The following is a 57,671-nucleotide window of genomic DNA, read 5'->3' as shown; positions in this document are numbered from 1 at the left end:
TTCTGTCGCCTGGGCGGTGAAGAGTTCATGGTGCTCTGCCCGGACATCGATGGCGAACAAGCCTATGGGCTGGCGCTGGAGTTGTGGCAGGGCTTGCGCAGTTCACCGATCGACGATGTCGGGGTCGTCACGGCGAGTTTCGGCATTGCCAGTTGGCGCGTCGACGAGGGCGCGGATGCGTTGCTGCTGCGGGCGGACTCGGGGGTGTATGCGGCGAAACAGGCGGGACGGGATCGGGTTCAGGGGGAGTTGGGTTAAGTCGGGGCTACACACAACCCCCTGTGGGAGCTAGCCTGCTAGCGATAGCGGTGTGTCAGTCAATACATGTGCCGACTGACACACCGCTATCGCTAGCAGGCTAGCTCCCACATTGGATTTGAGGTGTGCTTACAACACTGAAGCGGTATCCGGCAGTTTCGGCTGGCGATACAGGTCCAGCAGCACCTGATCCAGCACCGACGATGCGCCAAACGGGGCCTTGTCGTTGAGGATCGCCACCACCGCCCAGGTGTTGCCATTGACGTCGCGGCTGAAGCCGGAGATCGCGCGGACGGTGTTCAGGGTGCCGGTCTTGACGTGGGCTTCGCCGCGCATCGCGGTGGTCTTCAGGCGTTTGCGCATGGTGCCGTCGGTGCCGGCAATCGGCATCGAACTGATGAACTCGGCAGCGTACGGGCTATGCCACGCGGCTTGCAGCATCGCCGCCATTTCACGGGCGCTCACGCGTTCTGCGCGGGACAGGCCGGAACCGTTTTCCATCACCAGGTGCGGCGCGGTAATGCCTTTCTTCGCCAGCCACTGACGCACCACGCGCTGGGCCGCTTTTGCGTCATCGGCGTCGGCGTCGGTGCGGAATTTCTGGCCCAGGCTCAGGAACAGCTGCTGCGCCATGGTGTTGTTACTGTATTTATTGATGTCGCGGATGACTTCCGCCAGGTCCGGCGAGAAGGCGCGAGCCAGGACCTTGGCGTCTTTCGGCGTGGGCGCCAGAACGTCCCTGCCCTGAATGCTGCCGCCCAGTTCCTTCCAGATCGCCCGGACGGCACCGGCGGTGTACGTCGCGTGGTCGAGCAGCGACAGGTAAGTCTGCGAGCTGCAGCCGTCGCCCAACTGCCCGCCGACGGTCACGGTGACGCTGCCGTCGGCCTGGGTTACCGGGTTGTAACGCACGCCACCGGTGCATTGCTTGCCGTTGACGGCCTTGACCTGGTTTTCGATGCGGATGCTGGCAATCGGCGGCTCTACCGAGATCAGCACACGGCCGTTGTCGTTGCGCGCGACGAAGCGCAGGGCCTTGAGGTTGACCAGCAGCGAATCGGGTTTGACCAGGAACGGTTTGTTCTCGTCATTGCCGTCATCGTTGAACTCCGGCAGTTGCGGTTGCACGAAGAAGCCACGATCCAGCACCAGGTCGCCGGTGACTTGCGTCACGCCGTTGGCCCGCAGGTCGCGCATCAGCAGCCAGAGTTTTTCCATGTTCAGCTTCGGATCGCCGCCACCCTTGAGGTAGAGGTTGCCGTTGAGAATGCCGCCGCTGAGGGTGCCGTCGGTGTAGAACTCGGTTTTCCACTGGTGGTTCGGGCCGAGCATTTCCAGCGCTGCATAGGTGGTCACCAGTTTCATGGTGGACGCCGGGTTGACCGAAACGTCAGCGTTGAAAATGGTCGGGGTGCCAGGACCGTTGAGCGGGATCATCACCAGCGACAGGGCGTTGTCCTGCAGCTTGCTGGCCTTGAGGGCTTTTTCGACGTTGGGCGACAGCGCAGTGTTGATGGTGGCGGCGGAAACGGGGAGGGCCAGCGGGAGAAGAAGACTGGCCAGCAGCAGTGGACGCAAAGATTTGATCATCTGAAATAAAACCCTACAGCCGAGGGGAAAAAAGACGAGGGCATGAAGATAATTTCCCTCAGTGGTCATGAAAGTGTCGGCATTATGCCCCAAGGTGTAGCGGCTTGTGCCGTGCCCGCGCCTTCTAATCCGCTATTTTTTTACCGGCGGTAACGCGTTGCGCCCAGAGAGTCGGGCAATTGGCGGCTTAAACTGCTAAAGTGCCGCCCGTTATTACTTATGAGGATTGTTCCAATGGCGACTAACCGTTCCCAGCGTCTGCGCAAAAAACTGTGCGTCGATGAATTTCAAGAGCTGGGTTTCGAGCTGAACCTGGATTTCAAAGAAGATTTGGCTGATGAAGCCATTGATGCTTTCCTCGACGCGTTCCTGAAAGAAGCCATGGAAGCCAACGGTCTGGGCTATGTTGGCGGCGACGACTTCGGTCTGGTTTGCCTGCAGAAACGTGGCTCGGTGTCCGAAGAGCAGCGTGCAGCTGTTGAAGCCTGGCTCAAAGGCCGCAGCGAACTGACTGAAGTCACCGTCAGCCCGCTGATCGACGTCTGGTACCCGGAAAAGCCGATCAATCCGGTAGCTTGATGTCATAAAAGAAGCGGCGACCCAAGGGTCGCCGTTTTTTTATGCCTGTCAGAAACCACCGCCCGCTCCCCTGTGGGAGCGAGCCTGCTCGCGATGGACTTCAGAGCACCGCGGGGTATCAGATTCCCCGCGTAATCGTTAACGTCCATCGCGAGCAGGCTCGCTCCTACAGGGGACTGTGTGTATCAAGCAGCCTTGCGCCAATTCAGAATCACCAGCGTCAACACCCCCGCCACAATCCCCCAGAACGCCGAACCCACGGAAAACAGCGTCAACCCCGACGCCGTGACCATAAAGGTGATCAGCGCCGCTTCGCGTTCCTTCACTTCGGCCATCGCAATGCTCAAGCCATTGATGATCGAGCCGAACAACGCCAGCGCCGCAATCGACAGCACCAGTTCTTTGGGCAGCGCGGCAAACAACGCCGCCAGCGTCGCGCCGAATACCCCGGCGATCCCGTAGAAAACCCCGCACCACACGGCGGCCGTGTAACGCTTGTTGCGGTCTTCGTGGGCATGCGGCCCGGTGCAGATCGCCGCGCTGATGGCGGCCAGGTTGATCCCGTGGGAACCGAACGGCGCCAGCAGCAGCGAGGCGATGCCCGTCGTAGTAATCAGCGGCGAGGCCGGCACGGTGTAACCGTCGGCGCGCAGCACGGCAATGCCCGGCATGTTCTGCGAGGTCATCGCCACCACGAACAGCGGAATGCCGATGCTGATGGTCGCGGCCAGGGAGAAGTGCGGCGTGGTCCAGACCGGCGTCGCCACTTCCAGGTGAAACGCGCTGAAATCCAGCAGCCCCATGACCCCTGACAGCGCCGTACCGATCAGTAGCGCAGCGAGTACCGCGTAGCGCGGCGACAGGCGCTTGACCACCAGGTAGGTGAAAAACATACCCAGCACCAGCGCGGTGCGATGTTGAGCGGCGACGAAAATTTCGCTGCCGATCTTGAACAGAATCCCGGCCAGCAACGCGGCGGCCAATGAGGCTGGAATCTTCTTCACCAGGCGTTCGAAGCTGCCGGTCAAGCCACACACGGTGACCAGCACCGCGCAGGTCATGTAGGCGCCAATGGCTTCGCCGTAGCTCACGCCGCCCAGGCTGGTGATCAGCAACGCCGCGCCGGGTGTCGACCACGCGATGGTGATCGGCGTGCGATAACGCAGGGACAGGCCAATCGAACACACCGCCATGCCAATGGAAATCGCCCAGATCCACGACGAAATCTGCCCGCTGGTCAGGCCTGCCGCTTGCCCGGCCTGGAACATCAGCACCAGGGAGCTGGTGTAGCCGGTCATCATCGCGATGAACCCGGCGACGATGGCGGAAGGGGACGTGTCCGCCAATGGGCGGAGCTGCGTGTGCGTGGCGTCGTTCATGACAACGGTGTTCCTTAATACGTACGAAAATACCCAAAGCAACACAAAACCCAATGTAGGAGCGCATTGGGCTGCGGATTCTGCGGATAAGCCTAAACTCAAACGTAAGCAATCGTTGCGATACAGCAAAGGCGACAAACAGCCGTACAGTCGTGTTGCCACCATCCATTGTGTACAATCGCGGTGTTTTTTACGCGATACTTGCCAGCGACCCACTGTGCCGTATTACAGTCACGGTCAATTCGCCGCAGTTCTCCCGACTCGAGTGCCCATGAACGAACAGTTGCAACCCCTCAAGAAACAACCGCGAGCAGGCAAAGCCGGCCGCAGCGGTACCCAGGACGATATTGTCTACGCGCATATCTTCGAGGCCATCCTCGAACAGCGCCTGGCGCCCGGCACCAAGTTGAGCGAAGAAGCGCTGGGGGAAATTTTCGGGGTCAGTCGCACCATCATTCGCCGCGCGCTGTCGCGCCTGGCCCATGAAGGCGTCGTGCTGTTGCGGCCGAATCGCGGCGCCGTGGTTGCCAGCCCGAGTGTCGAGGAGGCGCGCCAGGTGTTCCTCGCCCGGCGTCTGGTCGAGCGCGCGATCACTGAACTGGCCGTGCAGCACGCCACCGCCGAGCAGATCGCCGAATTGCGGCAGATGGTCAACGACGAGCGCGACAGCTTCTCTCGTGGCGATCGCGGTGCCGGCATTCGTCTGTCGGGCGAATTCCACCTGAAACTGGCCGAAGCGGCGAAGAATGCACCGCTGATCAGCTTCCAGCGCAGCCTGGTGTCCCAGACTTCGTTGATCATCGCGCAGTACGAAAGCGGTAACCGTTCGCACTGTTCCTATGACGAACACACCCAACTGATCGACGCGATCGAAGCGCGCAACGGTGAGCTGGCGGTGAACCTGATGATGCATCACATGGACCACATCGACAGCAAACTCAACCTCGACGAAGAAAGCGCGTCGGATGATTTGCATGCGGTGTTCTCGCATTTGTTGCAGACCAAGAAGCCAGGGCGTTCGCCAGCGAAAATCTGATATACCGAGTTGCTGCCTTCGCGGGCAAGCCTCGCTCCTACGGGGTTTACGCTGTACCTGTAGGAGCGAGGCTTGCCCGCGAAGGCGACCTCAAGGCCAATAAAAATCCCCCGCAACCATCGATTGCGGGGGATTTTTTTATGCCCGAAAAACCCTATCGCTGATGCACCTGATTCCCCGCCGCATACGTCTGCAACACCGTCCGGTCATCCCCCAGCGTCATCAACACAAACAACGTCTCGGCAATGTTGTTCGCCTGCTTCAAGCGGTAGCTCAGCAACGGCGTGGCGTTGTAATCCAGCACCAGGAAGTCCGCGTCGGTGCCCGGTTGCAGTGTGCCGATCTTGTCTTCCAGCCGCAGTGCCCGTGCGCCGCCCAGCGTCGCCAGGTACAACGATTTGAACGGGCTCAGTCGTGCCCCTTGAAGTTGCATGACCTTGTACGCCTCGTTCAACGTTTGTAGCAGCGAGAAACTGGTGCCGCCACCCACATCGGTGCCGATGCCGACATTGAGTTTGTGCTTCTCGGCCATCGGCAGGTTGAACAGGCCGCTGCCGAGGAAGAAGTTCGAAGTCGGGCAGAACGAGATGGCCGAGCCGGTTTCTGCCAATCGCGCGCATTCGTCATCGCACAGGTGCACACCGTGGGCGAAGACCGAGCGCTCGCCGAGCAACTGGTAGTGATCGTAGACGTCCAGGTAGCCTTTGCGCTCCGGGAACAGTTCCTTGACCCACTCGATTTCCTTGAGGTTTTCGCTGATGTGGGTCTGCATGTACAGGTCCGGATATTCATTCAGCAACTGACCGGCGAGGGTCAGTTGTTCCGGGGTGCTGGTCGGGGCGAAACGCGGCGTGACGGCGTAGTGCAAGCGACCCTTGCCGTGCCAGCGCTCGATCAGCGCCTTGCTTTCGACGTAGCTGGATTCGGCGGTGTCGGTCAGGTAGTCCGGCGCGTTGCGGTCCATCATCACCTTGCCGGCGATCATCCGCAGGTCCAGCTGTTCAGCCGCTTCGAAGAACGAGTTCACCGATTGCGGGTGCACGCTGCCGAACACCAGCGCAGTGGTGGTGCCGTTGCGCAGCAGTTCCTTGATGAAAATGTCTGCGACTTCGTCGGCGTGAGTCTTGTCGGCGAACTGGCTTTCACACGGGAAGGTGTAAGTGTTGAGCCAGTCCAGCAACTGCTCGCCGTAGGCGCCGACCATGCCGGTTTGCGGCAAATGGATGTGGGTGTCGATGAAACCGGGGGTGATCAGCGCGTCCTGATAATGAGTGATCTCGATATCGGCGGGCAGGGTTGGCAGCAATTCGCTGGCGTGACCGAGCGCGCTGATCTGGCCGTTATCGACCACCAGCAAACCGTCTTCGAAATACTCGTACGAGGCTTCGATCCCCACTTCAGCGGGGTCGGCGATGCTGTGCAGGATGGCGGCGCGGTAGGCTTTGCGAGTCAGAGGCATGGGCGTTCTCAATTAGAGGCTTGGCTGCGGCGTGAAGCAGGCAGCAATTTGGCAATCGACGATCCGGCGCTGGCGGTGTGCTGGCCGAAATTCGCGTTATAGGTGGCGATGATTTCGCCGGCGATGGAGATGGCGATTTCCACAGGCAATTTGCCTTTGACTTCGCCGAGGCCCATCGGGCAGCGCATGCGTTGCAGCACGCTGTTGTCAAAACCACGGTCGCGCAGGCGATGTTCGAACTTCACCCGTTTGGTTTTCGAACCGATCAGGCCGAAGTAGGCGAAGTCGTTGCGCTTGAGGATCGCGGCGGTGAGTTCGAGGTCGAGCTGGTGGTTGTGGGTCATGACGATGCAGTAGCTGCCGGCGGGCAGGTCATCGATTTCATCCACCGGCTCTTCGGCGACGATTTTGCGCACGCCGTGGGGGATCTGTTCAGGGAATTCATCTTCCCGCGAATCGATCCAGCGCACCCGGCAGGGCAGGCTGGCGAGCAGCGGCACCAGTGCGCGACCGACATGGCCGGCGCCGAACACGGCGATCTGCGCCTGGACCTGGCCCATCGGTTCGAACAGCAGCACGGTCACGCCGCCGCAGCACTGGCCGAGGCTGGCGCCGAGGCTGAAGCGCTCCAGGTGCGTGTCCTGCTTGCCGCTGGCGAGCATTTCGCGGCCGATCTGCATGGCCTTGTATTCCAGATGCCCGCCACCGATGGTGTCGAAGGTCTGGCTGGCGCTGATGACCATTTTCGAACCGGCATTGCGCGGCGTCGAGCCGAGCTCTTCGATGATGGTCACCAACACGCAGGGTTCACCGCGGTTTTGCAGGTCGGCGAGGGCGTCGATCCAGTTGTACATATTCACCTCAACATTTCTGTTGTCTATCCGGGCCTCATCGCTAGCAGGCTAGCTCCCACAGTTGATCGCATTCCCCTGTGGGAGCTAGCCTGCTAGCGATTGGCCGCGCCTCGGTCTTAGAGCGAAGCCAACTCGGTTTCAGTTTCAACGGCCTTCGCCGCCTTCAACTGCCGCATCTGCTCACAGCCCCACAACACCCGCTCCGGCGTCGCCGGCGCATCGATTTTCGGTTGATGTTTGTAATCACCCAGACTCGCCACGGCGTCCTTGATCGCACACCACGACGCGATGCCGAGCATGAACGGCGGCTCGCCCACAGCCTTGGAATGGAACACCGTGTCTTCCGGGTTCTTGCGGTTTTCCACCAGCTTCACCCGCAGGTCCAGCGGCATGTCGGCCACCGCCGGAATCTTGTAGCTCGCCGGGCCGTTGGTCATCAGTTTGCCCTTGGCATTCCAGACCAGTTCTTCCATGGTCAGCCAGCCCATGCCCTGGATGAAACCGCCCTCGACCTGACCGATGTCGATGGCCGGGTTCAGCGAGGCGCCGACGTCGTGGAGAATGTCGGTGCGCAGCATTTTGTACTCGCCGGTCAGCGTATCGACGATCACTTCGCAGCACGCCGCGCCGAACGCGTAGTAGTAGAACGGCCGACCACGTGCCTGGCTGCGGTCGTAGAAGATTTTCGGGGTCTTGTAGAAGCCGGTGCTCGACAGCGAGACCTGAGCGAAATACGCCTGCTGGATCAGCGCTTCGAACGTCAGGATGTGATCGCGAACCCGCACATGACCGTTGTGGAATTCCACGTCTTCTTCGCTGACCTTGTACTGGCGCGCAGCAAATTCCACCAGGCGTTTCTTGATGATTTCTGCCGCGTTTTGCGCAGCTTTGCCGTTCAAGTCAGCACCGCTGGAGGCGGCGGTCGGCGAGGTGTTCGGCACCTTGTCGGTGTTGGTCGCGGTGATCTGCACGCGGTCCATTTCCACCTGGAACACTTCGGCCACGACCTGCGCGACTTTGGTGTTCAAGCCCTGGCCCATTTCCGTGCCGCCGTGGTTCAGGTGGATGCTGCCGTCGGTGTAGACGTGCACCAGCGCACCGGCCTGGTTGAGGAAACTGGCGGTGAAGGAAATACCGAATTTCACCGGGGTCAGCGCCAGGCCTTTTTTCAGGATCGGGCTGTTGGCGTTGTAGCGGCGAATCGCTTCGCGGCGCTCGGCGTACTGGCTGCTTTCTTCCAGTTCGGCGGTCATTTCCTCGAGCATGTTGTGCTCGACGGTCTGGTAGTAATGGGTGACGTTGCGCTCGGTCTTGCCGTAGTAGTTGGCCTTGCGCACCGCCAGCGGGTCGAGGGCCAGATGCCGGGCAATCGCGTCCATCACTTCTTCGATGGCGACCATGCCTTGCGGGCCGCCGAAGCCACGGTAAGCGGTGTTCGACGCGGTGTTGGTCTTGCAGCGGTGACCGTTGATTGTTGCATCGCCGAGGTAGTACGAGTTGTCGGCGTGGAACATCGCACGGTCGACAATCGAGTTCGACAGGTCCGGCGAGCAGCCGCAGTTACCCGCCAGTTCCAGCTGGATGCCGTGCAGGCGCCCGCTGTCGTCAAAGCCCACGTCGTACTCGACATAGAACGGGTGACGCTTGCCGGTCATCAGCATGTCTTCGACACGCGGCAAGCGCATTTTGGTCGGTTGGCCGGTCAGGTGCGCAATCACCGCGCACAGGCAGGCCGGGCTCGCTGCCTGGGTTTCCTTACCACCAAAACCACCGCCCATGCGGCGCATGTCAACGACGATTTTGTTCATCGACACGTCCAGCACTTCCGCCACCAGTTTCTGCACTTCGGTGGGGTTCTGCGTGGAGCAGTAGACGATCATCCCGCCGTCTTCGGTGGGCATTACCGACGAGATCTGCGTTTCGAGGTAGAAGTGCTCCTGGCCGCCAATGTGCAGCGTGCCCTGGATACGATTTTTCGCTGTCGTCAACGCGCCCGCTGAATCACCACGTTCATGGGTGTGACTGTCCAGCACGAAATGCTTCTTGCGAAAGGCCTCGACCACGTCCAGCACCGGTTCCAGGTCTTCGTATTCGATCACTGCGGCCATGGCGGCTTTGCGTGCGGTCTCCAAGTCACGAGCGGCAACGGCCAGTACCACCTGACCGACGAACTGCACGGTGTCGATGGCCAGCAACGGATCACCGGGCATCAGCGGGCCGATGTCTTTCAGCCCCGGCACGTCTTCGTGGGTGATGGCGATGCGCACGCCTTCGAAGGCGTAGCAAGGCTTGGTGTCGATGCTGATGATTTTAGCGTGGGCGCGGTCCGACAGCCGTGCGTAAACGTGCAGCTGGTTCGGAAACTCCAGGCGGTCGTCGATGTACTGCGCTTCACCGGACACGTGCTTGGCAGCGCTGTCGTGCTTGACGCTGCGGCCGACGCCGGTGGTCAGGTCCTTGGCGAACAGTTCAGCCAGTTCGGCTTGGGTCTTCTCTACAGCGTGATGATTAGACATAAGCGGTCACCCGAGTCTCGATGTGCGGCGTTTGCAGTTCAATGAAGTATTTGCGCAGCAGGTTTTGTGCACTGAGCAGGCGGTATTCCTTGCTGGCGCGGAAGTCCGAGAGCGGCGTGAAATCTTCGGCCAGTGCGGCGCAGGCGCGTTCGACGGTGGCGTTGTTGAACGGTGAACCGAGTAACACGGCTTCGCAGTTGGCGGCGCGTTTGGGGATGGCAGCCATGCCGCCGAAGGCAACGCGTGCGTCGGCGATCACACCGTTTTCCAGGCGGATGTTGAAGGCGGCGCAAACGGCGGAAATGTCATCGTCCAGACGCTTGGAAACCTTGTACGCACGGAACAGTTGTTCGGCGCTGGCACGCGGCACGATGATCTTCTCGATGAACTCGCTTTCCTGACGCGCCGTGACGCGGTAATCGATGAAGTAATCTTCCAGGGCCAGGGTGCGGCGGGTTTCGCCCTTGCACAGCACAATCTGCGCGCCCAAGGCGATCAGCAGCGGTGGCGAGTCACCGATCGGCGAGGCGTTGCCAATGTTGCCGCCGAGGGTGCCCTGGTTGCGGATCTGCAACGAAGCGAAGCGATGCAGCAATTCGCCGAAGTCCGGGTACTCGGCGTTCAAGGCTTCATAGCAATCGGAGAGGGCGGTGGCGGCGCCGATTTCCAGGCGATCGTCAAAGCGTTCGATGCGCTTCATCTCGGCGACGTTGCCGACGTAAATCATCACCGGCAGCGTGCGGTGGAACTGCGTGACTTCCAGCGCCAGGTCCGTACCGCCGGCCAGTAGCCGGGCCTGTGGATAAGCGTCGTAGAGGTCGGCCAGATCGGCGACGGTCAGCGGCACCAGGCAGCGCTTGTCGCCGCTGTTGAGTTCGCCGATATCGGTCGGCGCGATGGCCTTCAGACGTGCAATGGTCTCGGCTTCGCGAGCGTCGAATTGATCGGGTTGCTTGCCGCAGCAGGATTGCTCGGCAGCTTGCAGAATCGGCCGATAGCCGGTGCAGCGGCAGAGGTTGCCGGCCAGTGCTTCGTGCGCTTTATGCGAGTCCGGTTGTTCGCTGTTCTTTTGCAGCGCGAACAGCGACATCACGAAACCGGGGGTGCAGAAGCCGCATTGCGAGCCGTGGCACTCGACCATGGCTTTCTGCACGCTGTGCAGTTCGCCTTGGTGCTTGAGGTCTTCGACGCTGATCAGTTGTTTGCCATGCAGCGACGAAACGAACGTCAGGCACGAGTTGAGGCTGCGATAGCGAATGTGTTCGCGGCCATCGTCATCCGTTTGCAACTCGCCGACCACCACGGTGCAGGCGCCGCAGTCACCGCTGGCGCAACCTTCTTTGGTGCCGGGTTTGCCCACATGGTCGCGCAGATAATTGAGCACGGTCAGGTTTGGGTCCAGGGCGTGCTCGCTACGGAGTTCCTGGTTAAGTAAAAACTGGATCACGGAAGGCCTCGCAGACTCATTATTGTTGTTAACCGACTTGGACCGAATTTATCAGGTCTGACTTTGCGGTCAATGATTTTCTGACTTAAAGGTCAGGAAATAGCATTTTGTCGATCAACGACTCGTTCCTTCATTATTGACCCTTGCGGGTTAGCCTGCTTTTTGCGGGATTCGTGCCAAAAACCGCCGAGTGGGCACTCCGCCATGACCCCTCATGTGCGCTACACTGCGCCGCTTGTACAGATCGAAGAATTTGAAGGACACCCATGACGTTCAAGGCGCCGGACAGCCTCGCCGAGCAAATTGCTCACCACCTCGCCGAACGCATCATTCGTGGCGAAATGAAGCCCGGGGAGCGCATCCAGGAACAGAAGGTCACGCTGGCCCTCAATGTCAGCCGCGGCTCGGTCCGCGAAGCCTTGCTGATCCTCGAGCGTCGCCACCTGATCGCGATCCTGCCGCGACGCGGCGCGCATGTGACCGAACTCACCGCCCACAAGGTGCAGAGCCTGTGCGCGCTGATGGGCGAGATGTACATCCTGCTCGCCAATGCCGTGGCCACTGGCTGGCAAGTCCAGGCCGACCTGGCGCCGTTCGTGCAGATCCAGCAGCGCCTGACCGCGAGCTACGAGCGCCAGGACATCCATGCCTTCGTCGACGACAGTTTCAATGTGATGCGCGCCACGTACGGGTTTGCCAACAACCCGTACTTGCAGGAAACCGTCGAGAATCTGCAACCGGCCATGAGCCGTGCGTACTTCCTCGCCCTGGAGCAGCGCAAGGCCTCGATGAGCGAGTATCTGGAACTGTTCGAACGCTTGCTCGCGGCCGTGATCGCCCGTGACCATGCGCTGATTCGCACCGTGCTGACCGCGTATTGCCAGCGCAGTTGCGATCTGGTGATTTCTGCCCTGACGGACGCTTAAGCGTGCGGCTCAAGTGCATCAAGCTGGCGGGGTTCAAATCCTTCGTCGATCCGACCACGGTGAACTTCCCCAGTAACATGGCGGCGGTGGTCGGGCCCAATGGCTGCGGCAAATCGAACATCATCGACGCCGTGCGCTGGGTGATGGGCGAGAGCTCGGCCAAGAACTTGCGCGGCGAGTCGATGACCGACGTCATCTTCAACGGTTCGACCAGCCGTAAACCGGTGAGCCAGGCCAGCATCGAGCTGGTGTTCGACAACACCGACGGCACCCTGCTTGGCGAATACGCCGCCTATGCGGAAATTTCCATTCGCCGCAAAGTGACCCGCGACAGCCAGACCACCTATTACCTCAACGGCACCAAGTGCCGTCGCCGCGATATCACCGACATCTTCCTCGGTACCGGCCTGGGCCCGCGCAGCTACTCGATCATCGAGCAGGGGATGATCTCCAAGCTGATCGAGTCCAAGCCCGAAGACTTGCGCAACTTCATTGAAGAAGCGGCGGGCATCTCCAAGTACAAGGAGCGCCGGCGCGAGACCGAAAACCGCATTCGTCGCACCCACGAAAACCTGGAGCGCCTGACGGACCTGCGCGAAGAGCTGACGCGTCAGCTTGAACGCCTGCATCGCCAGGCGGAAGCGGCCAAGAAGTATCAGGAATACAAGGGTGAGGAGCGTCAACTCAAGGCGCAACTGTCGGCCCTGCGCTGGCAGGCCTTGAACGAACAGGTCGGTCAACGCGAAGCGATCATTGGCACCCAGGAAGTCACGTTCGAAGCGCTGGTGGCCGAGCAGCGCAACGCCGACGCAAGCATCGAACGTTTTCGCGACGGGCACCATGACCTGTCGGAGCGCTTCAATCTGGTGCAAGGGCGTTTCTATTCGGTCGGTGGCGACATCGCCCGGGTCGAGCAGAGCATCCAGCACGGTCAGCAGCGCTTGCGTCAGCTGCAAGACGATCTGAAAGAAGCCGAGCGCGCGCGTCTGGAAACCGAGTCGCATCTGGGCCACGACCGCACGTTGCTGCTGACCCTCGGCGAAGAGCTGGACATGCTCACGCCGGAGCAGGAAGTCACCAGCGCCGCCGCCGAAGAAGCCGCCGCCGCGCTGGAAGAATCCGAAACCACCATGCACGGCTGGCAGGAGCAGTGGGACACGTTCAACCTGACCGCCGCCGAACCGCGTCGCCAGTCCGAAGTCCAGCAGTCACGCATCCAGCAGCTGGAAACCAGCATGGAGCGTTTGGCTGATCGTCAGAAGCGCCTCGGCGAAGAACGCGCCTTGCTTTCGGCGGACCCGGAAGACGCGGCGATCATGGAGCTCAGCGAGCAGTTGGCCGCTTCAGAGGCCACGCTCGAAGACTTGCAGGCCAGCGAAGAAGCGCAGGTCGAGCGACTTGAGCAACTGCGTCAGGAATTGCAGCAAGCGTTGTCGGCGCAGCAACAGGCGCAGGGCGATTTGCAGCGTCTCAATGGCCGTCTCGCCTCGCTTGAAGCCTTGCAGCAAGCGGCGCTCGATCCGGGCACCGGCACCGCTGAATGGCTGCGCGAGCAACACCTGGCGGACCGTCCACGCCTGGCCGAAGGCCTCAAGGTTGAAGCCGGTTGGGAGCTGGCGGTGGAAACCGTGCTCGGTGCCGATCTGCAAGCGGTGCTGGTGGACGATTTCGGCGGTTTCGACCTGGCCGGTTTTGCCCAAGGCGATTTGCGATTGCTCAGCCCCGCCAGCGATGGCGTGCGCGTGCCCGGCAGCTTGCTCGACAAGGTCGAGGCGCAGATCGATCTGTCGCCGTGGCTGGGGCAGGTCAAACCGGTTGAAAACCTCGAACAGGCCTTGGCAATGCGCAGTCAGTTGAGCGCCGGTCAGAGCCTGATCAGCCGCGATGGATACTGGGTCGGCCGGCACTTTTTACGGGTGCGCCGCGCCAGCGAAGCGGAAAGTGGCGTGCTGGCTCGCGGTCAGGAAATCCAGCGTCTGAGCAGCGAGCGCGAAGAGCGCGAGGCCACGGTCGAAACCCTCGAAACCCAACTTCAGAATCTGCGGGCGCAGCAGCGTCAACAGGAAAACGGTCGCGAACATTTGCGCCGTTTGCTGCAGGACGAAGCGCGTCAGCAAGGTGAATTGAAAGCCCAGTTGTCCGCCGGCAAAGCCAAGGTCGAGCAACTGACCTTGCGCCGTACGCGGCTCGATGAAGAGCTCACCGAACTGGCCGAGCAGCGCGCGCTGGAACACGAAAACATCGGCGAAGCGCGCCTGCAATTGCAGGAAGCCCTCGACGCCATGGCACTGGACACCGAGCAGCGTGAGCTGCTACTGGCCCAGCGCGACAGCCTGCGCGAGCGCCTTGACCGCGTGCGTCAGGAAGCCCGGCAGCACAAGGATCACGCGCATCAACTGGCGGTGCGTCTGGGTTCGCTCAAGGCGCAACACGACTCGACGCGTCAGGCGCTGGAACGGTTGGAAATGCAGTCCGAGCGCCTGACCGAAAAACGCGAACAACTCAGCCTCAATCTGGAGGAGGGCGAGGCGCCGCTGGAAGAGCTGCGCCTGAAGCTCGAAGAGTTGCTCGACAAGCGCATGACCGTCGACGAAGAACTCAAGACCGCACAGATTGCCCTCGAAGACGCCGACCGCGAATTGCGTGACGCCGAAAAACGCCGCCACCAGGCCGAGCAGCAATCGCAGTTGATTCGTGGCCAGATGGAAACGCAGCGCATGGAATGGCAAGCCCTGACCGTGCGCCGCAAGACCCTGGAAGATCAGTTGCTGGAAGACGGCTACGACCTGCACGGCGTACTCGCCACGCTGACGACCGAAGCCAGCGAGAAGGACGCTGAAGAGGAACTCGAACGCATTGCCGCACGCATTCAGCGCCTCGGCGCGATCAACCTCGCGGCCATCGACGAATATCAGCAACAATCCGAGCGTAAACGTTATCTGGATGCGCAGAACGACGATCTGGTCGAAGCGCTGGACACCCTCGAGAACGTGATTCGCAAGATCGACAAGGAAACCCGCAACCGCTTCAAGGATACCTTTGATCAGATCAATGGCGGTTTACAGGCGCTTTTCCCAAAAGTTTTCGGTGGAGGGCGCGCGTATTTGGAACTGACGGGCGAAGATCTACTCGATACAGGGGTGACGATCATGGCGCAGCCGCCCGGAAAGAAGAACAGCACCATCCATTTGCTCTCCGGTGGCGAAAAAGCCCTGACCGCATTGGCTCTGGTTTTTGCGATCTTCAAGTTGAATCCGGCGCCGTTCTGCATGCTCGATGAAGTTGACGCGCCGCTGGATGACGCTAACGTTGGACGCTACGCCCGGCTGGTGAAAGAGATGTCGCAGACGGTGCAGTTCATCTATATCACCCACAACAAGATCGCCATGGAAATGGCCGATCAATTGATGGGGGTGACGATGCACGAACCGGGTTGCTCGCGTCTGGTGGCAGTGGATGTCGAGGAGGCGATGGCGATGGTGGATGCCTGAGTCGGCGTCTGTAGGTTGAGTATTTTTTGTCCGTAGGACTTATTTACCTTCCTTGACTTGCTGGCCAATCGACATATTCGCGCAAGCCATTGTGACAGACGGTGTAAAGTTGCCTTTGGTCGTGCTAGTTTAATGTCAATTTTTCGTATACGTGGGCAAAACGCCTGTCAGAACATAGAGTTGGCGCCACGTTTTAAAGCGGTTTACGAGTTGTAAACCCCTTATTTTTCAGCATTTTTTATAGAGGCACGGGATTACATGGAAATCGGTCTGCGCGAGTGGCTGATCGTCATCGGCATTATTGTCATTGCCGGTATTCTTTTCGATGGCTGGCGCCGTATGCGCGGCGGCAAGGGAAAACTGAAGTTCCGTCTTGATCGAAGTCTGTCCAATTTGCCGGACGAGGACACCAGCGCCGAGCTGTTGGGCCCGCCGCGCGTTCTGGATACCCACAAAGAACCGCAGCTGGACGAGCACGATCTGCCGTCGGTGAGCATGCCTGCCCGTGAGCCCCGTGAGTCGGGTTCCAAGCGCGGCAAGCGTGGCCATGGCGAGCCGTCGCAAGGCGACATGAATCTCAGCCTGGACCTGGACGGCGGCCCGAGCTTCAGCAGCCGTGACGACGATTTCCCGGTTGACGCCAAGTCTTCGCCTTCGGTCAGCGACAAAGAACAACCGCAAGCCGAAGAAGTGCTGGTGATCAGCGTGATCTGCCGCGACGCCGCTGGCTTCAAAGGCCCGGCGCTGTTGCAGAACATTCTGGAAAGCGGCTTGCGCTTCGGCGAGATGGACATTTTCCACCGCCACGAAAGCATGGCTGGCAACGGTGAAGTCCTGTTCTCCATGGCCAATGCGGTCAAGCCGGGCGTTTTCGACCTGGACGACATCGACCACTTCAGCACACCGGCCGTGAGCTTCTTCCTTGGCCTGCCAGGCCCGCGTCATCCGAAGCAGGCCTTCGACGTGATGGTGGCTGCGGCGCGCAAACTGTCCCAGGAGCTGAACGGCGAACTGAAAGACGACCAGCGCAGCGTACTGACCGCCCAGACGATCGAGCATTACCGTCAGCGCATCGTCGAATTCGAACGCCGCGCCCTGACCCAGAAGCGCTGATATTGGCAATGTGCGGACGTTTATGACGCGACTCCCGCACTTTGTAGGAGCCAGGCTTGCCGGCGAAGGCGATTTCAAAGACGCCTTCGCCGGCAAGCCTGGCTCCTACAGGGACCGTGAACAGTCCGTAGAGTGTTGTTCACTATTGTTCATTGTCAACGGTTCGATTGTTCAATTGTTCAGCCGTCGTTGTTCATTTCTGTTCAGCAACGAAAGCGGTTTCACCGCTGTTTCAAGGATTTTCAAGCCAGATCAACACGTTGCAATTTCTGGCATGAAACTCGCTCTACTGCTCCGGTCGCTTGACTCCAATAATAAAAAGGCCGAGCCATGTCACTCACTCTGGAGCACGTCAGCCGCACCGTCGAGGGCCAGACCTGGATCGACGATGCGTGCCTGAGTTTCGAACCTGGATCCTTCAACGTTTTGCTTGGCCGCACGCTGTCCGGCAAAACCAGTCTCATGCGCCTGATGGCGGGCCTGGACAAGCCCGACAGCGGCCGCATCCTGATGAACGGCGTCGACGTCACCCAACGCCCGGTGCGCTTGCGTAACGTGTCGATGGTCTATCAGCAGTTCATCAACTACCCGACCATGACGGTGTTCGAGAACATCGCCTCGCCGCTGCGTCAGGCCGGCGTGTCCAACGAACTGATCCAGAGCAAGGTGCTGGAAACCGCGAAGATGCTGCGCATCGAGAAGTTTCTCCAGCGCTATCCGCTGGAGCTCTCGGGCGGTCAGCAACAGCGCACCGCGATGGCCCGGGCGCTGGTCAAGGACGCCGAACTGATCCTGTTCGACGAGCCGCTGGTCAACCTCGACTACAAGTTGCGCGAAGAACTGCGTCAGGAAATGCGCGAGCTGTTCAAGGCGCGGCACACCATCGCCATCTACGCCACCACTGAACCCAACGAAGCGCTGGCGCTCGGTGGCACCACGACCATTCTTCACGAAGGCCGGGTGATCCAGAGCGGCAAGTCCTCCGAGGTCTATCACCAACCGCAATCGGTGCTGGCCGCCGAGCTGTTCTCCGAACCGCCGATCAACCTGATGCCCGGGCGCATCGCCGGCAACGAAGTCAGCTTCGCCAATTTCGTGCACTTCCCGTTGAACGTCGATTTGCGCCCGGTGGGCGAGGGCGAGTTCCGCTTCGGTGTGCGTCCGAGCCACATCTCGCTGGTGCCGAGCAACGACGATGACCTCGAACTGGCAGTGACCGTCGAGGTCGCCGAGATCAGCGGCTCGGAAACCTTCCTCCACGTGCGCAACGAGCATTTCCTGCTGGTGCTGCATTTGCCCGGTGTTCACGAATACGACGTCGATGCGCCGATCCGCATCTACATCCCGACCCATAAACTGTTTGTGTTCGATGCGCAGGGGCGGCTAGTCCAGGCGCCCGGTCGCCGTATATCGAGGGTTGCCTGATGGCCGAAATCCGTTTGCAGAACCTCGCCCACAGTTACACGCGCACACCGAGCGGCCCCGAGGATTACGCGATCCGCGAGATGGATCACATCTGGGAGCAGGGCGGCGCCTATGCCTTGCTCGGCCCGTCGGGCTGCGGCAAATCGACCTTGCTCAACATCATTTCCGGGTTGCTCAGCCCGTCCCAGGGCCATGTCCTGTTCGATGGCAAAGCGGTCAACGACCTGACCCCGGAGAAGCGCAACATCGCTCAGGTTTTCCAGTTTCCGGTGGTCTACGACACCATGACGGTGTTCGATAACCTGGCCTTTCCGCTGCGCAATCAGGGCATGGCCGAAGCGAAAATTCACAGCAAGGTGCAGGAAATTGCCGAGGTCCTAGACCTTCAGGCGTTGCTGAGCAAGAAGGCGCGCAACCTCACCGCTGACGAAAAACAGAAAGTCTCGATGGGGCGCGGGCTGGTGCGCGATGACGTCTCCGCCATCCTCTTCGATGAACCGCTGACGGTGATCGACCCGCACCTGAAGTGGAAGCTGCGGCGCAAACTCAAACAGATCCACGAGCAATTCAACATCACCATGGTCTACGTCACCCACGATCAACTTGAAGCCTCGACCTTCGCCGACAAAATTGCGGTGATGTACGGCGGGCAGATCGTGCAATTCGGCACGCCACGGGAATTGTTCGAACGGCCGAGCCATACCTTTGTCGGTTATTTCATCGGCAGCCCGGGGATGAACCTGATCGACGTGCAGCCGCAACCGGGCGGTGTCGGTTTTGCCTCGACGCATTTGCCGTTGTCCGAGGCGCAACTGCAACGCATCGCCGGGTCCGAATGGAAAACCCTGAAGGTTGGCATCCGACCTGAGTTCGTACACGTGTGGGAGGAACCGTTTGACGACGCGATGCAGGCAAAGGTCGTACACGTCGAAGACCTCGGCACCTACAAGATCATGACCCTGAACCTCGACGGCGTGACGTTGAAAGTGCGGTTGGCGGAAGACAAACCGGTGCCGGAGGGCACGGCGTACATCAGCTTTCCGGCGCAATGGTTGATGGTCTATGCCGATGATTACCTGCTGGAGGTGCTGCCATGAACAAGGTGCAGAACAACAAGGCCTGGTGGCTGGTGCTGCCGGTGTTTTTGCTGGTGGCGTTCAGTGCGGTGATCCCGATGATGACCGTGGTCAACTATTCGGTGCAGGACATCTTCGACCAGTCCAGCCGCTACTTCGTCGGCGCCGACTGGTACAAACAGGTGCTGCTCGACCCACGGCTGCACGACTCGTTGCTGCGTCAGTTCATCTACTCCGGCTGCGTATTGCTGATCGAAATCCCGCTGGGCATCGCCATCGCCCTGACCATGCCGACCAAGGGCCGCTGGTCTTCCCTGGTGCTGATCATCCTGGCGATTCCGCTGCTGATTCCATGGAACGTGGTCGGCACCATCTGGCAGATCTTCGGCCGGGCCGACATCGGCTTGCTCGGTTCGAGCCTCAATGCGATGGGCATCAACTATAACTATGCGGCCAACACCATGGACGCCTGGGTCACGGTGCTGGTGATGGACGTCTGGCACTGGACGTCGCTGGTGGCGCTGTTGTGTTTCTCGGGGTTGCGGGCGATTCCGGACGTGTACTACCAGGCGGCGCGGATCGATCGGGCATCGGCCTGGGCGGTGTTCCGACACATCCAGTTGCCCAAGCTCAAGAGCGTGCTGTTGATCGCAGTGATGCTGCGGTTCATGGACAGTTTCATGATCTACACCGAGCCGTTCGTGCTCACGGGCGGCGGGCCGGGCAATGCCACGACCTTCCTCAGCCAGACCCTGACGCAAATGGCCATCGGCCAATTCGACCTTGGCCCGGCGGCGGCGTTCTCGCTGGTGTACTTCCTGATCATCCTGTTGGTGTCCTGGCTGTTCTACACCGCCATGACTCACTCTGACGCCAACCGCTGAGGCCCACCATGAGCAAGAGAAAGCTGATTCCACTGCTGATCTACATCCTGTTCCTGCTGGTGCCGATCTACTGGCTGCTGAACATGTCCTTCAAGAGCAACACCGAAATCCTCAGCGGCCTGACGCTGTTTCCGCAGGATTTCACCTTTGCCAACTACAAGGTGATCTTCACCGATCCGGCCTGGTACACCGGTTACCTCAACTCGCTGTATTACGTGAGTCTGAACACGCTGATTTCGTTGAGCGTGGCGTTGCCGGCGGCGTACGCGTTCTCGCGGTATCGCTTCCTCGGCGACAAGCACCTGTTCTTCTGGCTGCTGACCAACCGCATGGCCCCACCGGCGGTATTCCTGTTGCCGTTCTTCCAGCTGTATTCGTCGATCGGCCTGTTCGACACCCACATCGCCGTGGCGTTGGCGCATTGCCTGTTCAACGTGCCGTTGGCGGTGTGGATTCTCGAGGGCTTCATGTCCGGCGTTCCGAAGGAAATCGACGAAACCGCCTACATTGATGGCTACAGTTTTCCCAAGTTCTTCGTGAAGATTTTTGTGCCTCTGATTGGCTCGGGGATCGGCGTGACGGCGTTTTTCTGCTTCATGTTTTCCTGGGTTGAGCTGTTGCTGGCGCGGACGCTGACCTCGGTCAACGCCAAGCCGATTGCCGCGGTGATGACCCGAACCGTTTCGGCGTCCGGCATCGACTGGGGCGTGCTGGCGGCGGCGGGGGTGTTGACCATCCTGCCGGGCATGCTGGTGATCTGGTTTGTCCGTAACCACGTGGCCAAGGGCTTTGCCCTCGGCCGAGTATGAGGAACTGATGATGGAATGGATGAGTTGGACTGTCCCCACAGCGGCGTTCTTCACCGTCATTGGCCTGATTTTGGTGGGCATGACGACGTGGGAACTACGTTCGCCGAGCGTTCTTCGGCGTGGTTTTTTGCCGATTGCCACCACCCGTGGCGATCGGCTGTTTATCGGTCTTCTCGGCAGCGCCTACCTGCATTTGCTGGTAATCGGCGTCACCGACTGGAGCATCTGGGTAGCGTTCGCGTTGTCCCTGGTGTGGCTGTTGGCTGTGATGCGTTGGGGCTAGTCGAATCGCTCGGCAATGTTGCTCCGAAACCCTAAAAGGAGGTCTCTATGTTCGACAAAAACAATAAGCTGCGACATAGCATTTCATTGGCAGCCATGCTGGCACTCAGCGGTTTGAGCGCTTCGGCCTGGGCCGATGCCTACGAAGAAGCCGCGAAAAAATGGATCGGCAGCGAGTTCAAACCGTCCACCCTGTCGGCGGATCAGCAGCTCGCGGAACTGAAGTGGTTCATCAAGGCCGCCGAGCCGTTTCGCGGGATGGACATCAAGGTCGTCTCGGAAACCCTGACCACTCACGAATATGAGTCCAAGGTGTTGGCCAAGGCTTTTACCGAGATCACCGGGATCAAGGTGACCCACGATTTGCTGCAGGAAGGCGACGTGGTGGAAAAGCTGCAGACCGTGATGCAGTCGGACAAGAGCATCTATGACGGCTGGGTCAACGACTCGGACCTGATCGGTACGCACTTCCGTTACGGCAAGACCGAATCCATTACCGACCTGATGGCCAATGAAGGTAAAAACTTCACTTCGCCGACCCTGGACCTCAAGGATTTCATCGGCCTTTCCTTCACCACCGCGCCCGACGGCAAGCTCTATCAACTGCCCGACCAACAGTTCGCCAACCTTTACTGGTTCCGCGCCGACTGGTTCGAACGCGCCGACCTTAAAGCCAAGTTCAAGGAAAAGTACGGTTACGAGTTGGGCGTTCCGGTGAACTGGTCGGCCTATGAAGACATCGCCAAATTCTTCAGCGAAGACGTCAAGGAAATCGACGGCAAGCGGGTCTACGGGCACATGGATTACGGCAAGAAAGACCCGTCCCTGGGCTGGCGCTTCACCGATGCCTGGTTCTCCATGGCGGGTGGTGGCGACAAGGGCTTGCCTAACGGTTTGCCGGTGGACGAGTGGGGCATCCGCGTCGAGGACTGCCACCCGGTCGGTTCCAGCGTGACTCGCGGTGGCGACACCAACGGCCCGGCGGCGGTATTTGCCACCACCAAATACGTCGACTGGCTCAAGGCCTACGCACCACCGGAAGCGGCGGGCATGACCTTCTCCGAGTCCGGCCCGGTGCCATCCCAGGGCAACATCGCCCAACAAATCTTCTGGTACACCGCTTTCACCGCCGACATGACCAAACCGGGTCTGCCCGTGGTGAACGCCGATGGCACGCCGAAATGGCGCATGGCACCTTCGCCGCGCGGTCCGTATTGGGAAGAGGGCATGAAGCTGGGTTATCAGGACGTGGGTTCCTGGACGTTCATGAAGTCCACGCCTGAGAAACAGAAACTGGCTGCCTGGCTCTATGCGCAATTCGTGACGTCGAAAACCGTATCGCTGAAGAAAACCATCGTCGGCCTGACACCGATTCGCGAGTCGGACATCAACTCGCAAGCGATGACCGACCTGGCACCGAAACTCGGTGGTCTGGTCGAGTTCTACCGCAGCCCGGCCCGCGTGCAATGGACCCCGACCGGGACCAACGTGCCGGACTATCCGCGTCTGGCGCAACTGTGGTGGAGCCACATCGCCGAAGCCGCCAGCGGCGACAAAACCCCGCAACAGGCGCTCGACGGCCTGGCCAAGGATCAGGACGCGATCATGTCCCGCCTGGAACGCTCAAAGGCCCAAGCCACCTGCGCCCCGAAAATGAACCCCGAGCGCGATGCGCAATACTGGTTCGATCAGCCGGGTGCACCAAAACCGAAACTGGCGAACGAAAAGCCTAAGGGTGAAACCGTGAGCTACAACGAACTGCTGAAATCGTGGGCAGATGCGCGTAAGTAAACGGCGGCACTGAGAAAGGCGAACGGCACCGGAAGGTGCCGTTTTTGTTGGTGCCTGATCCATTGCTATCGCGAGCAGGCTCACTCCCACAATGATCCGCGATGGTCACAGCACGTGTGCCCGACGCAATACCTGTAGGAGTGAGCTTGCTCGCGATAGCTGATTTGCATTCAACACTTCTGTTGCCTGACACACCGCTATCGCGAGCAAGCTCACTCCCACAGGTTTCAGGGGTGCTCACACCTTCTGCGGACGACGGTGATCACTGTGGGAGCCGGGCTTGCCCGCGATGAGGCCGGCCCCGACGACGCAGAGCTCGAGTCTGATGCCTCAGTGCGCCACCACCTCAATCGCTGGAAACCCCAACCGGAACACCGTCACCGCCCCCGGCAAGCTCTTGACCTCCGCTACCCCCTGATGCAGGCACATGATCGAGCGCACAATCGCCAGACCCAGCCCGGTGCTGCCCTGCGAGCGCGAGCGGCTGCTGTCGACGCGATAGAATCGGTCGAACAGATACGGCAAGTGTTGTGCTTCAATCCCCGCGCCGGGATTGCTCACCAGCAGCGAAGCCTGATTTGCGCCTTGCTCAATCAACAACGTCACCGTTTTCCCGCTCGGGCAGTGGCGCAGTGCGTTGGACAGCAAATTCGAAATCGCCCGTTGAATCATCAACCGGTCGCCCAATACCTGCGCGTTCCCCAGCACCGTCAAATGGATCTGCTTGTCCTGTGCCGACAGTGAAAACAAATCCACGACTTTCAGCGCTTCCTCCTCCAGCGCAATCGACTCGAACGGCACCAGTGCCGAAGGGTGGCTGACCTGGGCGAGAAACAGCATGTCCGAGACAATCCGTGCCACACGCTCCAGCTCTTCGGTGCACGACACCAGAACGTCTTTGTATTCCTCGGTCGTACGTTCGCGGGATAACGTCACCTGTGCCTTGCCCATGAGGTTATTGATCGGCGTGCGCAGCTCATGCGCCAGGTCATCGGAGAACTGCGACAACTGCTGCACCCCGGCATCAAGCCGATGCAGCATGAAGTTGATGCCGTGCGCCAGTTCGCTCAGTTCCTGCGGCATATTCACCACCGACAGCCGATGGTCGAGATCCTGGGTCGAGACCATCGCCGCCACTTTGCGAAACTCGCGCATCGGCGCCAGCCCGCGCTGCACCGCGCCCCAGGCACTGAGACCGATGAAGATCAGCAGCAACGGCAAGGCAATCAGCGTCGAGCGCAGGTAAGCGCTGAGCAGCGCCTGATCGTGGGCGTTATCCATCGATAGCAACACCGGCACGCTGCTGCCGTCCTTGAGACGAATCAACTTCGAGGCCGTGAGGAATTTCCTGCCTTCAGCGTCGGTGCTGTTGGAGTAGGTCAACTGATCGTTGGTGTTTCGCACGGCTTTCAATTCAACCCGTGGATCAGTCAGGCCCGAGCCGGATTTAAGCAGTGGCGAGCGCAGGTTTGAGCGGTCATAAATCGTCAGCGTCAGGTTGTCATGACCCATGACCTGATCGAGCAGGATGTGCGGCTTGCCACTGACTTCATTGGCATCGACGTACAGCGACAGGCTGTGCTCGACCTGGGCCATCTTCTTTTCCAGACTGTCCCGGGACAGCGCATTCAGCTCATGGGTCAGGGCGAAGTACGCAAGGATCGCCAGAAACACCACCAACAGTGCGCCGAGAATACTCACCGTCAGACCCAGGCGCATCGACAGGCTGGCCGGCTTCATTCCCGCGCCTCCAGCACATAGCCGACACCGCGCAGGGTGTGGATCAACTTGCTGTCGAACGGGTCGTCGATCTTCGCCCGCAATCGACGGATCGACACTTCGACCACGTTGGTGTCGCAGTCGAAATTCATGTCCCACACCAGCGAAATGATCTGCGTGCGGGTCAGCACATCGCCGGACTGGCGCATCAGCAGATGCAGCAGGGCGAATTCCTTGGTGGTCAGGTCGATGCGCTGCTCGCCACGAAAGGCGCGATGACGGCCGGGATCGAGTTCCAGGTCGGCGACTTTGAGTACCTGCGGTACCGGGATGTTTTCGCTGCGCCGCATCAGCGTGCGCACTCGTGCCAACAACTCCGGGAACTCGAACGGCTTCACCAGATAGTCATCGGCCCCCAGATCCAGGCCGCGAATCTTGTCGGCCAGGCGCCCGCGTGCGGTGAGCATCATCACCCGTGTCGAGTGGGTGCGCCGCAGCTGTTCCAGCACGTCCCAGCCATCCAGTTCCGGCAGGTTGACGTCCAGAATCACCACGTCATACGCCTGCTGTTGCGCCAGATGCAAACCATCGGCACCGGTTGCCGCGTGGTCGACGATATAACCACTTTCCGTCAGGCCCTGATGCAAGTATTCGGCAGTTTTAAGCTCGTCCTCGACGACAAGGATTCGCATGATTTATCACCACTTTTATTTAATGGACATTTAATTAAGGTGGTCGGGAAAGTTGTTGTTTTTGTAAGGGCTTCCGGACTGGATTCAATAACTGAGTGGCGTGCACGGTAAAGGCTGAAGTGGCTACAGGGTCAACGGTTGAGGCCTTTAAATAGGCTGTCCGCGACAGCCTGTCGCAGCAAAAAGCTGAAATCCCCATGACTTTTATTCAGGCAAGTGCTGTTCGGCGGATAACTACCGTGTAGTTGTTTCCATGTATTGCGGTAATGCCACTTGCACTTGGCATCCTAGAGCAAAACAACTTCCGCCAACCGTGGATAACGGATTTGTAATGTTCCAGTCATCTTGTCGATAAGTTCAAAACCCTACCGTGGCGGCATTAATTAAAAAGGAACTCCTCCCTTGCCCGGTTTAATAGAACTGACGGCGCGATCACGCCTGAAAAAGCGCTTTTTAATCGCCAGCAGCATGGCATTGCTGACCAGTGCGGGTCTTGCGCAAGCCTCGACCCTGACCCTCGACCAAGCCTTGCAAACAGCCTTCGCCGGCAACCCGGATCTGGCCGCCGCGCAGTGGGAAATCGGCATCGCCGAGGGTGATCGCAAACAGGCTGGTCTGATGCCTAACCCCGAAGTATCGTGGGAGGCCGAAGACACCCGGCACAACTCACGCACCACCACGGTGATGCTCAGCCAGCCGATAGAACTGGGCGGCAAACGCGGGGCGCGGATCGACGTCGCCAGCCGTGCGCAGGATGCCGCCGGGATCGAGCTGGAGCGCAAGCGCAATGCCTTGCGCGCCGATGTGATTCAGGCGTTCAACAGTGCCCGGACGGCGCAGCAACGCTTGCAGTTGTCCCGCCAGTCAATAGCACTGGCCGAACACGGTTTGCGGGTGGCGAAGGGGCGTATCGACGCCGGCAAATCGTCGCCGGTCGAAGGCACGCGAGCGCAGGTGCAACTTTCCGAAGTGCGCCTTGAACTGAGCCGTGCCCAGCGCGATCAGGCCAACGCCTACCAACAATTGGCGCAGGTCATGGGCGCGCCGCTGCCAACTTCGACCACGGTGCAGACGGCCGCGCAAGACATGCCTGCCGTGCCGCCACCGACGCGCTTGCTTGAACGCCTGAATGAGACCGCCGAGTTGCGTCTGGCCACGTTGCAGATCGACCAGCGCGAGGCATCTTTAGGGCTGGAAAAGTCCCAGCGTATTCCCGATCTCACCGTCAGCATCGGCAGCCAATACAGCGAAACCGAGCGCGAGCGGGTCAACGTGGTCGGGCTATCGATGCCAATCCCGTTGTTCAACCGCAATCAGGGCAACGTGCTGGCGGCAGCGCGACGCAGCGATCAGGCGCGGGATCTGCGCAACGCCACCGAGCTGCGTTTGCGCACGGAAATCCAGACCACTCTGGCGCAGTGGCAGACCGCCAACGGCGAAGTCCAGGCGTTCAATCAGACCATTCTGCCCGCCGCGCAAAGCGCTGTGGATAGCGCCACGCGCGGCTTCGAAACGGGCAAGTTCGGTTTCCTCGACGTGCTCGACGCCCAGCGCACCCTCATCAGCGCCCGCAGCCAGTACATCCAGGCCGTCAGTGAAGCATCGGACGCCCGTGTACGCATCGAACGCATTTTCGGCGACCTCGCCGTCATCCCCTGAAGTTCATCTTTTTGATCACTGCGCGATGGCCTGACGCAGAGGAGTTTCCATGGATAAAAAATTGATAGCGGTCGCTGCGGCGACCCTGGCTTTGGGCATCGGCATCGGTTCGATGTGGACCGGCAACGCGTCCATCGACGCGCACGCCGATGAAGCCTCTGAGCATGCCGATCACGCCGAAGAAGGCGCCGCCGCCGAGGGCGAGCATGCCGAAGAAGGGCACATTGAATTGAGCACCGAGCAGATCGCCGCGGCGGATATTCAATTGGCCGAGGCCCGTGCGCAGCGCATCAGCCTCGGCTTGTCGTTCCCCGGCGAAGTGCGTTTCGATGAGGATCGCACCGCGCACGTGGTGCCTCGAGTACCGGGGGTGGTCGAGTCGGTGCCGGTCAATCTCGGGCAGTCGGTGAAGAAGGGCCAGTTGCTGGCGGTGATCGCCAGTCAGCAGATCTCCGATCAGCGCAGCGAGCAAGCCGCCGCGCAACGGCGCCTGACCTTGGCGCGCACCACCTACGAACGCGAGAAGAAACTGTGGCAGGACAAAATCTCCGCCGAACAGGATTTCCTCCAGGCGCGTCAGGCACTGGAAGAGGCTGAAATCGCCCTGAACAATGCGCGACAGAAAATTAGCGTGCTCAGCGGCAGCATGGTTGCCACTGGCGGCAATCGTTATGAGTTGCGCGCACCGTTCGACGGCGTGGTGGTGGAAAAACACCTGACGCCGGGGGAGGTGGTCGACGAAACCAGCAACGCGTTCACGCTCTCGGATTTGTCCCGGGTGTGGGTGACATTCGGCGTTTCGCCCAAGGACCTGAACAAGGTGCAGGTGGGCAAACCGGTCACCGTCAGCGCGGCGGAACTGAACGCCGAAGTCGCCGGCACAGTGGCTTACGTCGGCAGTTTGCTCGGTGAACAAACGCGCACGGCAACGGTTCGCGTCACCCTGGAAAACCCGCAAGGTTCGTGGCGTCCGGGATTGTTTGTCACTGCGCTGGTCGCCACAGACAGCCGTGAGGCCAGCGTCGCCGTACCGGAAACCGCAATCCAGACCGTCGAGGACAAACCCACGGTATTCGTGCGCACCGACGATGGCTTCAAGGCGCAAGCGGTGGAGCTGGGCAGTCGTGCCTCAGGCCAGGTGGAAATCACACAAGGGCTCGAACCTGGCGTGCAAGTCGCTGCGGCCGGCAGCTTCGTTCTCAAATCGGAATTGGGCAAGGCCTCAGCCGCGCACTCTCATTGATCCCGGAAGGTCCCCATGTTCGAACGCCTGATCCAGTTTGCCATCGAGCAGCGCATCATCGTGCTGCTCGCCGTTCTGCTCATGGCCGGCCTCGGCATCGCCAGCTATCAAAAGCTGCCGATCGACGCCGTGCCCGACATCACCAACGTCCAGGTACAAATCAACACCGGGGCTGCCGGGTTCTCGCCGCTGGAAACCGAGCAACGCATCACCTTCCCGATTGAAACCGCCATGGCTGGTTTACCGGCGCTGGAGCAGACCCGCTCTCTGTCGCGTTCGGGGCTGTCGCAGGTCACGGTGATCTTCAAGGACGGCACCGATCTGTTCTTCGCCCGGCAATTGGTCAACGAGCGCTTGCAGATCGCCAAGGAGCAATTGCCCGAAGGCGCCGAAGCGGTCATGGGGCCGATTTCTACCGGGCTCGGAGAGATTTTCCTGTGGACGGTGGAGGCGAAGGAGGGCGCGCTGAAGGACGATGGAACGCCCTACACGCCGACCGATCTGCGAGTGATCCAGGACTGGATCATCAAGCCGCAATTGCGCAACGTGCCGGGTGTCGCCGAGATCAACACCATCGGTGGTTTTGCCAAGGAATATCAGATTGCGCCAGACCCGAAACGGCTGGCTGCGTACAAGCTGACTCTCACTGATCTGATCACTGCGCTGGAGCGCAACAACGCCAATGTCGGTGCCGGTTACATCGAGCGCAGCGGCGAGCAATTGTTGATCCGTGCGCCGGGTCAAGTGGCGAGCACCGACGACATAGCCAACATCGTCATGGCCAATGTCGACGGCACGCCGATCCGTATCAAGAACGTCGCTACCGTGGACATCGGCCGTGAACTGCGCAGCGGCGCGGCCACCGAAAACGGTCGCGAAGTGGTTCTTGGCACGGTGTTCATGCTGATCGGCGAGAACAGCCGCACCGTGTCCCAGGCCGTGGCCAGCAAACTTGAGCAGATCAACAAATCCTTGCCCGAGGGCGTGATTGCCGTGCCGGTTTACGACCGCACGCACTTGGTCGATAAAGCCATCGCCACGGTGAAGAAAAACCTCGTGGAAGGTGCGATTCTGGTGATCGCGATTTTGTTCCTGTTCCTCGGCAACATCCGTGCAGCGCTGATTACCGCGATGGTGATTCCGCTGTCGATGCTGTTCACTTTCACCGGCATGTTCAGCAACAAGGTCAGCGCCAACCTGATGAGCCTCGGCGCGCTCGACTTCGGCATCATCGTCGATGGCGCGGTGGTAATCGTCGAAAACACCCTGCGCCGATTGGCCCACGCGCAGCAGCATCACGGGCGCTTACTGACCCGCTCCGAGCGCTTCCATGAAGTGTTTGCGGCGGCGAAAGAGGCGCGCCGGCCGCTGATTTTCGGCCAGTTGATCATCATGGTCGTGTACCTGCCGATCTTCGCCCTGAGCGGTGTCGAGGGGAAAATGTTCCACCCGATGGCATTCACCGTGGTTATCGCATTGCTTGGTGCCATGCTGTTGTCGGTGACTTTTGTGCCCGCGGCGATTGCGCTGTTCGTCACCGGCAAGGTCAAGGAAGAAGAGGGCGTGGTCATGCGCGGTGCTCGCAAGGTCTACGCACCGGCGCTGGCCTGGGTGATGTCCCATCGGGCGGTAGCCGTGGGCGCTGCGTTGGGCGTGATCGTGCTCAGTGGCGTGGTCACCAGCCGCTTGGGCAGCGAGTTTGTACCAAGCCTCAGCGAGGGCGACTTCGCCTTGCAAGCCTTGCGCGTGCCGGGTACTAGCCTCACGCAATCGGTGGGCATGCAGCAGCGACTGGAAACCCTGATCCTCGCCAAAGTGCCGGAAGTCGAACGTGTCTTCGCCCGCACCGGCACCGCCGAAATCGCTTCCGATCCGATGCCGCCAAACATCTCCGACAGCTACGTGATGCTCAAGCCCAAGGAGCAGTGGCCGGACCCGGGCAAGTCTCGTGAAACCCTGATGGCCGAAGTGCAAGCCGCCGCCGCGACGCTGCCGGGCAGCAACTATGAACTCTCGCAGCCGATCCAGTTGCGCTTCAACGAACTGATCTCCGGCGTGCGTAGCGATGTGGCGGTCAAGGTGTTCGGCGATGACATGGACGTGCTGAACGCCACGGCGGCGAAGATTGCCGCCGCCATGCAGAAGGTCAACGGCGCCTCTGAAGTGAAGGTCGAGCAAACCACCGGACTGCCGGTGCTGACCATCAACATCGATCGCGACAAGGCTGCGCGTTACGGGCTCAACGTCGGCGATGTGCAGGACACCATTGCCGTGGCGGTGGGCGGGCGTCAGGCCGGGACGTTGTATGAGGGTGACCGGCGTTTCGACATGGTCGTGCGTTTGTCCGACGCCATGCGCAAGGACATCGATGGCTTGTCGGCGCTGTTGATTCCGGTGCCGGCGCCGCTGAATGGCGATGCGGCGCAGATCGGTTTCATTGCCTTGAAGGAAGTCGCCAGCCTCGATCTGGTGCTCGGGCCGAATCAGGTCAGCCGTGAAAACGGCAAGCGCCTGGTGATCGTCAGCGCCAACGTGCGCGGACGCGATATCGGCTCGTTCGTCAGCGAAGCGGGTGAGGTGATCGAGCGTGACGTGCAGGTGCCGGCCGGTTACTGGATCAGTTGGGGCGGCCAGTTCGAACAGTTGCAGTCGGCGGCCAGGCGTTTGCAGATCGTGGTGCCGGTGGCGTTGCTGCTGGTGTTTGGGTTGTTGTTCATGATGTTCAACAACCTCAAGGATGGCCTGTTGGTGTTTACCGGGATTCCGTTTGCGCTGACCGGGGGGGTCATGGCGCTGTGGCTGCGGGATATTCCGCTGTCGATTTCGGCGGGTGTCGGTTTTATCGCGCTGTCGGGTGTCGCAGTGCTCAACGGTCTGGTGATGATCGCGTTTATCCGCAATCTGCGGGAGGAGGGGCGCTCACTCGGCGACGCGATCACCGAAGGCGCACTCACACGGCTGCGGCCGGTGTTGATGACGGCGCTGGTGGCGTCATTGGGCTTCATTCCGATGGCCCTGGCAACGGGCACAGGGGCGGAAGTGCAGCGTCCGCTGGCGACCGTGGTGATTGGCGGGATTCTTTCTTCGACGATTCTGACGCTGCTGATATTGCCCGCGCTGTACCAGCTGGCGCATCGCCGTGAGGAGGACGTAACACCCGCTACATAGTTCTTCCCTGTGGGAGCGAGCCTGCTCGCGATAGCGGTGGGTCAATAAACGATAATGTTGAATGTTATTGAGTCATCGCGAGCAGGCTCGCTCCCACAAGTTTGTGCCACATAACGGATATGTAATTTGCACGCCACCGTCACGAAAGGTTCGGCTTGTTACCTTGATCCCGTCAGCTACTTAAACGAGGAATCAAACATGAAACTTGCCCAAATCGGTGCCGTTGCAGCAGCTCTGGTGATGTCTTCTCTGGCGATGGCCGAAGGCGGCGGTGACCGCACCTTCGACAGAATGATGACCGCCAACGACCGCTCCATTGAGCTGTTCGTCGCCAAGGAACAGGCCCGCGATCCGGTCGTCGTCAACGAAAAGAAAGACGAAAAAACCAAAGATCTGTAAGCGTGCCGCATCGCACCAAGCCTGTCATCGAACGCCGATGCCGGGCTTTTTCATGAGTCCGCACTGGAGGGATATGGATATGGAAGGTTTCAAGTTGCTCGCGTTTGCCGGCGTCATGGCCGTGTCTCTGAATGCACTGGCCGAAGGGGGGCGGCGACCGAACCTTTGAGCGCGCGTTTAGCGCCAACGTCAAAGCCATGGAGCAATACGCCGTGAGCCAAGGCAAAGCGGCGCCGGTAGTGAAGGACTATGAATACGGCATGAAGCTGGATGTAGTGAAAATTGTCAGCGTTGTGAAGCCGCAGCCAGCCTGCGCTGTCGCCCCCGCCGCCATGACCTATGAAGATTCGAAAGGACAGCTCAACACCCTCAAATACAGCGTGGTGGGTGCCTGCCGAAACAACGGTGGCTGAGGCCACACAATCCCCCAACAGTGCGTATTTCAATTCGGGGTGTTTAAAGGTTGTTTGGGAGATGGGGAGCCTTCTATGTAACTAATCCACCTTTAGCTTATGAAGGGGGATTTAGCGCTTTGGCATTCCTTGAATAACCGCGACCCGTTGAGGGACGCGGTTTTTTAGTGTGCTGGATGACTCAGTTTTTGCTGCTCTTTACGATAGAAAACATCATTCCTGTGTAACGAGTCGTCGTCGCTGAGTAATTAAGGTCGCCCACCTTGCGCTCGGTTGGTTCTTTAGCGTCGAAATTCTTGACCGACTCATGGAAAACGTCCATGACCATTTTTTTGTTCTGCTCAACCGGGATGCCAGGGTTGAGTGCTTCAGTGATCGCAAGCAGAACAGAAAATATCTGAAGTGATTGCTCCTCATTTGGTGAGATGTTAAGGATCACCATGTCCACGTTGCCGTCATTTTTATCGATGGTTCCCATCATCGCCAAGTCCTGGCTGAAAGCATGCGAGAACGTGTCGGTGGCCCCACCCGTCTGAACTTCAAAGTCGGCAGTTTTGAATTCCTTGTTGTATCGACCTACCGCGTCGTTGAACGCGTTATGGAACTCATTGACAGTCAAACCCATGGAGTCTGCGGAACGGTTGGCGTTTGCTTCAACAGTTGCCACGGACTCGAAGCCTTGAGTTTTGGGGTTGAGGTAGTCAACAAGAGCAGAGGCCAGAAGCATGAAGCCCAACCCACCCATGAACAAGGTCCATCGTGTCGGGACCTTGCCGGTTTTTTTGCTCTTGAAAACAGTCGGCGCTATCAGCCCGACGACCGCCACCACCAAAGACAGCAATCCAAACAACGCCACCAGTCCTATTAGTACCACCACGATTCATTCCTTTTGATTTACAGTTTTAAAGTGATGACATTCTAATATCGCGCATCCGAAAAGCCCACGGCGGTGGAGTCGAAAACGAGCGGGACCACGCTCCCTCGCTACAAAATCGGTTAATCAGCGGGCGAAAAAAAGGCGCCCCGAAGGACGCCAAAGGATTCACCTCTTACCAAAGGAGCAAGGAGCTTCTAAAGGTGAATGGGTATGAAGGGTTAACTCAGAGAATCGCCAGCGGATACTCGACAATCACCCGCACTTCATCCAGATCCGATTCATACGCAGTGGCGCGGGTATTGGCCTGGCGCAAACGCAGTGACATGTCTTTCAACGAGCCGCTCTGCACCACGTATTTGACTTCGATGTCGCGTTCCCAGCGCTTCTGGTCGGTCAGCGGATTGCCGTCGGCATCGCGGCGCATGTACACGGCGTTGGCGCTGGAATAGTCGGCGTCGGTGCCACGGGCGTAACGGGTCATGAACGATAATCCCGGCACGCCATAGGTCGTCATGTCGAGGTCGTAACGCACCATCCACGAACGTTCCTTGGGCGAGTTGAAGTCGCTGTACTGGATGGAGTTGTCGAGGAAGATCGAATCGGACTGGCGCAGATAATCGAAGTCGTCATTGCCGTTGTTGCGCTGGTGCGAGAGGGCTACGGAGTGCGCGCCGAGTTTGACTCCGACGCGGCCGCTCCAGATGTTGTTGTCGAACTCGCCGAGCAGTTGTTTGCCTTCGTCGACAGCCTTGTAGTAGTTCAGGCCGCCAAACAACGACAGGTCATCCGACAGCGGGTACGTCCACGCGCTGCCTGCGTAGTATTGATTCCAGGCGTCCTTGAGGCGACTGGAATACAGACTGAAGCTGAGGTTGTTGAGTGCGTAGTCCCCACCGAAGTAACCAATCCACGGCGAATTGACCGGGCCCGCGTAGAACGTCGCGAAATTTTCGCGCATGTCGCTGGAAACCGGTTGGCTCATCGCATGCAGGCGACCGCCCTGTACTGACAGGCCTTCGATACTGGTATTGGTGGCGGTGACACCCCGGAAGCTTTCCGGCAGCAGCCTGGAGTCGCCCGCCGCGACGACCGGGTTGGAGGGAAAGACATCGCCCACTTTAACCACCGTATCAAAGGCTCGCACTTTCGCCGCGCCCCCGACCTTGGTGTATTCGTCCCGCGCCTGGCCTTCACTGTTGACCGGCAGTACGTCGAACGAACTGCGGCCTCCGTTGCGGCCATCACCGGTATCAAGTTTTAACCCGATCATCGCAAACGCATCGACACCCACCCCGACAGTGCCTTGTGTAAACCCGGATTCAAACTTGCTGATGATGGCGTGGGCCCAGGCTTCGGAATAACCGTTGCCGGTGGGACTGGACTGGCCGTCACGGTGATCACGATTGAAGTAGTAGTTGCGGTTGAGCAGCGTCAGGCTGCTGCCTTCGATAAACCCCTCGGCTTTTTCTTCCGCTAACACCAGGGTCGGCCCCGAACCGACCACCACGGCTAAAGCCGCCATCGACATTTTTGTATTGTTAACCATCAAGCACTCCTTGGGATCGGCAGAACTGGAACGTTCTTCGGCGTGGGTTTTATTGTTCGGCGGGAGGGCAGGGCCCACCCGCGTGATCGCCGGGAGACATCGTTGCAATCTGCGGATAACGCCAAGGTGATGGGGTTATTACAATTTCGTCATGTGGGTGGGTACAGCGCGCGGCGACTCAAGTCAGCGCCGCGAGCTGCTCGATGGTCTGGCCAAGGATCAGGACGCGATCATGTCCCGTCTGGAACGCTCGAAGGCCCAAGCCACCTGCGCCCCGAAAATGAACCCCGAGCGCGATGCGCAATACTGGTTCGATCAGCCGGGTGCACCAAAACCGAAACTGGCGAACGAAAAGCCCAAGGGTGAAACCGTGAGCTACAACGAACTGCTGAAGTCGTGGGCAGATGCGCGTAAGTAAACGGCGGCACTGAGAAAGGCGAGCGGCACCGTAAGGTGCCGTTTTTGTTGGTGTCAGATCCAGTATCAGCGACCTGATTGCCCAGTTGGACACGTTCCCGTGTAGGAGCCAGCTTGCTGGCTCCTACACGGGGATTGGGTTCACACGGTTCGAAATTGTAGGAGCTGGCTTGCCAGCGATGGACGTCAACGATAACGCGTGCTGTCTGAGTGAACGCGTCGCCTAGACGCTTTTCGCCGGCAAGCCGGCTCCTACAGGGAATCCCATACGCTTTTGCTTTCCACCACTCATCAGGCCGAGCGTTAGCTCGCCTTCAGCTTTTGATCTGAGCGCCCCCTCGAGAGGCCGAGCGCAGGTTCTGCGCAGTGGGCAACCCGGCATGGATGCCGGGTTAGCCGCCCCCGGCCATGGATGGCCGATGGCGGCGGGCCCACGGAGCAGGACCGGAGCGAGGGCATGCCGAGCCTAGGCGAGGCACCGAACGAAAGGGGCAAGAGCCCTTGGTTACTTGGGGCTCTTCCAAGTGACTCGCCGTAAGGGCGAAACCCATAGCCGCCGTTACCGCAAAAATGGATATGTACGCCAGAGGAGGGGAAAAACAGCAGAACCAAACCCCACAAACGCAAAAACGGCACCCGAAGGTGCCGTTTCTGTTTTCTACGATCTACCGCTAAGCGATCAACCCGCCAGACCAGCCTGCTGAACCAGAGCCAGCAACGGCTGCGGATACAGCCCGAGGAAGAACGCCAGTACGGCGATGGCCAGCAGCATCACGCCGCCTGCACGTTGTTCCCAATGCAGTTGCGCATCGTGGCGACGCAGGTTTGGCTCCATCAGGTACAGAGTGACCATGACGCGCAGGTAGTAGAAGACGCCGATGGCGCTGCCCAGTACCAGGGAACCAACCAGCCACCATTGGTGCGACTCGACACCGGTGGCGATGATGTAGAACTTGCCGATGAAGCCCGCGGTCAGCGGGATACCGGCCAGGGACAGCATCATCACGGTCAGTACGGCGGTCAGGTACGGACGGCGCCAGAACAGGCCGCGGTATTCGTACAGGGCATCCGCGTCACGGCCGTTGTACGGCGAGGACATCAGGGTGATCACGCCGAAGGCGCCGAGGCTGGTGATCACGTAGGTGACCAGGTACACGCCGATGGCTTCCACGGCCAGACCCTTGCTCGCCACCAGGGCGATCAGCAGGTAGCCGAAGTGCGCGATGGACGAGTAACCCAGCAGACGCTTGAGGTTGCTTTGGGTCAGGGCCAGCAGGTTACCGAACAGAATCGAGGCAATGGCGATGATGGTCAGCACGTCGCTGAGTACACCGCTGCTCGCCGCTGGCGAGATCTGGAACAGACGCACCATCACCGCGAACACAGCGACTTTGGAAGCGGTCGCCAGGAACGCCGCCACCGGTGCCGGAGCACCTTCGTAAACGTCCGGGGTCCAGAGGTGGAACGGTACCAGCGACAGTTTGAACGCCAGGCCGATCAGCATCATGCCCAGGCCCATCTGCGCCAGGGAGCTTGGCAGACCGGTGGCCGCGAGGGCCTGGCCGATACCGACAAAGCTCAGGCTGCCGGAATCGGCGTAGAGCAGGGCCATACCGAACAACAGGAACGCGGAACCGGCGGCCGACAGCACCATGTACTTGATACCGGCTTCCAGCGAACGCTTGTTGAAGAAGGCGTAGGCCACCAGACCGTAGACCGGCACCGAGAGCAGTTCCAGACCGATGAACAACCCGGCCAGGTGCTGCGCGCTGACCAGAACCAGGCCACCGGCGGCGGCCATCAGGATCAGCAGATACAGTTCTTCGCGGTTGCCCGGGTAACCCGAACCGCCATCGCCGAGGTAGGCGTGGGCGAGGGTCACACAGGCCAGGGTGGCGACCAGGATCAGCGCCATGTACAAGCAGGCAAAGCTATCGATCTGCAGCAGTGGGGTCACGGCCAATGGCGCGACTTTCAAGGCTGGCAGGATCGACAGCAACGCCAGGTTCAGGCCCGCCACGGAAATCAGGAAGGTCTGCGAGTGGTTGCGGCGCCAGGCAATCGCCAGCATCACCACGATGATCGTGGCGCTGGTGATCAACAACGGCGCTAGCGCGATAAAGTGTTGAGTCGTGAATTCCATAGCGCTCTTACCGGGCCGAAGCGAGTTGAGTGAAGGCGGTGCCGAGCCATTGCTGCACGCCATGCATCGTCGCAGCAGAGGTATCGAGGAACGGTTGCGGGTACACGCCGATGTAGATCAGCAGTGCCGCCAGACCGACCACCATGATCAGTTCGCGACCGTCCATGCCATGCAGCACCGCGTCCGATTTGGCCGGACCGAAGTACGCACGGTGGATCATGATCAGCGAGTAGACCGAACCGAACACCAGGCCCGACGTCGCGATGATGGTGACCAACGGTGCAGCAGGGAAGGTACCGATCAGGATCAGGAACTCACCGACAAAGTTACCGGTGCCCGGCAAGCCCAGCGACGCGGCTGCGAAGAACAGGCTGAGGGCCGGTAGGTAAGCGATCTTCGACCACAGGCCACCCATTTCACGCATGTCGCGGGTGTGGGTACGTTCGTACAACTGACCGCTCAGGATAAAGAGTGCCGCGGCCGACAGACCGTGCGCCAGCATCTGCATCACCGCGCCCTGCAGCGCCAGTTGGCTGCCGGAGTAGATGCCGATCAGTACGAAGCCCATGTGGGAAACGGACGAGAAGGCGATCAGACGCTTGATGTCGGTTTGTGCGAAGGCCAGGAACGCGCCGTAGAAAATCCCGATCAGACCGAGGGTCATGGCGATCGGCGCAAACTCGGCCGACGCATTCGGGAACAGCGGCAGGGCGAAACGCAGCAGACCGTACGCAGCGGTTTTCAGCAAGATACCGGCCAGGTCGACGGAACCTGCGGTCGGCGCCTGGGCGTGAGCATCAGGTAACCAGGAGTGGAACGGTACGACTGGCAGCTTGACCGCGAAGGCGATGAAGAAACCGAGCATCAGGATGTACTCGGTGGTCAGCGACATCTTGGTTTTCAACAGATCGGCGTAGTTGAAAGTAATCACGCCGGTGTCGTTGAAGTTGACCAGTACCAGACCCAGGATCGCCACCAACATGATCAGGCCGGAAGCCTGAGTGAAGATGAAGAACTTGGTCGCCGCGTAGATCCGGGTTTTCTTGCCGTCCGAAGAACTGTGACCCCAGAGCGCGATGAGGAAGTACATCGGCACCAGCATCATTTCCCAGAAGAAGAAGAACATGAACAGGTCGAGGGCGAGGAACACGCCGACGACACCGCCCAGGATCCACATCAGGTTCAAGTGGAAGAAGCCAACGTGACGTTGAATCTCTTTCCACGAGCAGAGTACCGAAAGCACACCCAGCAGACCGGTCAGCATGATCATCAGCAGCGACAGGCCGTCGAGGGCCAGGTGCACGCTGATGCCGAAGCGCTCGATCCAGATGTGCTTGAACTCAAGCGCCCAGGTCGGGTCGGCGCCAGGCGCCGGGGCAAATGAATAGTCACCGGTGGCCCACAGCCAGAGGCCGAGGGAGAGCAACAGGGACATGGTGATCAGCGCAATCCAGCGGGGGAGGGTGGCGCCGAAGCGCTCACCCATCCAGCACAGCAGGCCGCCGATGAAGGGGATCAGGATTAGCCAAGGCAGAATCATGACGGGCTCAATTCCTTTCGCAAGTTCGCAAGGTTCATATTCAGACCGCTACCAGCACGATGGCGCCGATGACCAGCACGGAGCCGGCTGCCATCGATGCCGCGTACCAACGCAGTTGACCGGTTTCGGTACGGCTCAGGGCGGTGTGACCGCCTTTGGCCATACGCGGGATCAGACCGATGGTCTGGTCGAGCGGGTCTTTGCGCAGTACATGGCTGATCGCCAGGTATGGCTTGACGAACAGTTTGTCGTAGATCCAGTCGAAGCCCCAGGCAGCGAACCACCAGGCCGAAAGGAAGCGGCCGATGCCGCTGTTGGCGATTGCAGTGACGAAACGACGCTTGCCGAGGAACAGCAATGCGGCCAGCAGGATACCGGCCAGGGCGATGGCGCCCGAGGCGATTTCCAGACTGTGCTTGGCTTCGCCGCCGGCATGGCCGACGCTTTCCGGCAGCACGCCGTGCAGTGGCGGAACGATCATCGCGCCAATGGCGGTGGACAATACGATCAGCACCGACAGTGGCAGCCAGTGAGCGATGCCGTGACCGGCGTGCGCTTCGGTCTTCACTTCACCGTGGAACGCGATGAAGATCAGGCGGAAGGTGTACAGCGAAGTCATGAATGCGCCGACCAGACCTGCGTACAGCAGACCCTGGTTGCCGCTGGCAAACGCTTCCCAAAGGATTTCGTCCTTGGAGTAGAAGCCTGCGGTCACCAGTGGCAGGGCCGCCAGGGCCGCGCCGCCGACGATGAAGCTGGCGTAGGCCAGTGGCAGTTTCTTCCACAGGCCGCCCATCTTGAAGATGTTCTGCTCGTGGTGGCAGGCAACGATCACCGCACCGGATGCAAGGAACAGCAGCGCCTTGAAGAAGGCGTGGGTCATCAGGTGGAAAATCGCGCCATCCCATGCGCCAACGCCCAGCGCCAGGAACATGTAGCCGATCTGGCTCATGGTCGAGTAGGCGAGGATACGTTTGATGTCGGTCTGAACCAGTGCCGCGAAACCGGCGAGTACCAGGGTCACGCCACCGACGATTCCTACCAGATGCAGGATTTCCGGCGCCAGGGTGAACAGGCCGTGGGTACGGGCGATCAGGTAGACACCGGCGGTCACCATGGTCGCGGCGTGGATCAGTGCCGAAACCGGGGTAGGACCGGCCATCGCATCCGCCAGCCAGGTTTGCAGTGGCAGTTGCGCGGATTTACCGACAGCGCCGCCCAGCAGCATCAGGGTGGCCATGACCATCCAGAAGTCGCCGGCCTGGAATTTCTGCGGTGCCAGCACCAGCAGTTCCTGGACGTTCAGCGTACCCAGTTGGGCGAACAGGATGAACAGGCCGATGGCCATGAACACGTCGCCGATGCGGGTCACGATAAAGGCTTTGAGTGCCGCGTTACCGTTGTTGCGGTTGCTGTAGTAGAAACCGATCAACAGGTACGAGCACAGGCCCACGCCTTCCCAGCCGAAGTACAGGAACAACAGGTTATCGCCCAGGACCAGGAACAGCATGCTGGCGATAAACAGGTTGGTGTAGGCGAAGAAGCGCGAGTAACCGGCTTCACCGCGCATGTACCAGGACGCGAACAGGTGGATCAGGAAGCCGACACCGACCACGACACCGAGCATGGTCAGGGACAGACCATCCAGGTACAGCGCGAAGTTCGGCGTGAAGCCTTCCACCGCCATCCACTGCCACAACACCTGGGTGTAGTGACCGCCTTCAGGTGGCGCGACGTTGAACTGCCAGATCACGTAAGCGGTGACGATGGCAGACAGGCCGATGGAACCGACGCCGATCAGCGCCGACAGGTTTTCCGAGAGGCGTCCACGGGAGAACGACAGCAGCAGGAAACCGATGAGAGGGAATACGAAAGTCAGATAGAGAAGATTCATCCGCGCATCTCACTGGCAGCGTCGATATCGAGCGTGTGGAAGCGGCGATACAGTTGCAGCAGGATCGCCAGGCCGATACTGGCCTCGGCGGCTGCCAGGCTGATCACCAGGATGAACATGATCTGTCCATCCGGCTGCGCCCAGCGGCTACCGGCAACGATGAACGCCAAAGCGGAGGCATTCATCATGACCTCCAGGCTCATCAGCACGAAGAGAATGTTGCGGCGGACCATCAGGCCGACCAGACCGAGGCAGAACAGGATGCCGGCGACCGCCAGACCATGCTCCAAAGGGATAGCAGGCATCGTCATTGCTCCTTGGCTTCGTTACGGCCCAAGTGGAACGCCGTCACGGCTGCGGCGAGCAGCAGCATCGAGGCGAGTTCGACCACCAGCAGGTACGGACCGAACAGGCTGATGCCCACGGCCTTGGCGTCTACGGTGGTGTGGCCGACGGCCTGGCCGCTCTGGTGGGAGAACAGCACGTACAGCAGTTCAGCCAGCAGCAGGGCGCCGAGAATCACCGGGCCGAGCCAGATGCCGGGCTTGAGCCAGACGCGCTCTTGCTGAACCGAGGCCGGGCCCAGGTTCAGCATCATCACCACGAACACGAACAGCACCATGATGGCGCCAGCGTAGGCGATCACTTCCAGAACACCGGCAAACGGTGCGCCGAGGGCAAAGAACGTCATGGCCACGGCGATCAGCGAAATGATCAGGTAGAGCAGGGCGTGCACAGGGTTGGTGTGGGTGATCACGCGAAGCGTGGACACCACAGCGATACCCGATGCGAAATAGAAAGCGAATTCCATCTTTCTTCCTTAAGGCAGCAAGCTCTTCACGTTGATCGGTTCGGCTTCATTCTGCGCGGAGCCTTTCGGCTTCCCGGCAATCGCCATACCTGCAACACGATAGAAGTTGTAATCAGGGTTTTTGCCGGGGCCGGAGATCAGCAGATCTTCTTTCTCGTAAACCAGGTCCTGACGTTTGAACTCGGCCATCTCGAAATCCGGTGTCAGCTGGATCGCTGTGGTCGGGCAGGCTTCCTCGCAGAGGCCGCAGAAAATGCAGCGCGAGAAGTTGATGCGGAAGAAGTCCGGGTACCAGCGACCGTCTTCGGTTTCAGCTTTCTGCAGCGAGATGCACCCGACCGGGCACGCCACGGCGCACAGGTTGCAGGCTACACAACGCTCTTCGCCATCAGGGTCGCGGGTCAGGACGATACGGCCACGGTAGCGCGGCGGCAGGTAGACCGGTTCTTCCGGGTACTGCAGCGTGTCGCGCTTGCGGAAGGCGTGGCCGAAAATCATCACCAGGCTGCGAAGCTGGGTGAAGAAGCCATGCACGATGTCAAATATGTACTTCATGATTCTCTATCCTCACTGAGCCGCGACGGCGGGCGTGTTGAGCAACACGATCGCAGCGGTCACCAGCATGTTGACGAGGGTCAGCGGCAGGCAGAACTTCCAGCTGAAGTCCATCACTTGGTCATACCGTGGGCGCGGAATCGAGGCGCGCAACAGGATGAAGATCATGATGAAGAACGCGGTTTTCAGTGCAAACCAGATGAACGGGATCTGCGGCAGAATGTTGAACGGACCGTGCCAGCCACCGAAGAACAAGGTCACCAGCAGCGCCGAAATCAACACGATGCCGATGTACTCGCCGACGAAGAACATGCCCCATTTCATGCCGGCGTATTCAATGTGGTAACCGTCAGCCAGTTCCTGCTCCGCTTCCGGCTGGTCGAACGGGTGACGGTGAGTCACGGCGACGCCGGCGATGAAGAAGGTCAGGAAACCGAAGATCTGCGGAATGATGAACCACAGGTTCTGCGCTTGGTATTCAACGATGTCGCGCATGTTGAACGAGCCGACCTGGATCACGATGCCCATCAGCGACAGGCCCATGAACACTTCGTACGACACGGTCTGTGCCGAGGCCCGCAAGCTGCCCAGCAGGGCGAACTTGTTGTTACTCGACCAGCCGGCGAACAGCACCGCGTAGACCGACAGACCGGCCATGGCGAAGAAGAACAGGATGCCGATGTTGATGTCCGCCACGCCCCAGGTCGGGGTGATCGGGATGATCGCGAAGGCAATCAGCAGGGCGCTCATGGCCACGACCGGTGCCAGGGTGAAGATCATCTTGTCGGCGAACGGCGGGGTCCAGTCTTCCTTGAAGAACATCTTGATCATGTCGGCCGCGATCTGGAACGCGCCGAACGGGCCGACGCGGTTCGGACCGTAACGGTCCTGCCAGAGGGCGAGCAGACGACGCTCGACCCAGCTCAGCAGCGCGCCGCACACCACCACGGCGAGCAGGATCACGATGGCCTTGAGGACCGCGATGATCACGTCAATCACTTCAGGCGTGAACCAGGTCATTGAGCTGCCTCCTGCAGACCGTCAACGGATTTGCCAAAGATCGCTGGCGGAATGCCCGCGATACCGGCCGGCAATGCGACCAGGCCAGCACCCAGCTCTTCGTTGATGCGCAGCGGCAGACGCAGGGTCTGGCCGGCAACGTTCAAGCTCAGCAGGGCACCGTCATTGACACCCAGACGGTCGGCTTCGGACTTGGCCAAAGCGACGTAGGCGGCCGGGATGCGTTCCTGAACCGGTGCGGCTTTCGAAGAGTTCTCTTCGCTGCCGAGCAGGTGGAAGAACGGCACGACCTGCCAGGTGCCCGGGGCCGGGTTGAAGGCGCGCGGAACAGCCGAGAACCAGTTCAGCGAATCACCGGTGCTTTCGATCAGGCGGGTGCCCGGGTCGCCAGCGCGGATGTGACCACCGACTTCGTCCTGGAACTTGTTCCAGGCTTGCGGCGAGTTCCAGCCCGGAGACCAGGCGAAAGGCACTTGCTGACGCGGTTCGGCCGAGCCCGAGTAACCTTCCATGGAGAAGGCGAACGCGGTGTCCTTGTCTTGCGGGGTACGCGGTTCGTGCACGTTGATATCAGCGCGCATGGCGGTACGACCCGAGTAACGCAGCGGTTCGCGGGCAAGCTTCATGCCCTTGATGCGGAACGAGGCGGACGGTGCGGCATCGACGATGCGGTTCAGTTGCGGCGTGCTTGCAGCGACGGCAGCGGTGACGTGGTCCAGTTGGGTCCAGTCGATCGGCTGGTTCAGCAAGGTAGCGCGCAGGGCATGCAGCCAGCGCCAGCCTTCGTGAACCAGGATGCTCGCGTCCATGTACTTCGGATCGAAGACCTGGAAGAAGCGCTGGGCGCGGCCTTCCTGGCTGACCAGCGTACCGTCGCCTTCAGCGAAGCTGGCGGCTGGCAGAACCAGGTGCGCGCGATCGCTGGTGGCGGTTTTCTGGTGGTCGGCAACGATCACCACTTTCGCGGCGGTCAGGGCGGCATCGACACGGGCTTTGTCGGTACGGGTGTACAGATCGTTTTCCAGCACGACGATGGCGTCGGCCTTGCCATCGATCACCGCTTGCAGCGCGGCGTCGACCGATTCGCCACCGAGCATGGCCAGGCCGAGGCTGTTGGCCTCTGGCACGATCAGGCTGATGGAACCGTTCTTCTCGCGCAGCTTCAGGGCTTTGGCGATGTTCGCGGCAGCTTCGATCAATGCTTTGGAACCCAGCGAGGTACCGGCAATGATCAGTGGACGCTTGGCCGCGAGCAGGGCGTCGGCAATGCGCTTGGCCAGTTCGAGGGCTTCGGTGTCGAGGCCTTCAACGGCTGGGGCGCTGGCGTCGAGGGCGTGAGCCACGGCGAAACCGATGCGCGCCAGGTCATCTGGAGCGGCGTGAACGCACTCTTCGGCGATGTCGTCGAGCTTGGTTTCAGCCAGGCTGGCGATGAACAGCGGGTTCAGCTCGTGCTGACCGATGTTCTTCACCGCAGCGTCGAGCCAAGGCTGAACGCGCATGGAGTCGGCCATGTCTTCGGCCTTGCCCTTGACCGATTGACGCAGGGACAGCGCCATACGGGCGGCGGTCTGGGTCAGGTCTTCGCCGAGGACGAAGATCGCATCGTGATCTTCGATGTCGCGCATGTTCGGGATCGGCAGCGGGCTGTCTTTCAGCACCTGCATGACCAGACGAATGCGTTCCAGCTCGGCGGCTTCGATACCGGAGTAGAAGTGCTCGGCGCCGACCAGCTCGCGCAACGCGTAGTTGCTTTCGAGGCTGGCACGCGGCGAACCGATACCGACGATGTTGCGACCGCGCAGCAGGTCAGCCGCTTTATCCAGCGCTTCGTCGAGGCTCAGCTTGGTGCCGTTGGCCAGCAGAGGCTGACGCGGGCGGTCTTCGCGGTTGACGTAGCCATAGCCGAAACGGCCACGGTCGCACAGGAAGTACTGGTTGACCGAACCGTTGAAGCGGTTTTCGATCCGACGCAGTTCGCCGTAACGCTCGCCCGGGGAGATGTTGCAACCGCTGGAGCAGCCATGGCAGATGCTCGGCGAGAACTGCATGTCCCACTTGCGGTTGTAGCGCTCGGAGTGAGTCTTGTCGGTGAACACACCGGTCGGGCAGACCTCGGTGAGGTTGCCGGAGAATTCGCTTTCCAGTACGCCGTCTTCAACGCGACCGAAGTACACGTTGTCGTGGGCGCCGAACACACCAAGGTCGGTGCCGCCAGCGTAATCCTTATAGAAGCGCACGCAGCGGTAGCAAGCGATGCAGCGGTTCATTTCGTGGGAAATGAACGGGCCCAGTTGCTGGTTCTGGTGGGTACGCTTGGTGAAGCGATAACGGCGCTCGTTGTGGCCGGTCATCACGGTCATGTCTTGCAGGTGGCAGTGACCGCCTTCCTCACAGACCGGGCAGTCGTGCGGGTGGTTGGTCATCAGCCATTCAACAACACTGGCGCGGAAGGCCTTGGACTCTTCATCTTCGATGGAGATCCAGGTGCCGTCGGTGGCAGGGGTCATGCAGGACATGACGATGCGACCGCGGGTGTCGTTCTCGTCGGTGTACTGCTTGACCGCGCACTGGCGGCAAGCGCCAACGCTGCCAAGGGCAGGGTGCCAGCAGAAATAAGGGATATCGAGGCCTAGCGACAGACATGCCTGTAACAGGTTGTCTGCCCCATCGACTTCGAGCTCTTTGCCGTCTACGTGGATAGTGGCCATGGTTCAAAGTTCTTCGTTGGCCCGGTGTCAGCGGGCGTGGCTAATGGAATCTTGTTATTCGCGTGAATCAACACAGCCGTTCAAGGCGTCATCACACGAGAAGGCGAACGGCACGGACCGTTCGCCTTTTTTAAGCGTTAAGCGCCGACTACGATCGGCCTTGCCAGAGGCGGGACGACGGCGCTGACAGGCGCGATGCCGGCTTCGAACTCATGGCGGAAGTATTTGATTGCGCTGCCCAATGGCTCCACGGCACCCGGTGCGTGAGCACAGAAGGTCTTGCCTGGGCCGAGGAAACCGACCAGACCCAGCAGGGTCTCGATGTCGCCTGGCTGGCCTTCGCCGTTCTCGATGGCCATCAGCAGCTTGACGCTCCATGGCAAACCATCGCGGCAAGGGGTGCAGAAACCACAGGATTCGCGGGCGAAGAACTGCTCCATGTTGCGCAGCAGGGAAACCATGTTGACGCTGTCGTCCACCGCCATGGCCAGGCCGGTACCCATACGGGTGCCCACTTTGGCGATGCCGCCGGCGTACATTTGTGCGTCCAGGTGTTCAGGCAACAGGAAACCGGTACCGGCGCCGCCTGGCTGCCAGGCCTTGAGCTTGTAACCGTCGCGCATGCCGCCAGCGTAGTCTTCGAACAACTCGCGACCGGTGACGCCGAATGGCAATTCCCACAGGCCCGGGTTCTTGACCTTGCCGGAGAAGCCCATGAGCTTGGTGCCCATGTCTTCACTGCCTTCGCGCGCCAACGATTTGTACCAGTCCACGCCATCGGCAATGATCGCCGGGACGTTGCACAGGGTTTCAACGTTGTTCACGCAAGTCGGCTTGCCCCACACGCCAACGGCGGCAGGGAAGGGCGGCTTGGAGCGCGGGTTGGCGCGGCGGCCTTCGAGGGAGTTGATCAGTGCGGTTTCTTCACCGCAGATGTAACGCCCGGCGCCGGTGTGGACGAACAGCTCGAAATCGAAGCCGCTGCCCAGGATGTTCTTGCCCAAAAGGCCAGCTGCCTTGGCTTCTTCCACCGCACGGTTGAGGTGCTTGGCGGCGGTGGTGTATTCGCCACGCAGGAAGATGTAGCCACGGTAGGTTTTCAGTGCGCGGGCACTGATCAGCATGCCTTCGATTAGCAGATGGGGCAGTTGCTCCATCAGCATGCGGTCTTTCCAGGTGTTCGGCTCCATTTCATCCGCGTTGCACAGCAGGTAGCGGATGTTGATGGATTCGTCTTTGGGCATCAGGCCCCACTTCACGCCCGTGGGGAAGCCTGCACCGCCGCGACCTTTCAGGCCGGCGTCTTTCACGGTCTGGACGATGTCGTCCTGTGCCATGTCGGCGAAGGCTTTGCGCGCAGCCGCGTAACCGTTCTTGGCCTGGTACTCGTCGAGCCAGACAGCTTCGCCGTCGTCACGCAGACGCCAGGTCAGCGGGTGAGTCTCGGCCGAACGCTTGATGCGGTTGGCAGGACCGAAGGAAGTCAGGGTCATACGTAGCCCTCGAGCAATTTGGCAACGCCGGCAGGCTGCACATCACCGAAAGTGTCGTCGTCGATCATCAACGCCGGCGCCTTGTCGCAGTTGCCGAGGCAGCAGACCGGCAGCAGGGTGAAACGACCGTCGGCGGTGGTCTGGCCCAGGCCGATGCCGAGTTTGCTCTGGATCTCGCTGACTACCGATTCATGGCCGCCGATGTAGCAGACCATGCTGTCGCAGACGCGAATGATGTGGCGACCGACTGGCTGACGGAAGATCTGGCTATAGAAAGTCGCCACGCCTTCAACGTCGCTCGCCGGGATGCCGAGGATCTCGCCGATCGCGTACAGGGCGCCGTCAGGCACCCAGCCACGTTCCTTCTGGACGATCTTCAGGGCTTCGATCGACGCCGCGCGCGGGTCTTCGTAGTGATGCAGCTCGTGCTCGATGGCCGAGCGCTCGGTTTCACTCAAGGTGAAACGGTCTGTCTGGATAAGCGTGCTGTTCATGCTTAGCGGTCCACGTCGGCCATAACGAAATCGATACTACCCAGGTACGCAATCAAGTCCGCGACCATGCTGCCTTTGATCACCGAAGGGATCTGCTGCAGGTGCGGGAAGCTTGGGGTGCGAATCCGGGTGCGGTAGCTCATGGTGCCGCCATCGCTCGTCAGGTAATAACTGTTGATGCCCTTGGTCGCTTCGATCATCTGGAAGGATTCGTTGGCCGGCATGACCGGGCCCCACGAAACTTGCAGGAAGTGCGTGATCAGGGTCTCGATGTGCTGCAGCGTGCGCTCTTTCGGCGGCGGCGTGGTCAGCGGGTGATCCGCCTTGTACGGGCCTTCCGGCATGTTGCGCATGCACTGGTCGATGATCTTGATGCTCTGGCGCATTTCTTCGACGCGCACGATGCAACGGTCGTAGGCATCGCCATTGGCGGCCAGCGGCACTTCGAATTCGAAGTTCTCGTAGCCCGAGTATGGACGCGCTTTACGCAGGTCGAAGTCGCAACCGGTCGAACGCAGGCCTGCACCGGTGACGCCCCATTCGAGGGCCTCTTTGGTGTTGTAGGCAGCGACGCCGATGGTCCGGCCACGCAGGATGCTGTTGTCCAGGGCGGCTTTCTGGTATTCGTCCAGACGCTTTGGCATCCACTCGACGAAGTCTTTCACCAGCTTTTCCCAGCCGCGCGGCAGGTCGTGGGCGACGCCACCGATGCGGTACCAGGCCGGGTGCAGACGGAAACCGGTAATGGCTTCGATCACCGTGTACGCCTTCTGGCGGTCGGTGAAGGTGAAGAACACCGGGGTCATGGCGCCGACGTCCTGGATGTAGGTACCCAGGAACAGCAGGTGGCTGGTGATCCGGAAGAACTCGGCCATCATGATGCGGATGACGTCGACCTTCTCGGGCACCTTGATGCCGGCCAGCTTCTCGACCGAGAGCACGTACGGCAGGTTGTTCATCACGCCGCCGAGGTAGTCGATACGGTCGGTGTATGGGATGAAGCTGTGCCAGGACTGACGCTCGGCCATCTTCTCGGCACCACGGTGGTGGTAGCCGACGTCCGGTACGCAGTCGACGATCTCTTCACCGTCCAGCTGCAGGATGATGCGGAACGCACCGTGCGCGGAAGGGTGGTTGGGACCAAGGTTGAGGAACATGTAGTCCTCGTTCGCACCGGAACGCTTCATGCCCCAGTCTTCAGGCTTGAAGCGCGCGGCTTCTTCCTCAAGCTGTTGCTTGGCCAGGTTCAGGGTGAACGGGTCGAACTCGGTGGCACGGGCCGGGAAGTCCTTGCGCAGCGGGTGACCTTCCCAGGTCGGCGGCATCATGATGCGGGTCAGGTGCGGGTGGCCGGCAAAGTCGATGCCGTACATGTCCCACACTTCACGCTCGTACCAGTTGGCGTTCGGCCAGATCCCGGTGACGGTCGGCACGCTGAGGTCGCTCTCGGACAAGGCGACCTTGATCATCACGTCACTATTACGTTCGATCGACATCAGGTGATAGAACACGGTGAAGTCGGCGCCGCTTGGCAGCCCTTGACGCTTGGTGCGCAGACGCTCGTCCACGCCGTGCAGGTCATAGAGCATGACGTACGGCTTGGGCAGGTTGCGCAGGAAGGTCATCACTTCGACGAGTTTGGCGCGGGCAACCCAAAGCACCGGCATGCCGGTGCGGGTAGGCTGGGCGGTGAACGCCTCGGGGCCAAAACGGTTATTCAGTTCGACGACCACATCCTGGTCGTCTGCCTTGTAAGGCGGGATGTACAGAGCACTGCCTGTAGTCATGGTTATTTATCGCTTTCGGTCAACGTAAAGAATGAAGCCAGTGTCTCGTTCTATATAAGAAGCAGATCTGGATCAGACTTCGTCGGGGCTGCGCAGGTTGGTGACTGCGATTCGCTGTTCGCGGCGCTTGTCCTTCTCGGAAGGCATCTCGGCGCGATACACGCCTTGATCGCCAACGACCCAGGAAAGCGGGCGACGCTCCTGTCCTATCGACTCCTGCAAAAGCATCAAGCCTTGCAGAAAAGCTTCAGGGCGGGGCGGGCAGCCAGGCACGTAGACGTCCACGGGCAGGAACTTGTCCACCCCTTGAACGACTGAGTAGATGTCGTACATGCCACCGGAGTTGGCGCACGAACCCATGGAGATGACCCATTTAGGTTCGAGCATTTGCTCGTAGAGACGCTGAATGATCGGCGCCATCTTGATGAAGCAGGTACCGGCGATAACCATGAAATCCGCCTGACGCGGCGATGCCCGGATAACCTCGGCGCCAAAGCGCGCGATGTCGTGGGGCGCCGTGAAGGCGGTGGTCATTTCCACGTAGCAGCACGAAAGGCCGAAGTTATACGGCCACAGGGAGTTCTTGCGCCCCCAGTTGATCGTGCCGTTAAGCACGTCTTCGAGCTTGCCCATGAAGATGTTTTTGTGGACTTGATCTTCTAACGGATCGGAAACGGTTTCCCGTTCGCCAATCGGATACTGCTCGTTAGGAGCATCGGGGTCGATCCTGGTGAGATTGTATTGCATTGCCAAAGCCTCATTGTTTCAGCTTCGCTTGCCGCTTACGACGAGCTTCCGGAGCCCAGTCAAGGGCGCCCACTCGGAATAGGTAGACAAGGCCTGCCAACAGAATTGCTATGAAAACGAGAGCTTCGACGAATCCGGTCCAGCCGCTTTCGCGGACGGACACAGACCAGGCAAAGAGAAAAAGGGCTTCGATATCGAAGATCACGAAGAGCATCGCGACCAGATAGAATTTGGCTGAGAGCCGCAAGCGGGCGCCACCTGTAGGTAGCATGCCGGACTCGAACGGTTCGTTTTTGCTGCGGCCCCAGGCTTTTGACCCGAGGAGGCTGGAGACGCCGAGCATGAAGGCGCAAAGGCCGACGACGCCCAGAAGGAAAATGGCAAAGCCCCAGTTGTGGGCCATGAGTCCTGTCGCTTCGGGCATGCTGGTAATCCTTAACAGAGAGCAAAGGTCTCTGAGCTTGAAAAAGAAACAAAGCAGTGACGATATGTCGCAGCAATCAATCCCGCTGATTTTATGGCACAACACCGTGCAAGTAAAATTCCTATAGCGAAATTATTTATAGGAATAAGGACATAGCGCACCTCCAAAGTCCCGCAGCCCATGCGTTGCGGGCATTAGCAGGCTTTTCATCAATTATGTTTTGTAGGGAATGTAACGAACATAGTTTGAGCTAAATGATAATCAATATTGTTTGAAACGGTTTTCAAACTGTTTAACGGGTAGGTGGGTGGAAAGTTGTCTTATATGCGCGTTACTGCAAGTAGCGGGCGGCACCGTTTTACCCTGTTTTTCTGATCGTGAAACTGCGCTGGATCAAGGATTTTTCCTGAATCACCACCGTCCCCTCTGTAGGAGTGAGCCTGCTCGCGATAGCGGTCTGTCAGGTGGCATCTTTGCCGGATGTGCCGGCCTCATCGCGAGCAGGCTCGCTCCTACAAGGGGTTTGTGGTGGCTCGTAAATCGCAGGCAAAAAAAACGCCCCGAACCAGTCGGGGCGTCAGATGTGCGGCATTGCGGTTAGCTTTTTATTCGGTCCGCAACGGCCGTTCGTTCAGGCGAAGCAGATCAGTGGAACTGTTCTTCTTCAGTCGAACCGGTCAGTGCGGTAACCGACGACGAGCCGCCCTGGATCACGGTGGTCATGTCGTCGAAGTAGCCGGTGCCCACTTCCTGCTGGTGAGCCACGAAGGTGTAACCCTTGGCGGCGTCGGCGAATTCCTGCTCTTGCAGCTTCACGTAGGCAGTCATGTCGTTGCGGGCGTAGTCGTGCGCCAGGTTGAACATGCTGTGCCACATGTTGTGAATGCCGGCCAGGGTGATGAACTGGTGCTTGTAACCCATGGCGGACAGTTCGCGCTGGAACTTGGCGATGGTCGCGTCGTCCAGGTTTTTCTTCCAGTTGAAGGAAGGCGAGCAGTTGTACGACAGCAGTTGGTCCGGGTATTCCTTCTTGATCGCTTCAGCGAAGCGACGGGCTTCGTCCAGATCCGGCTTGGCGGTTTCGCACCAGATCAGGTCGGCGTACGGAGCGTAAGCCAGGCCGCGAGCGATTGCCTGGTCCAGGCCGGCGCGCACTTTGTAGAAGCCTTCCTGGGTACGTTCGCCAGTCACGAATGGCTGGTCGTACGGGTCGCAGTCGGAAGTCAGCAGGTCGGCCGCGTTAGCGTCGGTACGTGCCAGGATGATGGTCGGAGTACCGGCAACGTCAGCCGCCAGACGGGCAGCGGTCAGCTTCTGTACGGCTTCCTGGGTAGGAACCAGTACCTTGCCGCCCATGTGGCCGCATTTTTTCACGGAAGCCAGTTGGTCTTCGAAGTGAACGCCGGCGGCGCCTGCTTCGATCATGCTCTTCATCAGCTCGTAGGCGTTCAGTACGCCGCCGAAACCGGCTTCGGCGTCAGCCACGATTGGTGCGAAGTAGTCGATGTAACCTTCGTCGCCCGGGCCCTTGCCGGCTTTCCACTGGATCTGGTCAGCACGACGGAACGAGTTGTTGATGCGCTTGACCACGGTTGGAACCGAGTCCACCGGGTACAGCGACTGGTCCGGGTACATCGATTCGGCGGAGTTGTTGTCCGCAGCAACCTGCCAGCCCGACAGGTAGATCGCCTGGATGCCGGCTTTGACTTGTTGTACAGCCTGGCCGCCGGTCAGGGCGCCCATGCAGTTGACGAAATCTTTCTCAGGACGGAAGGACGGCTTGGCGCCCTGGGTGACCAGGTTCCAGAGCTTCTCGGCGCCGAGTTTTGCAAAGGTGTGCTCAGGTTGAACCGAGCCACGCAGGCGGACGACGTCAGCAGCGGAGTAAGCGCGTGTCACGCCTTTCCAGCGTGGGTTTTCAGCCCAGTCTTTTTCGAGGGCTGCAATTTGCTGTTCGCGTGTCAGTGCCATGGAGATAAACCTCGTCGCGTCTTTTACGGAAAGTTGTTCTGCGGTGGAAAATTCATGCGCTCGCAGACCAGAAGCTTAGGCGGTCAAGTCGAATTCGGCGGGGTTGGCGACGGGATGAACGATGGGCTCGAGGGGAAGTGAGCAGGTAAGGGCGGACTGGCGAGCGCATTCGGGCGTCGTGGGCCTTTATACGAACTTCAGTGTGATGCCGGGTTACCTAAATACGCTTCCGTCCCTCGGGACAACTTCGTTCCAGTCGGCAACCTCGTCAAACACACCTTGTGGGCGGTACAGACACGAAACGGCTCGCGGGGTAGGTGCGAGCATCGCCTCGAAGGCCCTTGCCAGGGCCCCTGATTAGCGGGAGCGAGGCCATCATGCCTTCGCTTTTTTGGCTCGTCAAACGTTTTGTAGTGCTTTTTTTATGGCACTACATCTTTGGTCTAATACGACTAATCAGTCAGTTTTTGGTGGTTTAGTCCAAAGTATCGACTTTCACCCGCAGGGTCATGTCATCCCGGCCCTGAGTCGAGTAGCTGCGGGTCATGCCCTGTTTGTCGGCCTGAGTCTGGTGATTCACGCCGGCGAGGGTGATCCATTCGCCGAGGCGGCCGGTGACGGTTGTGTCGGTGCTTTGCACGTTCACTACATCGGGACGTTCCTGGCTCATGCGGTCACGGTTGGTACTGATCGACAGGTGAACGATGTCGCCGGTGACGCTGGCGGTGACATAGAAACCCTGGGTGACGTTGCGGTATTCGGTCTGGCTGCGGGGATCGCCATACGAATCGATCTGCGTGCTGGTCAGCGGCACGCTCTGGCCGACCTGGATCAGCGCCGGTGTGCCTTCGCTGGCCTGGACTTGCTGAATGCCGCCGTCACGGCTTTCGGTGCTGCGATTGATGATTCGGGTCTGGCTGGGTTTGGCGCCGTTCACCGAATAACCCTGATCGCCCTGGAAGTTGTTTTCGTTGGTGTCGACGGTGATCAGCAGGCGCTTGGGCTGAGTGTCGAGTTGGGCGATAAGCGCTTTAAGTTCGTCGATCTTGCGCTGATCGGCATTGACGATCAGTTGGTTGCCGTAGGCGCTGACCTGGCCGTCCTTGCCGATAAAGTCCTGCGCCATCGGCAGCATGTCGGCGCTGGTGTGGTAGTTCAACGGCACGATCTCGGTGGCTGCCATGACCGAAAAACTGCAGGTCAGCAGCAGCGTGGTGAGCAGGGTGCGTAGGGACATATCCGTTATCTCCGGCCTTGAAGTTTGTGTGTAGGAGCCAGCTTGCTGGCGATGGTCGTCAACGATGACGCTGGAAGCCTGATACCCCGCGGCACTCTCACGACCATCGCGAGCAGGCTCGCTCCTACAGGTCTTGAGTTTGCCAGTTTGTCGGCCCGGCGTGGGGCAAGTTGAATCGTAGACAGCAAAACGCCCCGGCATCCGAAAATGGCGGGGCGTTTTGTGGTGTGCTTTCGGGCCTCTTCGCGGGCAAGCCTCGCTCCTACAGGTTCAGTGTGATTCTGTAGGAGCGAAGCTTGCTCGCGAAGGCCGCGCCGCGGTTTAAGCCGAGTGCCGCACCATGTCCACATGCGGAATCCCGGCTTCCAGGAACTCCTCACTGACCAGGCTGAAGCCCAGGCGCTCATAGAACGCCGTCGCCTGTACCTGCGCGCTCAGCATCTGCTGCTTCAGCCCGCGCTTCTCGGCTTCACCGATCACCGCTTGCATCAGCGCATCGCCAACCTTCAAGCCGCGCCAGTCTTTCAGCACCGAAACCCGGCCAACATGCCCATCGGGCAGCAGGCGTGCGGTGCCAATCGGAAAGTCACCTTCGAAGGCCAGGAAATGCACCGCTGTTGCGTCATCTGCATCCCATTCCAGCTCGGGCGGAACGGATTGCTCGGCGATGAACACCGTCTCACGAATGCGCCGGATCTCGGCGTTATCCTTTTGCCAGTCTGCGACACGTACGTGAATTTTATTCATCGGCAAACCCCAGGCTTCCTTGCTTGATCAGTTCGCAAATCAAGCCGCGACCGTCTTCGTCGCTCAGCCATTCGCCGAGGTTGTCGATGTGCAGCGCATCGGCGGCACAGATCAACTTCAGCAGATCGCGCAGTTTGCCCGGCAGATAACGGCTCTGACCGCTGGCGAACAGCAGCAGGTCGTCATCGACTTCGGACCAGGCCATGCGGGCGCTTGGGTTGCGGATCAGTACGGCGCCTTGCTCCAGGCTGGCAAGCAGGTCGTCTTCTTCGATTTCTTCAGGGCCGACCACCAGTTCCGGGTAGCGCGGTTCGGTCATGAACTGGCCGAACCAGGTCAGCAGCAGGCGTTCGTCGCTCATGTGCTCGGCCAGCAGGGCTTTCAGGCGATCGAGGGCGTCGTGCTGGATCTGATGTGGATCAACCGCAGGCAGGGCGTCGGCGTCGGTGTAACGCTCTTCGTCAGTCAGGAACTGGCTGAGGAAGTCGGTGAAGTGGGTCAGCACTTCAGCGGCGCTCGGTGCGCGGAAGCCTACGGAGTAGGTCAGGCAGTCATCGACGGCCACACCGCAGTGGGCCAGGCGTGGCGGCAGGTAGAGCATGTCGCCCGGTTCCAGGACCCACTCATCGGTGGCTTCGAAATCAGCCAGGATGCGCAGGTCTGCGTGTTGCAGCATCGGGCTTTCGGAGTTGCACATCTGGCCGATTTTCCAGTTGCGCTTGCCGTGGCCTTGCAGCAGGAACACGTCGTAGTTGTCGAAGTGCGGACCGACGCTGCCACCTGGGGCGGCGAAGCTGATCATCACGTCGTCGATGCGCCAGCTCGGCAGGAAGCGGAACTGTTCCAGCAGTTCACTGACTTCCGGCACGAATTGGTCAACCGCTTGCACCAGCAGGGTCCATTCGGTTTCCGGCAGCTTGCTGAATTCGTCTTCGGCGAACGGGCCGCGGCGCAATTCCCAAGGGCGCTCGCCGTGCTCGATGATCAGGCGCGATTCAACTTCTTCTTCCAGCGCCAGGCCGGCCAGTTCGTCGGCGTCGATCGGGCTTTCGAAATCAGGGATCGCCTGACGGATCAGCAGGGGTTTTTTCTGCCAGTAGTCACGCAGGAATTCGCGCGCCGTGATGCCGCCCAGAAGTTGAAGAGGAATGTCAGGATTCATGTGTAACCTATTGAAAAAAAGCACTTTTCAGACGGGAATAAAAACGCCCGGCGCTGCCGGGCGTCTCAAACGGGTAAAGCGGTCGATCAGATGCGCTTGGCTTGCTCTACAGCGTTGCCGATGTAGTTCGCCGGGGTGAGCAGTTTCAGCTCGGCCTTGGCGGCGGCAGGCATGTCCAGCCCGTCGATGAAAGTTTGCAGCGCTTCAGGGCTGATGCCCTTGCCACGGGTCAACTCTTTCAGCTTCTCGTACGGGTTTTCGATGTTATAGCGACGCATCACGGTCTGGATCGGCTCGGCCAGGACTTCCCAGCAAGCATCGAGGTCAGCAGCGATTTTCTGAGCGTTGAGCTCCAGTTTGCTGATGCCTTTGAGGCTGGCTTCGTATGCGATCACGCTGTGGGCGAAGCCGACACCGAGGTTGCGCAGTACGGTGGAGTCGGTCAGGTCGCGCTGCCAGCGGGAGATCGGCAGTTTGCTCGCCAGGTGCTGGAACAGTGCGTTGGCGATGCCCAGGTTGCCTTCGGAGTTTTCGAAGTCGATCGGGTTGACCTTGTGCGGCATGGTCGACGAACCGATTTCGCCAGCGATGGTGCGCTGTTTGAAATAACCCAGGGAGATGTAGCCCCAGATGTCGCGGTCGAAGTCGATCAGGATGGTGTTGAAGCGCGCGATCGCGTCGAACAGCTCGGCGATGTAGTCGTGCGGTTCGATCTGCGTGGTGTACGGGTTGAAGCCCAGGCCCAGCTCGTCTTCGATGAAGGCGCGGGCGTTGGCTTCCCAGTCGATCTCAGGGTAGGCCGACAGGTGAGCGTTGTAGTTGCCGACTGCGCCGTTGATCTTGCCCAGCAGCGGAACGGCAGCGACTTGAGCGATCTGACGCTCCAGACGGTAAACCACGTTTGCCAGCTCTTTGCCCAGGGTGGTCGGCGAGGCCGGTTGACCGTGGGTGCGCGACAGCATCGGCACGTCAGCGAAACGGATGGCCAGTTCGCGGATGGCTTCGGCAGTCTGGCGCATCAGCGGCAGCATGACGTCATCACGGCCTTCGCGCAGCATCAGGGCGTGGGACAGGTTGTTGATGTCCTCGCTGGTGCAGGCAAAGTGGATGAATTCGCTGACAGCCGCCAGTTCCGGCAGCTTGGCCGCTTGCTCTTTGAGCAGGTATTCGATGGCTTTGACGTCGTGGTTGGTGGTGCGCTCGATCTCTTTGACACGCTCGGCGTGCTCCAGAGAGAAGTTTTCCGCCAGGGTGTTCAGCACAGCGTTGGCTTCGGCGGAAAACGCCGGCACTTCGCTGATGGCAGGGTGAGCGGCGAGGCGCTGGAGCCAGCGCACTTCAACCAGCACGCGAGCACGGATCAGGCCGTATTCGCTGAAAATTGGGCGCAGGGCCTGGGTTTTGCCGGCGTAGCGGCCGTCAACAGGGGAAACCGCAGTGAGCGAAGAAAGCTGCATGGGGTGTTCTCGGACAGTCGGGCAACGAAATGGGGCGCGTATCATACATGAAAAAATCCACCGGTCCGTTGCCAACTGACCAGCGTATTACGCGTTACTGACTACAAAACGGTGTTGCGGGCGCGGTTCAGCTGCTGCGCATCAGCGGGTAAAGCTCTTTCAGCAATTTGCGGCGGCTGACGACTAACTGCCAGCGATGACCGCCCAACTGCCGCCACAGGCGCGCCGAACGAATCCCGGCCAGCAACAGCGCGCGGATCTTCGAAGCGTTGCTCGGCTGCTGCAGGTTGCGCATGTCGCCGTGAACCTGAATCCGTTGGCGCAAGGTGCTCAGGGTGTCCTGGTACAGCGCGCCGCAGGCGGCGATCACATTTTCGTGCGCCGGGCCGAAGTGTTCGACCTGGGATTGAATCTGCGGCAGGCGTTTGCC

General features: G+C 60.0%; 45 protein-coding genes and 2 pseudogenes (2 of these 47 only partly in view). 18 read left to right on the top strand and 29 right to left on the bottom strand.

The genetic code is table 11. The features are described 5' to 3' along the window. Positions 1–258, top strand: the final stretch of a protein-coding gene (locus tag KGB27_RS04630) for a GGDEF domain-containing protein (protein ID WP_223553329.1). Its footprint begins 2,133 nt before the window's first position; only the last 258 of its 2,391 coding nucleotides appear in the window; its start codon lies beyond the left edge, outside the window; the stop codon is at positions 256–258. Between the two features lie 129 nt (positions 259–387). On the opposite strand, the gene dacB is transcribed toward KGB27_RS04630, so the two are convergent. Further along, positions 388–1,848, bottom strand: coding sequence for a D-alanyl-D-alanine carboxypeptidase/D-alanyl-D-alanine-endopeptidase (gene dacB / locus KGB27_RS04625; protein ID WP_223415720.1), 1,461 nt, complete (start codon positions 1,846–1,848; stop codon positions 388–390). Positions 1,849–2,082: 234 nt separating this feature from the next. On the opposite strand from dacB, the gene KGB27_RS04620 reads away from it, so the two are divergent. Then, positions 2,083–2,427, top strand: a complete 345-nt coding sequence (locus tag KGB27_RS04620) for a YggL family protein (RefSeq protein WP_008027379.1) — start codon at positions 2,083–2,085, stop codon at positions 2,425–2,427. A gap of 185 nt (positions 2,428–2,612) precedes the next feature. Here the strand turns inward: KGB27_RS04620 and KGB27_RS04615 are convergent, their stop codons facing one another. Beyond that, on the bottom strand, positions 2,613–3,806 hold the full coding sequence (locus KGB27_RS04615) for a benzoate/H(+) symporter BenE family transporter (RefSeq protein ID WP_223553326.1): 1,194 nt from the start codon (positions 3,804–3,806) through the stop codon (positions 2,613–2,615). A 271-nt stretch (positions 3,807–4,077) separates the two neighbouring features. Here KGB27_RS04615 and KGB27_RS04610 point away from each other — a divergent pair, with 271 nt between their 5' ends. Continuing rightward, positions 4,078–4,842, top strand: a complete 765-nt coding sequence (locus KGB27_RS04610) for a GntR family transcriptional regulator (RefSeq protein WP_008027375.1) — start codon at positions 4,078–4,080, stop codon at positions 4,840–4,842. Between the two features lie 154 nt (positions 4,843–4,996). Here the strand turns inward: KGB27_RS04610 and guaD are convergent, their stop codons facing one another. From guaD to xdhA, 4 genes are all read right to left on the bottom strand, one after another. Continuing rightward, a complete protein-coding gene (gene guaD / locus KGB27_RS04605; protein WP_223553323.1) occupies positions 4,997–6,301 on the bottom strand; it encodes a guanine deaminase in 1,305 nt (434 codons plus the stop codon). Between the two features lie 8 nt (positions 6,302–6,309). Beyond that, the gene (gene xdhC / locus KGB27_RS04600) at positions 6,310–7,155 is read right to left on the bottom strand and encodes a xanthine dehydrogenase accessory protein XdhC (protein ID WP_223553320.1); all 846 of its coding nucleotides are present in this window, start codon (positions 7,153–7,155) and stop codon (positions 6,310–6,312) included. Positions 7,156–7,271: 116 nt separating this feature from the next. After that, the gene (xdhB, locus tag KGB27_RS04595) at positions 7,272–9,671 is read right to left on the bottom strand and encodes a xanthine dehydrogenase molybdopterin binding subunit (RefSeq protein ID WP_192416913.1); all 2,400 of its coding nucleotides are present in this window, start codon (positions 9,669–9,671) and stop codon (positions 7,272–7,274) included. Continuing rightward, the gene (gene xdhA / locus KGB27_RS04590; protein ID WP_008037760.1) at positions 9,664–11,118 is read right to left on the bottom strand and encodes a xanthine dehydrogenase small subunit; all 1,455 of its coding nucleotides are present in this window, start codon (positions 11,116–11,118) and stop codon (positions 9,664–9,666) included. The genes xdhB and xdhA overlap by 8 nt, the downstream gene beginning before the upstream one ends. 266 nt (positions 11,119–11,384) lie before the next feature. On the opposite strand from xdhA, the gene KGB27_RS04585 reads away from it, so the two are divergent. From KGB27_RS04585 to KGB27_RS04545, 9 genes are all read left to right on the top strand, one after another. Next, a complete protein-coding gene (locus KGB27_RS04585; RefSeq protein ID WP_008037757.1) occupies positions 11,385–12,044 on the top strand; it encodes a GntR family transcriptional regulator in 660 nt (219 codons plus the stop codon). A gap of 2 nt (positions 12,045–12,046) precedes the next feature. After that, positions 12,047–15,535 (top strand): chromosome segregation protein SMC, encoded by a 3,489-nt coding sequence (gene smc / locus KGB27_RS04580; protein ID WP_192416911.1) that lies wholly within the window; start codon positions 12,047–12,049, stop codon positions 15,533–15,535. Between the two features lie 258 nt (positions 15,536–15,793). Next, on the top strand, positions 15,794–16,648 hold the full coding sequence (gene zipA / locus KGB27_RS04575) for a cell division protein ZipA (protein WP_008027358.1): 855 nt from the start codon (positions 15,794–15,796) through the stop codon (positions 16,646–16,648). A gap of 330 nt (positions 16,649–16,978) precedes the next feature. Then, positions 16,979–18,073 carry an ABC transporter ATP-binding protein gene (locus tag KGB27_RS04570; protein WP_008032765.1) on the top strand — a complete coding sequence of 365 codons (1,095 nt, stop codon included), beginning with the start codon at positions 16,979–16,981 and terminating at the stop codon, positions 18,071–18,073. Then, on the top strand, positions 18,073–19,170 hold the full coding sequence (locus KGB27_RS04565) for an ABC transporter ATP-binding protein (protein WP_223436248.1): 1,098 nt from the start codon (positions 18,073–18,075) through the stop codon (positions 19,168–19,170). Before KGB27_RS04570 ends, KGB27_RS04565 begins: the two co-directional genes overlap by 1 nt. Further along, complete coding sequence (locus KGB27_RS04560; protein WP_008032762.1) at positions 19,167–20,033, top strand: carbohydrate ABC transporter permease; 867 nt, start codon at positions 19,167–19,169, stop codon at positions 20,031–20,033. The genes KGB27_RS04565 and KGB27_RS04560 overlap by 4 nt, the downstream gene beginning before the upstream one ends. An 8-nt stretch (positions 20,034–20,041) precedes the next feature. Continuing rightward, on the top strand, positions 20,042–20,842 hold the full coding sequence (locus tag KGB27_RS04555) for a carbohydrate ABC transporter permease (protein ID WP_008032760.1): 801 nt from the start codon (positions 20,042–20,044) through the stop codon (positions 20,840–20,842). 10 nt (positions 20,843–20,852) lie between these two features. Beyond that, the gene (locus tag KGB27_RS04550; RefSeq protein ID WP_032829048.1) at positions 20,853–21,125 is read left to right on the top strand and encodes a DUF2160 domain-containing protein; all 273 of its coding nucleotides are present in this window, start codon (positions 20,853–20,855) and stop codon (positions 21,123–21,125) included. 47 nt (positions 21,126–21,172) lie between these two features. Continuing rightward, positions 21,173–22,915, top strand: a complete 1,743-nt coding sequence (locus KGB27_RS04545; RefSeq protein ID WP_008043892.1) for an extracellular solute-binding protein — start codon at positions 21,173–21,175, stop codon at positions 22,913–22,915. A 330-nt stretch (positions 22,916–23,245) separates the two neighbouring features. On the opposite strand, the gene KGB27_RS04540 is transcribed toward KGB27_RS04545, so the two are convergent. Together KGB27_RS04540 and KGB27_RS04535 are read right to left on the bottom strand one after the other, a co-directional pair. Beyond that, positions 23,246–24,655 (bottom strand): heavy metal sensor histidine kinase, encoded by a 1,410-nt coding sequence (locus tag KGB27_RS04540; RefSeq protein ID WP_223553317.1) that lies wholly within the window; start codon positions 24,653–24,655, stop codon positions 23,246–23,248. Further along, on the bottom strand, positions 24,652–25,326 hold the full coding sequence (locus tag KGB27_RS04535) for a heavy metal response regulator transcription factor (protein WP_223436245.1): 675 nt from the start codon (positions 25,324–25,326) through the stop codon (positions 24,652–24,654). Before KGB27_RS04535 ends, KGB27_RS04540 begins: the two co-directional genes overlap by 4 nt. Before the next feature lie 402 nt (positions 25,327–25,728). Between KGB27_RS04535 and KGB27_RS04530 the strand changes: the two genes are divergently transcribed. The 5 genes and pseudogenes from KGB27_RS04530 (at position 25,729) to KGB27_RS04510 (ending at position 32,208) form a co-directional block, all read left to right on the top strand. Then, entirely contained in the window at positions 25,729–26,985 is a 1,257-nt protein-coding gene (locus KGB27_RS04530) for a TolC family protein (RefSeq protein ID WP_223436243.1), read from the top strand. 49 nt (positions 26,986–27,034) lie between these two features. Continuing rightward, on the top strand, positions 27,035–28,228 hold the full coding sequence (locus tag KGB27_RS04525) for an efflux RND transporter periplasmic adaptor subunit (protein WP_223436241.1): 1,194 nt from the start codon (positions 27,035–27,037) through the stop codon (positions 28,226–28,228). Positions 28,229–28,243: 15 nt separating this feature from the next. Continuing rightward, positions 28,244–31,396: a CusA/CzcA family heavy metal efflux RND transporter gene (locus KGB27_RS04520; RefSeq protein ID WP_223436239.1), complete on the top strand. Its 3,153-nt coding sequence runs from the start codon at positions 28,244–28,246 to the stop codon at positions 31,394–31,396. Between the two features lie 198 nt (positions 31,397–31,594). Next, positions 31,595–31,795, top strand: coding sequence for a co-regulatory protein PtrA N-terminal domain-containing protein (locus tag KGB27_RS04515; RefSeq protein WP_192227327.1), 201 nt, complete (start codon positions 31,595–31,597; stop codon positions 31,793–31,795). Positions 31,796–31,874: 79 nt separating this feature from the next. After that, positions 31,875–32,208, top strand: a pseudogene (locus KGB27_RS04510) (DUF2790 domain-containing protein). A gap of 181 nt (positions 32,209–32,389) precedes the next feature. On the opposite strand, the gene KGB27_RS04505 reads toward KGB27_RS04510, so the two are convergent. Both KGB27_RS04505 and KGB27_RS04500 read right to left on the bottom strand, forming a co-directional pair. After that, entirely contained in the window at positions 32,390–33,085 is a 696-nt protein-coding gene (locus KGB27_RS04505) for a hypothetical protein (RefSeq protein ID WP_192227328.1), read from the bottom strand. A 223-nt stretch (positions 33,086–33,308) separates the two neighbouring features. After that, complete coding sequence (locus tag KGB27_RS04500) at positions 33,309–34,631, bottom strand: OprD family porin (RefSeq protein WP_223553315.1); 1,323 nt, start codon at positions 34,629–34,631, stop codon at positions 33,309–33,311. 196 nt (positions 34,632–34,827) lie between these two features. On the opposite strand from KGB27_RS04500, the pseudogene KGB27_RS04495 reads away from it, so the two are divergent. Beyond that, positions 34,828–35,049: pseudogene (locus tag KGB27_RS04495) on the top strand (carbohydrate ABC transporter substrate-binding protein); the annotation flags it as partial. A gap of 678 nt (positions 35,050–35,727) precedes the next feature. On the opposite strand, the gene nuoN reads toward KGB27_RS04495, so the two are convergent. The 19 genes from nuoN to hflD form a co-directional block, all read right to left on the bottom strand. Then, a complete protein-coding gene (nuoN, locus tag KGB27_RS04490; protein ID WP_008032749.1) occupies positions 35,728–37,191 on the bottom strand; it encodes an NADH-quinone oxidoreductase subunit NuoN in 1,464 nt (487 codons plus the stop codon). A gap of 7 nt (positions 37,192–37,198) precedes the next feature. Further along, positions 37,199–38,731, bottom strand: coding sequence for an NADH-quinone oxidoreductase subunit M (nuoM, locus tag KGB27_RS04485; protein WP_008032746.1), 1,533 nt, complete (start codon positions 38,729–38,731; stop codon positions 37,199–37,201). 40 nt (positions 38,732–38,771) lie between these two features. Continuing rightward, positions 38,772–40,625 (bottom strand): NADH-quinone oxidoreductase subunit L, encoded by a 1,854-nt coding sequence (gene nuoL / locus KGB27_RS04480; protein ID WP_008032743.1) that lies wholly within the window; start codon positions 40,623–40,625, stop codon positions 38,772–38,774. Then, complete coding sequence (nuoK, locus tag KGB27_RS04475) at positions 40,622–40,930, bottom strand: NADH-quinone oxidoreductase subunit NuoK (protein WP_007940879.1); 309 nt, start codon at positions 40,928–40,930, stop codon at positions 40,622–40,624. The genes nuoL and nuoK overlap by 4 nt, the downstream gene beginning before the upstream one ends. Before the next feature lie 2 nt (positions 40,931–40,932). Next, on the bottom strand, positions 40,933–41,436 hold the full coding sequence (gene nuoJ / locus KGB27_RS04470; protein WP_008032738.1) for an NADH-quinone oxidoreductase subunit J: 504 nt from the start codon (positions 41,434–41,436) through the stop codon (positions 40,933–40,935). Positions 41,437–41,445: 9 nt separating this feature from the next. After that, entirely contained in the window at positions 41,446–41,991 is a 546-nt protein-coding gene (gene nuoI / locus KGB27_RS04465) for an NADH-quinone oxidoreductase subunit NuoI (protein WP_008032736.1), read from the bottom strand. Positions 41,992–42,003: 12 nt separating this feature from the next. Beyond that, on the bottom strand, positions 42,004–43,011 hold the full coding sequence (gene nuoH / locus KGB27_RS04460) for an NADH-quinone oxidoreductase subunit NuoH (RefSeq protein ID WP_008032732.1): 1,008 nt from the start codon (positions 43,009–43,011) through the stop codon (positions 42,004–42,006). After that, a complete protein-coding gene (nuoG, locus tag KGB27_RS04455) occupies positions 43,008–45,722 on the bottom strand; it encodes an NADH-quinone oxidoreductase subunit NuoG (protein ID WP_207286633.1) in 2,715 nt (904 codons plus the stop codon). The genes nuoH and nuoG overlap by 4 nt, the downstream gene beginning before the upstream one ends. Before the next feature lie 137 nt (positions 45,723–45,859). After that, positions 45,860–47,215 carry an NADH-quinone oxidoreductase subunit NuoF gene (nuoF, locus tag KGB27_RS04450; protein WP_008032727.1) on the bottom strand — a complete coding sequence of 452 codons (1,356 nt, stop codon included), beginning with the start codon at positions 47,213–47,215 and terminating at the stop codon, positions 45,860–45,862. After that, positions 47,212–47,709, bottom strand: coding sequence for an NADH-quinone oxidoreductase subunit NuoE (gene nuoE, locus KGB27_RS04445; RefSeq protein WP_008020715.1), 498 nt, complete (start codon positions 47,707–47,709; stop codon positions 47,212–47,214). Before nuoE ends, nuoF begins: the two co-directional genes overlap by 4 nt. A gap of 2 nt (positions 47,710–47,711) precedes the next feature. Further along, positions 47,712–49,496: an NADH-quinone oxidoreductase subunit C/D gene (nuoC, locus tag KGB27_RS04440; RefSeq protein ID WP_008032726.1), complete on the bottom strand. Its 1,785-nt coding sequence runs from the start codon at positions 49,494–49,496 to the stop codon at positions 47,712–47,714. Between the two features lie 72 nt (positions 49,497–49,568). Next, a complete protein-coding gene (locus tag KGB27_RS04435; RefSeq protein ID WP_008032725.1) occupies positions 49,569–50,243 on the bottom strand; it encodes a NuoB/complex I 20 kDa subunit family protein in 675 nt (224 codons plus the stop codon). Positions 50,244–50,253: 10 nt separating this feature from the next. Then, positions 50,254–50,667, bottom strand: coding sequence for an NADH-quinone oxidoreductase subunit A (locus KGB27_RS04430; RefSeq protein ID WP_003223812.1), 414 nt, complete (start codon positions 50,665–50,667; stop codon positions 50,254–50,256). Positions 50,668–51,312: 645 nt separating this feature from the next. After that, positions 51,313–52,638 (bottom strand): isocitrate lyase, encoded by a 1,326-nt coding sequence (aceA, locus tag KGB27_RS04425; RefSeq protein ID WP_008032724.1) that lies wholly within the window; start codon positions 52,636–52,638, stop codon positions 51,313–51,315. A gap of 475 nt (positions 52,639–53,113) precedes the next feature. Further along, positions 53,114–53,875: a secretin N-terminal domain-containing protein gene (locus KGB27_RS04420; protein WP_008041242.1), complete on the bottom strand. Its 762-nt coding sequence runs from the start codon at positions 53,873–53,875 to the stop codon at positions 53,114–53,116. Positions 53,876–54,196: 321 nt separating this feature from the next. Beyond that, the gene (locus tag KGB27_RS04415; protein ID WP_017339601.1) at positions 54,197–54,622 is read right to left on the bottom strand and encodes a GNAT family N-acetyltransferase; all 426 of its coding nucleotides are present in this window, start codon (positions 54,620–54,622) and stop codon (positions 54,197–54,199) included. Next, a complete protein-coding gene (locus KGB27_RS04410) occupies positions 54,615–55,784 on the bottom strand; it encodes a cupin domain-containing protein (protein ID WP_192227332.1) in 1,170 nt (389 codons plus the stop codon). Before KGB27_RS04410 ends, KGB27_RS04415 begins: the two co-directional genes overlap by 8 nt. 86 nt (positions 55,785–55,870) lie before the next feature. After that, complete coding sequence (gene purB / locus KGB27_RS04405; RefSeq protein ID WP_008032719.1) at positions 55,871–57,241, bottom strand: adenylosuccinate lyase; 1,371 nt, start codon at positions 57,239–57,241, stop codon at positions 55,871–55,873. A gap of 127 nt (positions 57,242–57,368) precedes the next feature. Beyond that, positions 57,369–57,671 carry the end of a high frequency lysogenization protein HflD gene (gene hflD / locus KGB27_RS04400; RefSeq protein WP_008032717.1) on the bottom strand. Its footprint extends 321 nt past the window's final position, so only the last 303 of its 624 coding nucleotides appear in the window; its start codon lies off the right edge, out of view; it ends in the stop codon at positions 57,369–57,371.

Source organism: Pseudomonas sp. BF-R-01, from assembly GCF_019946615.1.
In the GTDB taxonomy this organism is placed as follows: domain Bacteria; phylum Pseudomonadota; class Gammaproteobacteria; order Pseudomonadales; family Pseudomonadaceae; genus Aquipseudomonas; species Aquipseudomonas migulae.
This window is presented reverse-complemented; position numbering and strand designations above follow the sequence as displayed.

What these genes read in the sequence shown, in the direction of transcription:
- dacB (WP_223415720.1), bottom strand. Translation starts at nt 1,848, where the DNA reads ATGATCAAATCTTTGCGTCCACTGCTGCTGGCCAGTCTTCTTCTCCCG.
- KGB27_RS04620 (WP_008027379.1), top strand. Translation starts at nt 2,083, where the DNA reads ATGGCGACTAACCGTTCCCAGCGTCTGCGCAAAAAACTGTGCGTCGAT.
- KGB27_RS04615 (WP_223553326.1), bottom strand. Translation starts at nt 3,806, where the DNA reads ATGAACGACGCCACGCACACGCAGCTCCGCCCATTGGCGGACACGTCC.
- KGB27_RS04610 (WP_008027375.1), top strand. Translation starts at nt 4,078, where the DNA reads ATGAACGAACAGTTGCAACCCCTCAAGAAACAACCGCGAGCAGGCAAA.
- guaD (WP_223553323.1), bottom strand. Translation starts at nt 6,301, where the DNA reads ATGCCTCTGACTCGCAAAGCCTACCGCGCCGCCATCCTGCACAGCATC.
- xdhC (WP_223553320.1), bottom strand. Translation starts at nt 7,155, where the DNA reads ATGTACAACTGGATCGACGCCCTCGCCGACCTGCAAAACCGCGGTGAA.
- xdhB (WP_192416913.1), bottom strand. Translation starts at nt 9,671, where the DNA reads ATGTCTAATCATCACGCTGTAGAGAAGACCCAAGCCGAACTGGCTGAA.
- KGB27_RS04585 (WP_008037757.1), top strand. Translation starts at nt 11,385, where the DNA reads ATGACGTTCAAGGCGCCGGACAGCCTCGCCGAGCAAATTGCTCACCAC.
- zipA (WP_008027358.1), top strand. Translation starts at nt 15,794, where the DNA reads ATGGAAATCGGTCTGCGCGAGTGGCTGATCGTCATCGGCATTATTGTC.
- KGB27_RS04570 (WP_008032765.1), top strand. Translation starts at nt 16,979, where the DNA reads ATGTCACTCACTCTGGAGCACGTCAGCCGCACCGTCGAGGGCCAGACC.
- KGB27_RS04565 (WP_223436248.1), top strand. Translation starts at nt 18,073, where the DNA reads ATGGCCGAAATCCGTTTGCAGAACCTCGCCCACAGTTACACGCGCACA.
- KGB27_RS04560 (WP_008032762.1), top strand. Translation starts at nt 19,167, where the DNA reads ATGAACAAGGTGCAGAACAACAAGGCCTGGTGGCTGGTGCTGCCGGTG.
- KGB27_RS04555 (WP_008032760.1), top strand. Translation starts at nt 20,042, where the DNA reads ATGAGCAAGAGAAAGCTGATTCCACTGCTGATCTACATCCTGTTCCTG.
- KGB27_RS04550 (WP_032829048.1), top strand. Translation starts at nt 20,853, where the DNA reads ATGGAATGGATGAGTTGGACTGTCCCCACAGCGGCGTTCTTCACCGTC.
- KGB27_RS04545 (WP_008043892.1), top strand. Translation starts at nt 21,173, where the DNA reads ATGTTCGACAAAAACAATAAGCTGCGACATAGCATTTCATTGGCAGCC.
- KGB27_RS04540 (WP_223553317.1), bottom strand. Translation starts at nt 24,655, where the DNA reads ATGAAGCCGGCCAGCCTGTCGATGCGCCTGGGTCTGACGGTGAGTATT.
- KGB27_RS04535 (WP_223436245.1), bottom strand. Translation starts at nt 25,326, where the DNA reads ATGCGAATCCTTGTCGTCGAGGACGAGCTTAAAACTGCCGAATACTTG.
- KGB27_RS04525 (WP_223436241.1), top strand. Translation starts at nt 27,035, where the DNA reads ATGGATAAAAAATTGATAGCGGTCGCTGCGGCGACCCTGGCTTTGGGC.
- KGB27_RS04520 (WP_223436239.1), top strand. Translation starts at nt 28,244, where the DNA reads ATGTTCGAACGCCTGATCCAGTTTGCCATCGAGCAGCGCATCATCGTG.
- KGB27_RS04515 (WP_192227327.1), top strand. Translation starts at nt 31,595, where the DNA reads ATGAAACTTGCCCAAATCGGTGCCGTTGCAGCAGCTCTGGTGATGTCT.
- KGB27_RS04500 (WP_223553315.1), bottom strand. Translation starts at nt 34,631, where the DNA reads ATGGTTAACAATACAAAAATGTCGATGGCGGCTTTAGCCGTGGTGGTC.
- nuoN (WP_008032749.1), bottom strand. Translation starts at nt 37,191, where the DNA reads ATGGAATTCACGACTCAACACTTTATCGCGCTAGCGCCGTTGTTGATC.
- nuoM (WP_008032746.1), bottom strand. Translation starts at nt 38,731, where the DNA reads ATGATTCTGCCTTGGCTAATCCTGATCCCCTTCATCGGCGGCCTGCTG.
- nuoL (WP_008032743.1), bottom strand. Translation starts at nt 40,625, where the DNA reads ATGAATCTTCTCTATCTGACTTTCGTATTCCCTCTCATCGGTTTCCTG.
- nuoK (WP_007940879.1), bottom strand. Translation starts at nt 40,930, where the DNA reads ATGCCTGCTATCCCTTTGGAGCATGGTCTGGCGGTCGCCGGCATCCTG.
- nuoJ (WP_008032738.1), bottom strand. Translation starts at nt 41,436, where the DNA reads ATGGAATTCGCTTTCTATTTCGCATCGGGTATCGCTGTGGTGTCCACG.
- nuoI (WP_008032736.1), bottom strand. Translation starts at nt 41,991, where the DNA reads ATGAAGTACATATTTGACATCGTGCATGGCTTCTTCACCCAGCTTCGC.
- nuoH (WP_008032732.1), bottom strand. Translation starts at nt 43,011, where the DNA reads ATGACCTGGTTCACGCCTGAAGTGATTGACGTGATCATCGCGGTCCTC.
- nuoG (WP_207286633.1), bottom strand. Translation starts at nt 45,722, where the DNA reads ATGGCCACTATCCACGTAGACGGCAAAGAGCTCGAAGTCGATGGGGCA.
- nuoF (WP_008032727.1), bottom strand. Translation starts at nt 47,215, where the DNA reads ATGACCCTGACTTCCTTCGGTCCTGCCAACCGCATCAAGCGTTCGGCC.
- nuoE (WP_008020715.1), bottom strand. Translation starts at nt 47,709, where the DNA reads ATGAACAGCACGCTTATCCAGACAGACCGTTTCACCTTGAGTGAAACC.
- nuoC (WP_008032726.1), bottom strand. Translation starts at nt 49,496, where the DNA reads ATGACTACAGGCAGTGCTCTGTACATCCCGCCTTACAAGGCAGACGAC.
- KGB27_RS04435 (WP_008032725.1), bottom strand. Translation starts at nt 50,243, where the DNA reads ATGCAATACAATCTCACCAGGATCGACCCCGATGCTCCTAACGAGCAG.
- KGB27_RS04430 (WP_003223812.1), bottom strand. Translation starts at nt 50,667, where the DNA reads ATGCCCGAAGCGACAGGACTCATGGCCCACAACTGGGGCTTTGCCATT.
- aceA (WP_008032724.1), bottom strand. Translation starts at nt 52,638, where the DNA reads ATGGCACTGACACGCGAACAGCAAATTGCAGCCCTCGAAAAAGACTGG.
- KGB27_RS04420 (WP_008041242.1), bottom strand. Translation starts at nt 53,875, where the DNA reads ATGTCCCTACGCACCCTGCTCACCACGCTGCTGCTGACCTGCAGTTTT.
- KGB27_RS04415 (WP_017339601.1), bottom strand. Translation starts at nt 54,622, where the DNA reads ATGAATAAAATTCACGTACGTGTCGCAGACTGGCAAAAGGATAACGCC.
- KGB27_RS04410 (WP_192227332.1), bottom strand. Translation starts at nt 55,784, where the DNA reads ATGAATCCTGACATTCCTCTTCAACTTCTGGGCGGCATCACGGCGCGC.
- purB (WP_008032719.1), bottom strand. Translation starts at nt 57,241, where the DNA reads ATGCAGCTTTCTTCGCTCACTGCGGTTTCCCCTGTTGACGGCCGCTAC.